This is a genomic window from Mycobacterium alsense, from assembly GCF_002086635.1.
Taxonomy (GTDB): Bacteria; Actinomycetota; Actinomycetes; order Mycobacteriales; family Mycobacteriaceae; genus Mycobacterium; species Mycobacterium alsense.
In genome coordinates this window covers 1-57,671 of sequence record NZ_MVHD01000021.1, presented here as the reverse complement: position 1 = coordinate 57,671, position 57,671 = coordinate 1, and the positions used below count along the sequence as shown (strand labels likewise).

The 57,671-nt window shown below is 70.0% G+C and carries 48 protein-coding genes and 4 riboswitches; of the genes, 16 read left to right on the top strand and 32 right to left on the bottom strand.

The window, feature by feature from the left end:
- Positions 1–39 precede the first annotated feature (39 nt).
- A riboswitch (guanidine-III (ykkC-III) riboswitch) is annotated at positions 40–102 on the bottom strand.
- 216 nt (positions 103–318) lie between these two features.
- The 4 genes from BST11_RS13970 to BST11_RS13955 all read right to left on the bottom strand — a co-directional run bounded on the left by BST11_RS13970 (position 319) and on the right by BST11_RS13955 (position 3,953).
- Positions 319–738 (bottom strand): PaaI family thioesterase, encoded by a 420-nt coding sequence (locus tag BST11_RS13970; protein WP_083138537.1) that lies wholly within the window; start codon positions 736–738, stop codon positions 319–321.
- A 70-nt stretch (positions 739–808) separates the two neighbouring features.
- Positions 809–1,132, bottom strand: a complete 324-nt coding sequence (locus BST11_RS13965) for a DUF732 domain-containing protein (protein WP_083138552.1) — start codon at positions 1,130–1,132, stop codon at positions 809–811.
- A gap of 50 nt (positions 1,133–1,182) precedes the next feature.
- Positions 1,183–2,586, bottom strand: a complete 1,404-nt coding sequence (locus tag BST11_RS13960) for a PPE family protein (RefSeq protein ID WP_083138536.1) — start codon at positions 2,584–2,586, stop codon at positions 1,183–1,185.
- Between the two features lie 56 nt (positions 2,587–2,642).
- Complete coding sequence (locus tag BST11_RS13955) at positions 2,643–3,953, bottom strand: PPE family protein (RefSeq protein WP_083138535.1); 1,311 nt, start codon at positions 3,951–3,953, stop codon at positions 2,643–2,645.
- Between the two features lie 1,162 nt (positions 3,954–5,115).
- Between BST11_RS13955 and BST11_RS13950 the strand changes: the two genes are divergently transcribed.
- From BST11_RS13950 to BST11_RS13890, 13 genes are all read left to right on the top strand, one after another.
- Complete coding sequence (locus BST11_RS13950; protein WP_083138534.1) at positions 5,116–5,535, top strand: BlaI/MecI/CopY family transcriptional regulator; 420 nt, start codon at positions 5,116–5,118, stop codon at positions 5,533–5,535.
- A gap of 14 nt (positions 5,536–5,549) precedes the next feature.
- The gene (locus BST11_RS13945; protein WP_083138533.1) at positions 5,550–6,500 is read left to right on the top strand and encodes a M56 family metallopeptidase; all 951 of its coding nucleotides are present in this window, start codon (positions 5,550–5,552) and stop codon (positions 6,498–6,500) included.
- Positions 6,501–6,599: 99 nt separating this feature from the next.
- Positions 6,600–8,057 (top strand): NADP-dependent phosphogluconate dehydrogenase, encoded by a 1,458-nt coding sequence (gene gndA, locus BST11_RS13940; RefSeq protein WP_083138532.1) that lies wholly within the window; start codon positions 6,600–6,602, stop codon positions 8,055–8,057.
- A gap of 45 nt (positions 8,058–8,102) precedes the next feature.
- Positions 8,103–9,539 (top strand): GuaB1 family IMP dehydrogenase-related protein, encoded by a 1,437-nt coding sequence (locus tag BST11_RS13935; protein WP_083138531.1) that lies wholly within the window; start codon positions 8,103–8,105, stop codon positions 9,537–9,539.
- Between the two features lie 216 nt (positions 9,540–9,755).
- Positions 9,756–11,123, top strand: coding sequence for a hemolysin family protein (locus BST11_RS13930; RefSeq protein ID WP_083138530.1), 1,368 nt, complete (start codon positions 9,756–9,758; stop codon positions 11,121–11,123).
- A gap of 8 nt (positions 11,124–11,131) precedes the next feature.
- Complete coding sequence (locus tag BST11_RS13925) at positions 11,132–12,175, top strand: hemolysin family protein (RefSeq protein ID WP_083138551.1); 1,044 nt, start codon at positions 11,132–11,134, stop codon at positions 12,173–12,175.
- Positions 12,176–12,434: 259 nt separating this feature from the next.
- Positions 12,435–14,630, top strand: a complete 2,196-nt coding sequence (locus BST11_RS13920) for a malate synthase G (RefSeq protein WP_083138529.1) — start codon at positions 12,435–12,437, stop codon at positions 14,628–14,630.
- Positions 14,631–14,737: 107 nt separating this feature from the next.
- Entirely contained in the window at positions 14,738–16,744 is a 2,007-nt protein-coding gene (locus BST11_RS13915; protein WP_083138528.1) for a substrate-binding domain-containing protein, read from the top strand.
- An 89-nt stretch (positions 16,745–16,833) separates the two neighbouring features.
- Entirely contained in the window at positions 16,834–18,303 is a 1,470-nt protein-coding gene (locus BST11_RS13910; protein ID WP_083138527.1) for a biotin carboxylase, read from the top strand.
- Positions 18,300–19,463: a serine hydrolase domain-containing protein gene (locus BST11_RS13905; protein ID WP_083138526.1), complete on the top strand. Its 1,164-nt coding sequence runs from the start codon at positions 18,300–18,302 to the stop codon at positions 19,461–19,463. The genes BST11_RS13910 and BST11_RS13905 overlap by 4 nt, the downstream gene beginning before the upstream one ends.
- A 260-nt stretch (positions 19,464–19,723) precedes the next feature.
- On the top strand, positions 19,724–19,921 hold the full coding sequence (locus tag BST11_RS13900) for a hypothetical protein (protein WP_142276341.1): 198 nt from the start codon (positions 19,724–19,726) through the stop codon (positions 19,919–19,921).
- Entirely contained in the window at positions 19,918–20,139 is a 222-nt protein-coding gene (locus tag BST11_RS13895; RefSeq protein ID WP_083138524.1) for a hypothetical protein, read from the top strand. Before BST11_RS13900 ends, BST11_RS13895 begins: the two co-directional genes overlap by 4 nt.
- A 21-nt stretch (positions 20,140–20,160) precedes the next feature.
- Complete coding sequence (locus BST11_RS13890; protein ID WP_083138523.1) at positions 20,161–21,609, top strand: hypothetical protein; 1,449 nt, start codon at positions 20,161–20,163, stop codon at positions 21,607–21,609.
- Positions 21,610–21,651: 42 nt separating this feature from the next.
- On the opposite strand, the gene gcvP is transcribed toward BST11_RS13890, so the two are convergent.
- The 12 genes from gcvP to BST11_RS13830 all read right to left on the bottom strand — a co-directional run bounded on the left by gcvP (position 21,652) and on the right by BST11_RS13830 (position 35,257).
- On the bottom strand, positions 21,652–24,489 hold the full coding sequence (gcvP, locus tag BST11_RS13885) for an aminomethyl-transferring glycine dehydrogenase (protein WP_083138522.1): 2,838 nt from the start codon (positions 24,487–24,489) through the stop codon (positions 21,652–21,654).
- A gap of 30 nt (positions 24,490–24,519) precedes the next feature.
- A riboswitch (glycine riboswitch) is annotated at positions 24,520–24,637 on the bottom strand.
- Between the two features lie 2 nt (positions 24,638–24,639).
- Positions 24,640–24,737, bottom strand: a riboswitch (glycine riboswitch).
- Positions 24,738–24,862: 125 nt separating this feature from the next.
- Entirely contained in the window at positions 24,863–25,489 is a 627-nt protein-coding gene (locus BST11_RS13880) for a MerR family transcriptional regulator (RefSeq protein ID WP_083138521.1), read from the bottom strand.
- 332 nt (positions 25,490–25,821) lie between these two features.
- Entirely contained in the window at positions 25,822–26,316 is a 495-nt protein-coding gene (locus BST11_RS13875) for a bifunctional nuclease family protein (protein WP_067318756.1), read from the bottom strand.
- A gap of 96 nt (positions 26,317–26,412) precedes the next feature.
- Positions 26,413–27,156 (bottom strand): transcriptional regulator FtsR, encoded by a 744-nt coding sequence (gene ftsR, locus BST11_RS13870; RefSeq protein WP_083138520.1) that lies wholly within the window; start codon positions 27,154–27,156, stop codon positions 26,413–26,415.
- Positions 27,157–27,168: 12 nt separating this feature from the next.
- Entirely contained in the window at positions 27,169–27,630 is a 462-nt protein-coding gene (garA, locus tag BST11_RS13865) for a glycogen accumulation regulator GarA (protein WP_276032718.1), read from the bottom strand.
- A gap of 205 nt (positions 27,631–27,835) precedes the next feature.
- Positions 27,836–28,234 carry a glycine cleavage system protein GcvH gene (gene gcvH / locus BST11_RS13860; protein WP_083138519.1) on the bottom strand — a complete coding sequence of 133 codons (399 nt, stop codon included), beginning with the start codon at positions 28,232–28,234 and terminating at the stop codon, positions 27,836–27,838.
- Positions 28,235–28,271: 37 nt separating this feature from the next.
- The gene (locus tag BST11_RS13855; protein WP_083138518.1) at positions 28,272–29,105 is read right to left on the bottom strand and encodes a DUF881 domain-containing protein; all 834 of its coding nucleotides are present in this window, start codon (positions 29,103–29,105) and stop codon (positions 28,272–28,274) included.
- A 48-nt stretch (positions 29,106–29,153) separates the two neighbouring features.
- The gene (locus BST11_RS13850; protein WP_067318747.1) at positions 29,154–29,486 is read right to left on the bottom strand and encodes a small basic family protein; all 333 of its coding nucleotides are present in this window, start codon (positions 29,484–29,486) and stop codon (positions 29,154–29,156) included.
- Between the two features lie 28 nt (positions 29,487–29,514).
- Complete coding sequence (locus BST11_RS13845; protein ID WP_083138517.1) at positions 29,515–30,450, bottom strand: DUF881 domain-containing protein; 936 nt, start codon at positions 30,448–30,450, stop codon at positions 29,515–29,517.
- Positions 30,443–31,072: a CDP-alcohol phosphatidyltransferase family protein gene (locus BST11_RS13840; protein WP_083138516.1), complete on the bottom strand. Its 630-nt coding sequence runs from the start codon at positions 31,070–31,072 to the stop codon at positions 30,443–30,445. Before BST11_RS13840 ends, BST11_RS13845 begins: the two co-directional genes overlap by 8 nt.
- Before the next feature lie 61 nt (positions 31,073–31,133).
- A complete protein-coding gene (gene secA2 / locus BST11_RS13835) occupies positions 31,134–33,467 on the bottom strand; it encodes an accessory Sec system translocase SecA2 (RefSeq protein WP_083138515.1) in 2,334 nt (777 codons plus the stop codon).
- A 137-nt stretch (positions 33,468–33,604) separates the two neighbouring features.
- On the bottom strand, positions 33,605–35,257 hold the full coding sequence (locus BST11_RS13830; protein WP_083138514.1) for an acetolactate synthase: 1,653 nt from the start codon (positions 35,255–35,257) through the stop codon (positions 33,605–33,607).
- A 71-nt stretch (positions 35,258–35,328) separates the two neighbouring features.
- Between BST11_RS13830 and bacA the strand changes: the two genes are divergently transcribed.
- Entirely contained in the window at positions 35,329–37,248 is a 1,920-nt protein-coding gene (gene bacA, locus BST11_RS13825) for a vitamin B12 ABC transporter pemease/ATP-binding protein BacA (RefSeq protein ID WP_083138513.1), read from the top strand.
- 100 nt (positions 37,249–37,348) lie between these two features.
- Here bacA and BST11_RS13820 read toward each other — a convergent pair whose 3' ends face one another.
- The 3 genes from BST11_RS13820 to BST11_RS13810 form a co-directional block, all read right to left on the bottom strand.
- The gene (locus BST11_RS13820) at positions 37,349–38,815 is read right to left on the bottom strand and encodes an FAD-binding protein (RefSeq protein ID WP_083138550.1); all 1,467 of its coding nucleotides are present in this window, start codon (positions 38,813–38,815) and stop codon (positions 37,349–37,351) included.
- 109 nt (positions 38,816–38,924) lie between these two features.
- Positions 38,925–39,425 (bottom strand): VOC family protein, encoded by a 501-nt coding sequence (locus BST11_RS13815; protein ID WP_083138512.1) that lies wholly within the window; start codon positions 39,423–39,425, stop codon positions 38,925–38,927.
- 127 nt (positions 39,426–39,552) lie between these two features.
- Positions 39,553–40,236, bottom strand: a complete 684-nt coding sequence (locus tag BST11_RS13810) for a TetR/AcrR family transcriptional regulator (protein WP_211284712.1) — start codon at positions 40,234–40,236, stop codon at positions 39,553–39,555.
- A gap of 110 nt (positions 40,237–40,346) precedes the next feature.
- Here BST11_RS13810 and BST11_RS13805 point away from each other — a divergent pair, with 110 nt between their 5' ends.
- Positions 40,347–40,793: a nitroreductase family deazaflavin-dependent oxidoreductase gene (locus tag BST11_RS13805; RefSeq protein ID WP_083138510.1), complete on the top strand. Its 447-nt coding sequence runs from the start codon at positions 40,347–40,349 to the stop codon at positions 40,791–40,793.
- Between the two features lie 2 nt (positions 40,794–40,795).
- Here the strand turns inward: BST11_RS13805 and BST11_RS13800 are convergent, their stop codons facing one another.
- Together BST11_RS13800 and BST11_RS13795 are read right to left on the bottom strand one after the other, a co-directional pair.
- Positions 40,796–41,482 (bottom strand): Rv1815 family serine proteinase, encoded by a 687-nt coding sequence (locus tag BST11_RS13800; RefSeq protein WP_083138509.1) that lies wholly within the window; start codon positions 41,480–41,482, stop codon positions 40,796–40,798.
- Positions 41,483–41,600: 118 nt separating this feature from the next.
- The gene (locus BST11_RS13795) at positions 41,601–42,530 is read right to left on the bottom strand and encodes a sterol desaturase family protein (protein WP_083138508.1); all 930 of its coding nucleotides are present in this window, start codon (positions 42,528–42,530) and stop codon (positions 41,601–41,603) included.
- 77 nt (positions 42,531–42,607) lie between these two features.
- Here BST11_RS13795 and BST11_RS13790 point away from each other — a divergent pair, with 77 nt between their 5' ends.
- Positions 42,608–43,807 carry an NAD(P)/FAD-dependent oxidoreductase gene (locus BST11_RS13790; protein ID WP_083138507.1) on the top strand — a complete coding sequence of 400 codons (1,200 nt, stop codon included), beginning with the start codon at positions 42,608–42,610 and terminating at the stop codon, positions 43,805–43,807.
- A 13-nt stretch (positions 43,808–43,820) separates the two neighbouring features.
- Here the strand turns inward: BST11_RS13790 and BST11_RS13785 are convergent, their stop codons facing one another.
- The 11 genes from BST11_RS13785 to BST11_RS13730 all read right to left on the bottom strand — a co-directional run.
- Positions 43,821–44,531 carry an MgtC/SapB family protein gene (locus tag BST11_RS13785; protein ID WP_083138506.1) on the bottom strand — a complete coding sequence of 237 codons (711 nt, stop codon included), beginning with the start codon at positions 44,529–44,531 and terminating at the stop codon, positions 43,821–43,823.
- A gap of 113 nt (positions 44,532–44,644) precedes the next feature.
- The gene (locus BST11_RS13780) at positions 44,645–44,968 is read right to left on the bottom strand and encodes a DUF732 domain-containing protein (RefSeq protein ID WP_067318721.1); all 324 of its coding nucleotides are present in this window, start codon (positions 44,966–44,968) and stop codon (positions 44,645–44,647) included.
- Positions 44,965–46,413 (bottom strand): PPE family protein, encoded by a 1,449-nt coding sequence (locus tag BST11_RS13775; protein ID WP_083138505.1) that lies wholly within the window; start codon positions 46,411–46,413, stop codon positions 44,965–44,967. The genes BST11_RS13780 and BST11_RS13775 overlap by 4 nt, the downstream gene beginning before the upstream one ends.
- A gap of 5 nt (positions 46,414–46,418) precedes the next feature.
- Positions 46,419–47,726 carry a PPE family protein gene (locus BST11_RS13770; RefSeq protein ID WP_083138504.1) on the bottom strand — a complete coding sequence of 436 codons (1,308 nt, stop codon included), beginning with the start codon at positions 47,724–47,726 and terminating at the stop codon, positions 46,419–46,421.
- 381 nt (positions 47,727–48,107) lie between these two features.
- Positions 48,108–48,434: a DUF732 domain-containing protein gene (locus BST11_RS13765; protein WP_083138503.1), complete on the bottom strand. Its 327-nt coding sequence runs from the start codon at positions 48,432–48,434 to the stop codon at positions 48,108–48,110.
- Entirely contained in the window at positions 48,431–49,804 is a 1,374-nt protein-coding gene (locus tag BST11_RS13760; RefSeq protein ID WP_264010235.1) for a PPE family protein, read from the bottom strand. Before BST11_RS13760 ends, BST11_RS13765 begins: the two co-directional genes overlap by 4 nt.
- A gap of 23 nt (positions 49,805–49,827) precedes the next feature.
- A complete protein-coding gene (locus BST11_RS13755) occupies positions 49,828–51,036 on the bottom strand; it encodes a PPE family protein (protein ID WP_083138549.1) in 1,209 nt (402 codons plus the stop codon).
- A 443-nt stretch (positions 51,037–51,479) separates the two neighbouring features.
- A complete protein-coding gene (locus tag BST11_RS13750) occupies positions 51,480–52,682 on the bottom strand; it encodes a PPE family protein (RefSeq protein ID WP_083138502.1) in 1,203 nt (400 codons plus the stop codon).
- Positions 52,683–53,089: 407 nt separating this feature from the next.
- A riboswitch (M-box (ykoK) riboswitch) is annotated at positions 53,090–53,265 on the bottom strand.
- A 94-nt stretch (positions 53,266–53,359) separates the two neighbouring features.
- Complete coding sequence (gene eccA, locus BST11_RS13740) at positions 53,360–55,192, bottom strand: type VII secretion AAA-ATPase EccA (protein ID WP_083138501.1); 1,833 nt, start codon at positions 55,190–55,192, stop codon at positions 53,360–53,362.
- On the bottom strand, positions 55,189–56,391 hold the full coding sequence (gene eccE, locus BST11_RS13735) for a type VII secretion protein EccE (protein ID WP_083138500.1): 1,203 nt from the start codon (positions 56,389–56,391) through the stop codon (positions 55,189–55,191). Before eccE ends, eccA begins: the two co-directional genes overlap by 4 nt.
- Positions 56,392–56,410: 19 nt before the next feature.
- Positions 56,411–57,671, bottom strand: a 1,261-nt coding sequence (locus BST11_RS13730) for a S8 family serine peptidase (RefSeq protein WP_083138499.1), incomplete at its 5' end; no start/stop codon positions are given.

Below are 57,671 nucleotides of genomic sequence, written 5' to 3'. Positions count from 1 at the left end.
CGGAACCAAACGAAAGGATTCGGCGCGCCAGGCATCCCGCGGTCACCGTCTTGTCGCTCTCCGGGTACGGCGAACTCGTCCGGGCGGCCACTGCGGCGCGCCGGTATAGAAGGTACCGGGTCGTTCCGCGACCGCAACGTAGGTGGTGGCCGTGTCCCGCCGCGTCGATCGTGACGCGATGGGGCGCGCGCTGTGCATCCCGAAAGACCTTCTGCCCCAAGTTATTTCGTGATCCGGCCAGTCCTGGCCGGCAGCTGGGAATTTGCTGGGAATTTCGCCTCGCGCTTTTCCGGCGAGCGCGCGTGGTTGCTGCTCGAGCTACGCCCCGAGGTTCTGCAGGCGCACCTGACCCCGGGCCACGACCCGGTCGGCGTCGTCGGTGATGCTGACCAGCCACAGCTGCTGACGCCGCCCGCGGTGAATCGGTTCGGCGGCGCCGTACACCATCCCGGAGCTGATCGAGCGCAAAAAGTCCGTATTGTTGTTGACGCCCACCACGTTGCCACCGTCGCCGTTGGTGTTCAGCCAGGTGTAGGCGGCCACGCTGGCCATGCTCTCGATCATCGAGCAGTAGACCCCGCCGTGCACGAGGCCCATCGGCTGCAGCAGCTTGGGGGTGACCGCGAGTTGGGCGCGGGCGCGGTCGGGGCTGAGTTCGGTGAACCGCAGGCCTAACTCGCTGTCGAACGGCGCGGTGAAGTCGGGCGGCAGGATCGCGTCGGGCGGCGGCACCTTCATTGTCTACACCATCCACCGCGGCGCCCCGACCGAGGGCGAGATCGGCGACGCCCAACGTGGGCGCGCGCCGCTACGACTTGGAGAGCTGCTGGGGGCAATAGAACTTCGCGGCGATCATCGCGAAGTTCGACGCGCTCTCCATGTCGAAGCCGGGATTATGGGCTTTCACGTCGTGGACCAGCTCCAGGCCCGATTCACCGCCGTTCAGGCAGGTGCACACCGCTTTGCCCGATGTGACGGCCGCGCCCGCGTCGGGGTAATGGATGCCGACTTGGCTCAGAGCGGCCAGGAAGCCCGCGTCGTCCCCGTCGGGCGCCGGGGGCGGGCCGCCATAGGCCGGCGCGGCGAGGCCAATCGCGGCGCAGGCGCCGAACAACGCTAGTAACAATCGCATGTTTTCTCCATCTCCCAACATCTCCCAACATCTCCCAACCAAATTGGGCCCTAACCCGACCGCGTCTCCGACGGAACGACTTGAGGCTGGCCGCCCTTTCGCAGGTGCACCGCGTGGACGCCGGGCTGCTTCGCCAGCTGCTCGAGCAACGCGTCGAGACCGTCCTGGTCGACGTTGTGGTGCTGCACGCTTTCGGGCTTCTCCGATATCTGTGCGACCACGCGCTGGAGTGCTTCCGGTGAGTGCGCGTCTTTGAGGTCCTTGATCGGTTTGACGCGACCGCGAACGCCGGTGCGGCCCATCGCGTCCGGAGCCCCGGCGCCCAGGGCGCTCCCGAGCATCGCCGCCACCGACATCGAACTGAGCAGGCCGCCCTGGCCGAGCGCGGCCGCCGGCACGGCATCCGGACCGGCGGCCGACAACGCCGCGGCGACGGTCCGGATGGCCGGGGTGGCCGTGGCCCAGCTGGGGGGAACGGACAACTTTCCGACCAGGGTGCCCGCATTGCCCATGCCCGCCGATACCGCGTTGTACAGCGTGCCCCGGCCGAAGCCCAGCGCCCCCAGCCCGGCGCCCAACGCGTCCTTCGGCAGCGCGCCATAGGGCACGGGTGGGGCGAACTTGAGCCACTGCGACAGCGGGAAGTTGATCAGCAACCCGATGTCGTTGAAGGTGGTGGTCAAGCCGACCGGAACCTTCACCGCGTTGTAGAGGGCCTGGTAGGTGGTCGCCCCGGCTGATCCAAAGAGGCTGTTCAGCAAGCCGTTGATGGTGGTGGTGTAATCCGTGCTGAGGTTTGCCAGCCACGTCAGCATCGGATTGGCGGTGGTCAGCGGGGCGGCCGCGGCCGATACCAGCGACCCCACGCCGCCTGCCGGGGTGGCGGCGGCTTGGGTGAGCGCGGCAGCTTGGGTGGCCAGCCCCCCGGCGTTGGTCATTTGCGGCGCGGCGGTGAACGGCGTCACCTCGGAAGCGGCCGCCGACGCGCCGGCGTAGCTGTCCATCGCCTGGGCGTCCTGGGCCCACATTTCCGCGTATTGGATCTCGGTCGCCGCGATCGCGGGGCTGTTTTGCCCGAAGACGTTGGTGGCGACCAACATTGCGAGCCGGCTGCGGTTGGCCGCGATCTCGGTCGGTGGCACGTGCGCGGCGAAGGCCGCCTCGTATGCGGTGGCCGCGGCTGTGGCCTGGCCGGCGGCCTCGGTGGCCTGGGCGGCGGTGGCCTGCATCCACGCCAGATACGGCGTGACCGCGGCCGTCATGGACAGCGACGACGGACCCACCCACGGCCCGCCGGCCAGGGCGTCGATCACCGCGGAATACGACGACACCGTCGACTGCAATTCGGTGGCCAGCCCCTGCCAGGCTGCGGCGGCCGACCGCAGTGAACCGGATCCGGGCCCGGCGTAGATCCTGCCCGAGTTGAACTCGGGCGGAAACGCTGCGTAGAACATCGGCTATACCCTCCGACTGGCTGTTGCGTGCGTGGATTTGATGCCCTTCATCCCCGTCATGCCTCCAGTGCGGGGATGACGATGATGGTGGCCGCGGCGGGGTCGGCCTCGGCGACACCGCCCAGTGATCGCGCCGCGGCGCCGGTGCCGGCCGCGGACTGCGAAGCGGCGGCACCGACCGCGCGTCCGGCCAGGCTCGACAGGGCCATCTGGCCGAAGACGCCTTCGCCGGCCAGCGAGGCGGTCGGCGCGGCCGCGGCGTTGGCCGGCAGCACCTGGGCCAGCGTCCTGATCGCGGGCGCTGCCTCGGTCCAGCCCTGGGGCACCGACATGCTGCCGACGAGTGCCGCCTTGCCCATCGAGCCCGAGGCCGGCGCGCCGACAGCCGAGCTCAACATCGCGGCCGCCCCGCCGTTGCCCTGCGCCAGTGGCGCCAACGCCCCACTGATCGCTTTCGGGCCGGCCAGATACGCCGCCGCACCCTGCCCGTTCTGGCCCCACGCGTACGCCTGACCGAACGACAGGAACGGGCCGCCGGGAATCGTGCTCCACGACTGGATGGAATACGGCCCGGTGAGTGCCCCGAAGATCGTGTTCCAGTTGCCGACGTCGGTCATCAGCCCGGGCGGCAGTGACGTCGCCGAGGCCAGTTGCGGCAGGCCGAGGCCGGACAGCAGGTTCGTCGAACCCGTCGTGGGCGAGCTCAGGAGGCCGCCGCCGAGGCTCTGCAGCGCCGTCGGCAGCGAGCTGCCCAGCTGGGACAGCTGCGCCCCGATGTTCAGGCCGCCCGCGCCGCCGGCCTGGGAAACCACGGCCGCCTGCGCCGGCGCGGCGGCGGCATTGGTAGTCGGCGGCGGTTCGGTGAACGGGGTGAACTGCGAGGCTGTCGCCGACGATGCGGCATAGGCATACATCGCGGTGGCGTCCTGGGCCCACATCTCGGCGTACTGCGCCTCGGTGGCCGCGATCGCCGGGGTGTTTTGACCCAGGAAATTGGTGGCGATCAAGGCCATGAGGAGGGCCCGATTCGCCGCGATCACCGGCGGGGGGACCGTGGCCGCGAACGCCGTTTCATACGCGCCCGCCGCGGCCTTGGCCTGGGTGGCCGCTTGCTCGGCCTGAGCGCCGGTCGCAGCCATCCACCCCACGTACGGCGCGGCCGCCGCCGCCATCGCGATCGACGACGGCCCCGTCCACGGCCCGGCGGCCAGGCTTTCCACCGTCGAGCCGTACGAGGCCGCCGCCGACTGCAGCTCCGTGGCCAATTCGTCCCAGGCCGCGGCGGCCGCCAGCATCGGCCCGGAGCCCGCGCCGACATACATCCGACCCGAATTGATCTCCGGCGGTAGCGCCCCGAAATCGAACATCTACTCCCCTTTGTCCCGAGTGGCCGCCACGGTGGGCACCGCTTTCCGGCCGCACGTGCAAACGCCGCGCCACAGCTCTACTGGAATACGTCGGGCCGCTCGTTGAATTAATACGGTGACCCCATGTATTTAATTGCGGCAGGTCCTCCATGCTTTTGCCCAAATGTGGTCAGACGTGGCGGCCTGCGCATTATTCAGGCGCCGTTGCCCAAGCCAAGAATCATCGTAATTCGACGCTCCCCGACCGGCGTCTCCACGAGGTAATAACGGAGTAAAAAAGAAGTGTCTTACCGCTACTTGTTGCTGTGAGGTTTTATGTCTCCGGCTAATGCATGGACATGCTAAACACATTGTTCAGCAAGTTAGTAGCGAGCGTCCAGCAATCAGACAGAATGGTGCGTTAGGATTGCGCATAGTTAGGCGCAGGCTCATTAGTCGTATGGCGCTGCCCGCCGTTCTGCGCGGCGGCAGAAACTGCGTTACCGCTAGGCCGACCGAGCGATTTTATTTCATCACTTTAAGCGATCGAATAGTTCGTTATGCGACACCGTCATGGGTACGAGGCGATCCGGCAGTGCATTCCCAAAAGATCGGTGTGAAAAAGGTCAGGGGTCGGGTTCGCGTTGTGCGTGCCGCGCCGGCCATATTGATAGTCGGTCGTCATGCACCGTCCTCCTAGCCCCTGTCGCGCCCAGCGTACGCATCCATCGCTGGGCTAACACTGGTTAGCTGCTGGGAACTTGCTAGGAAGCGGATCTGTCCGATTCGCGGTGGTTACCGCCGCAAAAGCGCGGATCACGCGGGGGATGTCGGTGTCACCAGCATGTTGCGGAGAGCTCAATCCGCCGGGGCGCTGGGTGTGAGGTGGCTTAGGGTGCCGGCGTGTTTTCGATCGCTGACCCGGCGCGCGTCGACGCCGAAACGCTCACCCCGAAAAACAGGCGAGCCCCGCGCTGGGCGCGGGGCTCGCCGATCGAGTAGACCGGGGGTCACTGCAGCCCTCAGGACTCTGCCGCGGTCATTGTCGCTCGACCGAGATCAGCATAGGCAAGGCTGCCCTAATTTCGCAAGGGTAAGGTCGCCTGTGGATCGAGGCTTTCGGTACGACGGCCGGTAGTAAACGGGAGTACGCTTACTTCGACGCTCAGGAGATGAACGAACTATGGCCAAGCTGACCCGGTTGGGGGATCTGGAACGCGCCGTGATGGACCATTTGTGGTCCACGCCGGAGCCCCAGACCGTTCGCCAAGTCCACGAGGCGTTGTCGGCGCGACGCGACCTCGCCTACACCACGATCATGACCGTGCTGCAGCGGTTGGCTAAGAAGAACCTGGTCTCCCAGATCCGCGACGACCGCGCCCACCGGTACGCGCCCGTGCACGGGCGCGACGAGCTCGTCGCCGGACTGATGGTCGACGCGCTGGCTCAGGCCGAAGACTCGGGCAGCCGAGAGGCCGCCCTGGTGCACTTCGTCGAACGCGTCGGGGCCGACGAGGCGCAGGCGTTGCGGCGCGCGCTGGCCGAATTGGAAGCCAGTCAACGCAATAACCCGCCACCTGCTGGCGCTCCGGCGGAGGACTGAGGGACACTGGCAGCGTGTCCGCGCTGGCCTTCACCCTCCTCGCGGTGCTGTTGGTCGGCCCGGCGCCGGCCCTCCTGGCACGAGCGACGTGGCCCCTGCGCGCCCCGCGCGCGGCGATGGTCCTGTGGCAGGCCGTCGCCCTGGCCGCGGTCCTCTCGGCCTTCAGCGCCGGCATCGCCATCGCCAGTCGCATCCTGATGCCCGGCCCGGACGGGCGCCCCACCGCCAGCGTCATCGGCGCCGCGGGCCGGCTCGGCTGGCCGCTGTGGGCGGCCTACATCGCGGTGTTCGCGCTGACCGTGCTGGTCGGCGCCCGGTTGATGGTCGCGGTGATGCGGGTGGCCATCGCCAACCGCCGCCGCCGCGCCCACCACCGCATGGTCGTCGACCTCGTCGGCGTGGGGCACGACGCCGCCCTCAACGCGCCGTGCGCGAGGACCCGCGATCTCCGGGTCCTCGGCGTCGCCGAGCCGCTCGCCTACTGCCTGCCCGGCGTGCGCAGCCGGGTGGTGGTCAGCGAGGGGACGCTGAGCGCGCTCACCGGCGACGAGGTCGCGGCCATCCTCACCCACGAGCGCGCGCACCTGCGGGCCCGGCACGACCTGGTGCTGGAGGCGTTCAGCGCGGTGCACGCGGCCTTCCCCCGGCTGGTCCGCAGCACCAACGCGCTGCGCTCGGTGCAACTGCTCGTCGAGCTGCTCGCCGACGACGCGGCCGTGCGCGCGGCCGGCCGCGCCCCGCTGGCCCGGGCGCTCGTCGCCTGCGCGTCCGGCCGTGCGCCGTCGGGAGCGCTGGCCGTGGGCGGCACCAGCACGGTGTTGCGGGTGCGCCGGCTGTCCGGGCGGGGCAACAGCCCGACGCTGTCGGCGGCGGCCTACCTGACCGCGGCGGCCATTCTGGTGGTCCCCACCGTCGCCCTGGTCGTACCGTGGCTCACCGAGCTGCAGCGGCTGTTCAACCTCTAGCGCCGACGAAACGCGTTGTGAGGACCGAAAGTCCGCCAAGGGCCCGCTGTGACACAGTGTGTGGCGGCAGCGTTCCGCAATTGACCTGAGAGGCGAGAGATGAGTTCGTCGGATTCGAATACCGGTACCGCGCAGATCGGCGTCACCGGCCTCGCCGTCATGGGTTCCAACATCGCCCGCAACTTCGCCCGCCACGGCTACACCGTGGCGCTGCACAACCGCTCCGTCGCCAAGACCGACGCGCTGCTCGCCGAGCACGGCTCGGAGGGCGAGTTCGTGCGCTCGGAAACCGTCGAGGAGTTCCTGGACGCGCTGGAAAGGCCGCGGCGGGTGCTGATCATGGTCAAGGCCGGCGACCCCACCGACGCGGTCATCGAGCAGCTCGCCGACGCGATGGAGGAAGGCGACATCATCATCGACGGTGGCAACGCCCTCTACACCGACACCATTCGCCGGGAGAAGGCGATGCGCGAGCGGGGCCTGCACTTCGTCGGCGCCGGCATCTCCGGCGGCGAGGAGGGCGCGCTCAACGGCCCGTCGATCATGCCCGGCGGCCCGGCCGAGTCCTACCAGAGCCTGGGCCCGCTGCTCGAGGAGATCTCCGCGCACGTCGACGGGGTGCCGTGCTGCACCCACATCGGCCCCGACGGCGCCGGCCACTTCGTCAAGATGGTGCACAACGGCATCGAATACTCCGACATGCAGCTGATCGGCGAGGCCTACCAGCTGCTGCGCGACGGCCTCGGCAAGACCGCCGAGCAGATCGCCGACGTGTTCGACGAATGGAACAAGGGTGATCTGGACAGCTTCCTCGTGGAGATCACCGCCGAGGTGCTGCGCCAGAACGACGCCAAGACCGGCAAGCCGCTCGTCGACGTCATCCTCGACGAGGCCGAGCAGAAGGGCACCGGCCGCTGGACGGTGAAGTCGGCGCTGGACCTCGGGGTGCCGGTGACCGGCATCGCCGAGGCGGTGTTCGCCCGCGCGCTGTCCGGCTCGGTCGCCCAGCGCCGGGCCACCACCGGCCTGGCGTCCGGGGATCTCGGCGAAAGGCCAAGCGACGCAGGACAGTTCGTCGAGGATGTCCGGCAGGCCCTGTACGCGTCGAAGATCATCGCCTACGCGCAGGGCTTCAACCAGATCCAGGCCGGCAGCGCCGAGTACGGCTGGGACATCACGCCGGGCGACCTGGCCACCATCTGGCGCGGCGGGTGCATCATCCGGGCGAAGTTCCTCAACCGCATCAAGGAGGCCTTCGACGAAAACGCCGACCTGCCGACGCTGATCGTGGCGCCGTACTTCCGCAGCGCGATCGAGGCCGCGATCGACGGGTGGCGGCGCGTCGTGGTGGCCGCCACGCAAATGGGTATTCCCATTCCCGGGTTCTCCTCGGCGCTGTCGTACTACGACGCACTGCGCACCGAGCGGCTGCCCGCGGCGCTCACCCAGGGGCTGCGGGACTTTTTCGGCGCGCACACCTACGGCCGCATCGACGATGATCCGGACAAGCGCTTCCACACGTTGTGGAGCGGGGACCGCAGCGAAGTGCCCGCCTAGCGGTGGCCCGCTGGTAAGAGGGCACGAAGGGGCAAACCGAGGCAGATGAGGTTTCTGGACGGGCATCGACCCGGCTACGACCTGACGTACGACGACGTGTTCATCGTGCCGAACCGGTCCGAGGTCGCGTCGCGCTTCGACGTCGATCTGTCCACCGCCGACGGCTCCGGCACCACGATCCCGGTCGTCGTGGCCAACATGACCGCGGTGGCCGGGCGGCGGATGGCCGAGACGGTGGCGCGCCGGGGCGGCATCGTGATCCTGCCGCAGGACCTGCCGATCCCGGCGGTGCAGCAGACGGTCGAGTTCGTCAAGAGCCGCGACCTGGTCCTGGACACCCCGGTGGTGCTGGGTCCCGACGACTCGGTGTCCGACGCGATGGCCCTGATCCACAAGCGCGCGCACGGCGTCGCCGTGGTGGCCTTCGAGGGCCGCCCGATCGGGCTGGTGACCGAGTCGTCCTGCCTGGGCGTGGACCGCTTCACCCGGGTGCGTGACGTCGCCGTGACCGACTTCGTGACCGCCCCGGCGGGCGCCGAGCCGCGCAAGATCTTCGACCTGCTCGAGCACGCCCCGATCGACGTCGCGGTGGTCACCGACGCGGACGGCACGCTGGCCGGGGTGCTCACCCGCACCGGGGCGGTGCGGGCCGGCCTGTACGCCCCGGCCACCGACGCGCGCGGGCGGCTGCGCGTCGGCGCGGCCCTCGGCATCAACGGTGACGTGGGGGCCAAGGCCCGGTCCCTGGCCGAGGCCGGGGTGGACGTCCTGGTCGTCGACACCGCCCACGGCCACCAGGTCAAGACGCTGGAGGCGATCGGGACGGTCGCCGAGCTGGACCTGGGCCTGCCGCTCGCGGCCGGCAACGTGGTGTCGGCGGAGGGCACCCGCGACCTGCTGGGCGCCGGGGCGAACATCGTCAAGGTCGGCGTCGGGCCGGGAGCGATGTGCACCACCCGGATGATGACCGGTGTCGGCCGCCCGCAGTTCTCGGCGGTGCTCGAATGCGCTTCGGCCGCAAAGGAATTCGGCGGTCACGTGTGGGCAGACGGCGGCGTGAGGCACCCGCGGGACGTCGCGCTGGCGCTGGCCGCCGGGGCGTCGAACGTGATGATCGGGTCGTGGTTCGCCGGCACCTACGAGTCGCCCGGCGACCTGATGCGCGACCGGGACGACCAACCCTTCAAGGAGAGCTACGGCATGGCGTCCAAGCGGGCGGTCGTCGCCCGCAGCGGCGCCGAAACCGCGTTCGATCGCGCCCGCAAGGCGCTGTTCGAGGAGGGCATCTCGACCGCGCGGATGGGCTTGGACCCCGACCGCGGCGGCGTCGAAGACCTGCTCGACCACATCACCTCCGGGCTGCGCAGCACCTGCACCTACGTCGGCGCCTCGACGCTGGCCGAGCTGCACGAGCGCGCCGTCGTCGGTGTGCAGTCGGCCGCGGGGTTCGCCGAGGGCCACCCGCTGCCCCTGGGGTGGTGACGCGGCCACGCTAAGTCCGCGACGGACGGTCTTGCGGCTGGACGTCTTGGCTAACATGTGAATTCACGCGAACATCCGGCTGGCAGCAAAGCGCCGCCACGCCGCATCAAGGGAAAGGCATGACGTGCCCCAGGCACGTGTCGAGGCCCGACTACCGACCCGGGTCGGCCGGGCGGAGCGGCGACCCGCGGCGGTTCCGGCGCCGCCGCCCGCGTCATGAACGTCAGCGTGGCGCTGCTCAGCGTGCTGGCCATCGCGGCGCTGATCTTCGGCACCGCGGTCTTCGTCGCGGCCGAATTCTCGCTGACCGCCCTGGACCGCAGCGTCGTCGAGGCCAACGCGCGCGCCGGCGCCCGCCGCGACCGTTACATCCTGAGCGCCCAGCGCCGGCTGTCGTTCCAGCTCTCGGGCGCGCAGTTGGGCATCTCGATCACCACGCTGGCGACGGGTTATTTGACCGAGCCGATGGTCGACCACCTGCCGCATCCGGCGTTGCGCGCGTTCGGAATACCCGACCGGCTGGCCGACGGGATCGTCGCGTTTTTGGTGCTGGTGATCGTGACGTCGGTGTCGATGGTGTTCGGCGAGCTCGTCCCCAAATACCTCGCGGTGGCGCGCCCGCTGCCGACCGCCCGCGCGGTCGCGGGCTTCCAGTTGCTGTTCTCCATGGTGTTCACCCCGGCCATCCGGCTGACGAACGGCGCGGCCAACTGGATCGTCCGCGAGCTGGGCATCGAGCTGGCCGAGGAGCTGCGCTCGGCCCGCTCCCCGCAGGAACTGGCGTCCCTGGTGCGCAACTCGGCGCGCAGCGGCACCATGGACGCGGCCACCGCCGCCCTGGTGCGGCGCTCGCTGCAGTTCGGCGACCTGACCGCGGAGGAACTGATGACGCCGCGGTCGAAGATCGTCGCGCTGCAGACCGACGACACCGTCGCCGACCTGGTCGCCGCGACCGCCGAGTCGGGCTTTTCCCGGTTCCCGATCGTGGACGGCGACCTCGACGAGACCGTCGGCATCGTGCACGTCAAGCAGGTGTTCGCGGTGCCGCCGGCCGACCGGGCCGGCACCCCGCTGACCGCGCTGGCCCAAAACGTGCCGGTGGTGCCGTCGACGCTGGACGGGGACGCCGTGATGGCCGAGATCCGCGCCAACGACCTGCAAACCGTGCTGGTCGTCGACGAATACGGCGGCACCGCGGGCATGGTCACCCTCGAGGACCTCGTCGAAGAGATCGTCGGCGACGTCCGCGACGAACACGACGACGCCACCCCCCACGTGGTCGCGGCCGGCGCCGGCTGGCGGGTCGACGGGCTGCTGCGCATCGACGAGGTGGCCGCCGCCACCGGGTTTCGCGCCCCCGAGGGGCCGTACGAGACGATCGGCGGGCTGGTGCTCCGCCAGCTCGGGCACATCCCGGTGGCCGGGGAAACCGTCGAGCTGACCGCGCTGGACCCCGACGGCCTGCCGGACGCCTCGGCATGCTGGCAGGCGACGGTGGTCCGCATGGACGGTCGGCGGATCGACGTGCTCGAGCTGACGGAATTGGGCAGTCGCGCCGAGACGCCCGCGGGGCGGAGCTTGTGATGAACCTGATGAACGAGGCCCTGGGCCTGGTGCTGGCGGTCCTGCTGATCGGGGTGAACGCGTTTTTCGTCGGCGCGGAGTTCGCGCTGATCTCGGCCCGCCGCGACCGCCTCGAGGCGCTGGCCGAGCAGGGTAAAACGCGAGCCGTCACGGTGATCCGCGCCGGACAGCAGCTGTCGTCGATGCTGGCCGGGGTGCAGCTGGGCGTGACGGTCGCCTCGCTGCTGCTCGGGCGGATCGGCGAGTCCGCGGTGGCCAGCCTGCTGCGCGCCGGATTCGGGCTGACCAGCATGAACCCGGCGCTGCTGCACTCGCTGTCTTTCGTGATCGCGCTGGCGATCGTGGTGACGCTGCACGTGCTGCTGGGCGAGATGGTGCCCAAGAACATCGCGCTGGCGGGCCCGGAGCGCACCGCGATGCTGCTGGTGCCGCCGTACCTGGCCTACGTGCGGGCCGCGCGGCCGTTCATCGCGTTCTACGACAAGTGCGCCAACGTGGTGCTGCGCGCGCTGCGCGTCGAGCCCAAGACGCACCTCAACGTCGCCGTCTCGACCACGGAGCTGAGGGTGATGATCACCGAATCGGTGTCCGAAGGCCTGTTGGACGCCGAGGAGCACATCCGGCTGACGCGGGCGCTGCAGCTGCGCTACCGCATGGTCGGTGAGGTGGCGCGGCCGCTCGGCGACATCGAGGCGGTGCCGGTCGCGGCCGCCGGCGCCGGGCCCACCGTCGGCGCGGTCGAAGAGGCCGTGGCCCGGACCGGTTACTCCCGCTTTCCCGTCGTGGGCGCGGATCAGAAGTTCATCGGCTACGTGCACATCAAGGACGTGCTGGCGCTCGGCGCCGACCCGCTGACGGTGATCGACCTGTCGGTGGTGCGGCCGCTGCCGCGGGTGCCCAAGTCGCTGCCGCTGGCCGATGCCCTGTCGCGGATGCGCCGCAACAACAGCCACCTGGCGCTGGTGACCGACGGTGACGGCGGCGGCGTGGTCGCGATGGTGGCGATGGAAGACGTGGTGGAGGACCTGGTCGGCACCATGCATAACACGTAGCGCATAACACGTAGGGCGTGACGCGTAGGGCGTGACGCGTAGGCCGCGGCCGCTGCGGGACGCCGTGCGGCGAGTGGGGCTGGTTCCCGGGTCGGGCGGCGCGCAGCCCGTATGATCTCCAACGGCTACCAGCCCGCGGGGGTTTGACCTGCTGTGGCGGGTCGCCCGGATGGCGTTTGTCAAGGTGCCGGTCGGTAGGCTGACGATAGTGCTTGCTGCGGCCGGTGAGCTTTCACCTGGCCCTTTATGGAGGAGAAACATGACTGATCGCGTGTCGGTGGGGAACCTGCGCGTCGCCCGAGTGCTCTACGACTTCGTGAACAACGAGGCCCTGCCCGGCACCGACATCGACCCGGACAGCTTCTGGTCGGGCCTCGACAAGGTCGTCACCGACCTCACCCCGCGCAACCAGGAACTGCTGAACCGCCGCGACGAGCTGCAGGCCCAGATCGACAAGTGGCACAGGCACCGGGTGATCGAGCCCATCGACGCCGAGGCGTACCGCGAATTCCTGACCGAGATCGGCTACCTGCAGCCCGAGCCCCCGGACTTCAGCATCACCACCGCGGGCGTCGACCCCGAGATCACCACGACGGCGGGCCCCCAGCTGGTGGTGCCGGTGACCAACGCCCGGTTCGCCCTCAACGCGGCCAACGCCCGGTGGGGCTCGCTCTACGACGCGCTGTACGGCACCGACGTCATCCCCGAAACCGACGGCGCCGAGCAGGGCACCAGCTACAACAAGGTCCGCGGCGACAAGGTGATCGCCTATGCCCGCGAGTTCCTCGACGAGGCGGTGCCGCTGGCGGAGGGTTCCTGGGCGGACGCGACGGGCCTGAGCATCGACGACGGCCGGCTGCAAATCAGCCTGGGTGGGGACGCGGAGCCCGTCGGGCTGGCCGATCCGGAGAAGTTCGTCGGCTACAGCGGCGAGCTCGGCTCCCCCGCCTGGTCGGTGCTGCTGATCAACCACGGCCTGCACATCGAGATCCTGATCGACCCCGAGTCGCCGATCGGCAAGACCGACCGCGCCGGCATCAAGGACGTCGTCCTGGAGTCCGCGGTCACCACGATCATCGACTTCGAGGACGCCGTGGCCGCCGTGGACGCCGATGACAAGACCCGCGCCTACCGCAACTGGCTGGGCCTCAACAAGGGCGATCTGGCGGCGGAGGTGGACAAGGACGGCAAGACGTTCACCCGGGTGCTCAACGCCGACCGCCGCTACAGCACCCCGGACGGCGGCGAGCTGGTCCTGCCGGGGCGCGCGCTGCTGTTCGTCCGCAACGTCGGCCACCTGATGACCAACGACGCCATCGTGGACTCCGACAACAACGAGGTCTTCGAGGGCATCCAGGACGCGCTGTTCACCGGCCTGTGCGCCGTGCATGGGCTCAAGGAGAGCGAGGCCAACGGCCCGCTGGCCAACAGCCGCACCGGGTCGATCTACATCGTCAAGCCCAAGATGCACGGCCCCGACGAGGTGGCGTTCACCGCCGAGCTGTTCAGCCGGGTCGAGGACGTGCTCGGGCTGCCGCAGACCACCCTGAAGGTGGGCGTCATGGACGAGGAGCGGCGCACCACGGTCAACCTGAAGGCCTGCATCAAGGCCGCGGCCGACCGGATCGTCTTCATCAACACCGGGTTTTTGGACCGCACCGGGGACGAGATCCACACCTCGATGGAGGCCGGCCCAATGGTGCGCAAGGGCACCATGAAGAGCCAGCCGTGGATCCTGGGCTACGAGGACAACAACGTCGACACCGGCCTGGCCGCCGGCTTCGCCGGCCGCGCCCAGATCGGCAAGGGCATGTGGACCATGACCGAGCTGATGGCCGACATGGTCGAGCAGAAGATCTCCCAGCCGCGCGCGGGCGCCAGCACCGCCTGGGTGCCCTCGCCGACGGCCGCCACGCTGCACGCCCTGCACTACCACAAGGTCGACGTGATCGAGGTGCAGAAGGAACTGGCCGGCAAGAAGCGGGCCACGATCGAGCAGCTGCTGACCATCCCGCTGGCCAAGGAGCTGGCCTGGGCCCCCGAGGAGATCCGCGAGGAGGTCGACAACAACTGCCAGTCCATCCTGGGCTATGTGGTGCGCTGGATCGACCAGGGGGTCGGGTCCTCGAAGGTGCCCGACATCCACAACGTGGCGCTCATGGAGGACCGCGCCACCCTGCGCATCTCCAGCCAGCTGCTGGCCAACTGGCTGCGGCACGGCGTGATCACCCGCGAGGACGTCCGCGCCAGCCTGGAACGCATGGCCCCGATGGTGGACCAGCAGAACGCCGGCGACGACGCCTACCGGCCGATGGCGCCTGACTTCGACGACAGCGTCGCCTTCCTGGCCGCCGAGGAGCTGATTCTTTCGGGAACCCAGCAGCCCAACGGCTACACCGAGCCGATCCTGCATCGGCGCCGGCGCGAGTTCAAAGCCCGCGCCGCCGGTGAGTGAAAACCGCTCGACCTGCGGTAAGTAGTAGCACGGCCGAATGACTAGAATCTGCGCCGAGTCCACAACAGGTCACCCGACGAGTCGATGGAAAGGCGGCGGGCACACCCATGGGTAGGCACAGCATGCCCGACCCCGAGGACGCCGTCGATCAGCCCTCCGACGAGTATCTCGCCGAGGGCCTTGCCGACGATGCGTACCTCGCCGACGAGCCGGGCCAGCATCACCGCTACGCGGACGAGGAACCGCCGGCCGAGGATGCGCCGGCCACCGACGACTATCCGGACTTCCCGCCGCGCAAGGCCGCCCCGGCGGGCGAGGAGCCGGCGGCCCCTTCGCAGTCGCTGGCGTCCCGGCTCCGCGGCGGGCACCGGGGGCTCGCCGACTGGCGCGGCGGCCACCGCAGCGAGGGCGGGCGCCGCGGGGTCAGCATCGGCGTGATCGTCGCGCTGGTCGCCGTCGTCGTCGTGGTCGGGACCGTCATCCTGTGGAGCTTCTTCGGTGACGCGCTGTCCAACCGCTCGCACAACGCCGCGGCGCGCTGCGTGGGGGGCAAGGAGACCGTCGCCGTCATCACCGACCCGTCGATCGCCGACCCCGTGCAGCAGCTCGCCGAGAGCTACTCCGCCACCGCCGGCCCGGTCGGCGACCACTGCATGGTGGTGAGCGTTAAACCGGCCGACGCCGAGGCCGTCCTCAACGGCTTCACCGGCAAGTGGCCGGGCGAGCTGGGCGGCCAGCCGGCGCTGTGGATTCCGGGCAGCTCGATCTCCGCCGCGCGGCTCGCCGCGGGCGCGGGCCAGAAGGTGATCACCGAAAGCCATTCGCTGGTGACGTCGCCGGTGGTGCTCGCGGTGCGGCCGGAACTCGGGCAGGCCCTGGACGGCCGGAACTGGGCGGCGCTGCCCGGCCTGCAGACCGCCCCGAACGCGCTGGGGGGGCTGAACCTGCCGGCGTGGGGGTCGCTGCGGGTGGCGCTGCCGACGAACGGCAACGGCGACGCGTCGTATCTGGCCGGCGAGGCGGTGGCGGCGGGTTCGGTGCCGGCCGGCGCGCCGCCGACGCAGGGCACCGGCGCCGTGCGCACGTTGCTGAACGCCCAACCCAAGCTGGCCGACAAATCGCTGACCGAGGCGATGAACGCCCTGCTCAAGCCCGGCGACGCGGCGGCGGCGCCGGTGCACGCGGTGGTGACCACCGAGCAGCAGGTGTTTCAGCGCGGCCAGTCGCTGTCCGACGCCAAGAGCGCGCTGGCGGCGTGGCTGCCCGCGGGGGCCGCGCCGGTGGCCGACTACCCCGCGGTGCTGCTCAGCGGCTCCTGGCTGACCCAGGAGCAAACCTCGGCGGCCAGCGGGTTTGCCCGCTTCCTGCAGAAGCCCGAGCAACTCGACAAGCTGGCCAAGGCCGGCTTCCGGGTCAACGGGGTCAAACCGCCGAGCAGCCCCGTCACCAGCTTCCCGGCGCTGCCGCCGGCCCTGTCGGTCGGTGACGACGCGATGCGCGCCACGCTCGCCGAGGCCATGGCGGCCCCGTCGAGCGGGCTGGCCGCGACCATCATGCTCGACCAGTCCCTGCCCACCGACGAAGGCGGAAAGTCCCGGCTGGCCAACGTGGTTGGGGCGCTGCAGGACAAGATCAAGTCCCTGCCGCCCAGTGCCGCCGTGGGGCTGTGGACCTTCGACGGCCACGAGGGCCGCTCCGAGGTGGCCGGCGGGCCGCTGGGCGACCCGGTTAACGGCCAGCCCCGCTCCGCGGCGCTGGCGGCCGCCCTGGACAAGCAGTATTCGTCGGCCGGCGGGGCGGTGTCGTTCACCACGCTGCGCATGATCTACCAGGAAATTCAGGCCAATTACCGTGCCGGTCAAACGAATTCGATTCTGGTGATCACCGCCGGGCCGCACACCGACCAGACCCTGGACGGCCCCGGGTTGCAGGACTTCATCCGGCGCAGCGCCGACCCGGCCAAGCCGATCGCGGTCAACGTCATCGACTTCGGCGGCGACCCCGACCGGGCCACCTGGGAGGCCGTCGCCCAGCTCAGCGGCGGCGGCTACCAAAACCTGTCCACGTCGGCGTCCCCCGACCTCGCCGCGGCCGTCAACGCCTTCCTGAGCTGATCGGCCAGCCGCGGGCGTGACCGGGCGGCGCAAAACACGCCGAATTTTCGCCATGGCGTTACGCCCGCGGGCGGGTCCACACTTGTGCAATGCAGGATCCTGATACCGAGCCGCGACGCAGGCTGAACGGCATTTCGGACGTCCGGGCGTTCTTCCACACCAACCGCGTGCCGCTGTATTTCATCTCGCCGACCCCGTTCAACCTGCTGGGCATCGACCGCTGGATACGAAATTTCTTCTACCTGACGTACTTTGACTCCTTCGAGGGCACACATTCGCGCGTGTTCGTGCCCCGCCGGCGCGACCGCCTCGATTTCGACAGCATGGGCGACGTGTGCAACCACCTCCTGCGCGACCCGGAGACGCTCGCGTTCATCGACCAACACGGGCCCGGCGGCAAGGCCTGCTTCGTCATGCTCGACGAAAAGACCCAGGCCCTCGCGCAGGAGGCCGGGCTCGAGGTCATGCACCCGCCGGCCGACCTGCGCCATCGCCTGGGCTCCAAGATCGTCATGACGCGGCTGGCCGACGAGGCGGGCGTGCCCAGCGTGCCGCACGTGATCGGGCGGGCGGGGTCCTATGACGACCTCGCGGCGCTCGCGCACGGAGCGGGGCTGGGCGACGATCTGGTCGTCGTGGCCGCCTACGGCGACGCCGGCAGCGCGGTGTTCTTCGTGCGCGGCCAGCGCGACTGGGACGAGCACGCCGGCGAATTGGCCGGCCAGGAAGTCAAGGTCATGAAGCGCATCCGCAACGTCGAGGTGTGCCTCGAGGGCACGGTGACCCGCCACGGCACCGTGATCGGCCCCGCGATGACGAGCCTGGTCGGTTACCCGGAGCTGACCCCGCGCAAGGGCGGCTGGTGCGGCAACGACATCTGGCGCGGGGTGCTGCCGCCCGCACAGACGCACGTGGCGCGGGAAATGGTGCGCAAGTTGGGCGACATCCTCAGCCGCGAGGGCTACCGCGGCTACTTCGAGGTGGACCTGTTGCACGACCTGGATTCCGACGAGCTCTACCTCGGGGAGCTGAACCCGCGGCTGAGCGGCGCCAGCCCGATGACGAACCTGACCACCGAGGCCTACGCCGACATGCCGCTGTTCCTGTTCCACCTGCTCGAGTACATGGACGTGGACTACGAACTCGACATCGACGAGATCAACGCGCGCTGGGAGCGCGGCTACGGCGAGGACGAGGTCTGGGGCCAGCTGATCATCAACGAGACGTCGCCGGACGTCGAGCTGTTCACCGCCACCCCGCGCACCGGGGTGTGGCGCATCGACGACGACGGCCGCGTCTCGTTCGCGCGCTCCGCGAACGACTGGGCCACGCTGCTCGACGGATCCGAGGCCTTCTACATGCGCGTCGCCGCGCCCGGCGACTTACGTTGCGAGGGCGCCCAACTGGGGGTGCTGGTCACCCGCGGGCACCTGCAGACCGACGACTACCAGCTGACCGAGCGCTGCAAGCGCTGGGTCAAGGGCATCAAGGCGAAGTTCGCCTCGACGCCCCTGGCGCCGGCCACGCCGATCGTCTCGCGGCTTGTCGCGCGCGCGTGAGCGCCCCGGCCGGCATCTCGCTGGACAACTGGCTGTCGCCGCCGCACGCGCACTGGTCGTTCCAGCACGTCGAGGAATTCGTGCCCACCGCGGTGATCCCGCGCGGGAGCGGGCCCGTCGCGGCGCTGCCCACCGCCGGCGCCGCGCTGGACGGCGTCTCGGTGACGAACAGCGGCGGGGCGGCCACCACGGTGGGCGCGGTGATGGCCGCCACCGCCACCGACGGCTGGGCCGTCGCCCACCGCGGGTCGCTGGTGGCCGAGGAGTACCTGGGCGGCATGGGACGCGGGGTCCGGCACCTGCTGTTCTCGGTGAGCAAGTCGCTGGTCGGCGCCGTCGTCGGCGCGCTGCACGACGGCGGGGCGATGAAGCTGGACGCGCCGGTCACCGAATACGTTCCCGCGCTGGCGAATTGCGGCTACGCGGGCGCGACGGTGCGCCACCTGCTGGACATGAGGTCGGGCATCGCGTTCTCGGAGGATTACCTCGACCCGGCCGCGGAGATCCACGCCCTCGACCGGGCGGTCGGGTGGGCCCCCGGGGGCGCCCCGGACGAACCGGCCACCCTGTACGACTTCCTGCTGACCCTGCGGAAGAAGGGGGACCACGGCGGCCCGTTCGAATATCGCTCGTGTGACACCGACGTGCTCGGCTGGGTCTGCGAGGTCGCCGGCGGCCAACGGATGCCCGAGCTGATGTCGGAGCTGCTGTGGAGCCGCGTCGGCGCCGAACGCGACGCCACCATCGGCGTGGACGCCGCCGGCACCGGGTTCTTCGACGGCGGCATCAGCGCCTGCCTGACCGACCTGGTCCGGTTCGGCTCGCTGTTCCTGCGCGACGGTGTCTCGCTGAGCGGGCAGCAGGTGGTGGCGCCGGCGTGGATCGCCGACACCCTCGCCGGCGGGCCGGACTCGCGCCGGGCGTTCGCGGCGAGCCCCGACGACACCGAGATGCCCGGCGGGATGTACCGCAACCAGATGTGGTTTCCCTACCCGGGCGGCGACGTCGTGCTGTGCCTGGGCATGTGCGGCCAGATGATCTACGTCAATCGCGCCGCGGAGGTGGTGGCCGCCAAGGTGTCCACCCAGCCGCACTCCCACGAGCCGCACATGCTGGACACGCTGCGCGCGTTCGACGCGGTGGCACGCGAATTGGCTTGAGCCGCTGGCTCGGTCCTCACCGACGCGGCTATAGCGCCGCGTAGGAAAGTCCCGGCCTCTCCAAGAATTTTCCAAGGCGTTCCGCCCAACCTGGCTGGGTCAACCGCCCGCGGACCGAAATCAGCACGTGGGCCTTCGATGCCGAAGGAAAGACAAATGCTGGGCCGAATGAAGGACGAAGCGACTTATTGGATGCTCCGCGTCTACACGAGCGCACTCAAGGCGGTCGGCAACGCCAGTGAGATCACCTCGAAAGCCGAATGGAAAAAGCCCCGATGAATAAATTGCTCAATCGCCTCTACGCCGCGACGGGCGTCGCCGGCATCGGCAGCCTGCTTGCGGTCTCGGTCGCGCAGGGCCTCATCGACCGCGCATTGCACCCGGTAGACAGCTACCGGGATCTCCAGGAGCGCCGTGCGGTCGACCGGCTGCGGGCGCAATCGTCGTTGCCCGAGTGACGCAGGCGCGAGAAGTGGATCCACAAAGAGCCGCGCTGTACCTGCGCCATATGCGTGAAGGTGGCGCCAAAATTGCGCAGTTCCTGGTCGAGCACCCCGGCATCGACCCGTGCTTCATCGAGGAGATGACCGAGGCGCAAGAGGCCGAATTAAACGAATACACATCCGACCTCACTGTCACCCAGCAGATCGAGCTTGCCGAGCTGCGCACGGCTTGAACACTCCGAAGGAGAAATCAGATGACCGACGAAATGCGATTCTCGCCGATGACACACCGGGAGCAGCAGGCGGTGACCGCCTGCCTGAAGGCGACGGGCGGCCCCTGGGACGCATCGCCACCCGATTACGCAACCTTCTCCCGAGCTGAGCTGTCGAAGAAGCTCGAGCAGGTGCGAGACGCGGTGCTGGCTGAGACGTGCGCCGCGAAAACCGATGTGGAATCGGCGTACGAGCAAAGCCAGCGTTTCGTCGACAGCGCGTTTGACTTCTACGAAGGGAAAAAGGATCTCGGCCGACGAATCGGGCGGGCGTTCGTGGTGCCGGTGCGCTCGACCCGCAGTGATCCGGCCGACCTCGGACAGGGCAGCGGGTACGCCAGCGAATCCACCCCGTTCTACCCGCTGCTGGACCCGGTGCGGTTCGGCGTCACGTCCGAGATACGCATGCGGACCATATACGGCTTGCCCCCCACCGTCCTCGACACTTATCTGAAGAGCCACAACGACAATGAGGCGGGCGCGTTGGTGTTGGCGCCGGTATATGCGGACATGGTCTCCGATATCGTGCCCGACCCGCACAATGCCGAGCACTCGCTGCGGCTCGCCAAAATCGTGGACCGGATACTCGTCCAGACCGTCGAGTTCGCCCACAAGGCTTTGGGCGCAAAACTTGTCGGGCTGGGAGCGACCCTGCCGCTGCTGACAGATTTCGGCGACAAGCTCAGGCGCGCCGAAGGCATGCACGGCCTCACCACGACGACGGGGCACGGCGGAACCGTTTATATGCTCGCAAAAACGGTGGTCGAGGCGATGGCAAGATCGCGTGTGGACTCCGGCGGCACGATCGGCGTTATCGGCGCGGCGGGTTCGATCGGATGGTCCAGTGTTCAAGCGATCAAAAAGATGCTTCCCGACCATGAAATCGAGGTCTTCGACAAGCGGACGGACAGGATGCGGGCGCTCGTGGCCGCCCATCCCGAACTCGGGGCGGTAAAGCTGAGGGAGAGCGCGGCGGAGGTGTTCAAGAACAACCGTTACGTGGTCTGTGCGATTACGGGGAAGCTGGACCTTAGGGCGCCCGAGTTCGACTCCGTCGACTTCTCCCATACCAGAGTGATCGATGACAGCCAGCCCGGCGCGATCGACCGGGTGCAGATAGAAAGCCTTGGCGGTCAAGTGTTTTGGGTGGCCGGCAGGGACGGAAGCCCGAGCAGCTTCATGACACGAGATGGCTACCACACCGATGGTGTGCCGTACAACTACGGCGACAACTCCGGACTCTACGGCCAATCCACGGAGTTCGCGTGCGGGCTGGAGGCTGCCACCATCGCGGCCGGCGGCGACAGGAGCAAAGCGATAACACAGCGAGTGGAGTATCGGCACGTGCAGACCGTCGGGGCTCTGTTCGAGGAATTTGGCGTAGAAGTTGCCGACTTCCAAGCATTCGGCAAGCCCGTCGACATCCGTTGACGGTCATCGCCGCAGCAGTCATCGAGCTCCGGCCGCAAGTTGTCAGGCGAACGCCTCCACCGGCGGGCACGAGCAGACCAGGTTGCGGTCGCCGTAGGCGCCGTCGATGCGGCGCACCGGCGGCCACACCTTGGGCCGGAAATCCTTGCCCAGCGGGTAGGCGGCCTGTTCGCGGCTGTACGGGTGCTGCCAATCCGCCACCAGGAGGCACTCGGCGGTGTGCGGAGCCCCGCGCAGCGGGTTGTCGTCGGCGGGCCACTCCCCCGCGCCGACGCGGTCGATCTCGCCGCGGATGGCGATCATCGCCTCACAGAACGCGTCGACCTCGGTCAGGCTCTCGCTCTCGGTGGGCTCCACCATCAGCGTGCCCGCGACCGGGAAGCTCATCGTGGGCGCGTGAAACCCGTAGTCCGCCAGCCGTTTTGCGACGTCGTCGACGGTCACCCCGGTCGACTTGGTGATGCCGCGCAGGTCGAGGATGCACTCGTGGGCGACCATGCCGTTCTCGCCGGCGTACAGCACGGGGAAGTACTCGTCGACGCGCCGGGCGATGTAGTTGGCCGACGCGATCGCGGTCAGCGAGGCCGCGCGCAGCCCTTCGGCGCCCATCATCCGGATGTAGGCCCAGGTGATCGGCAGGATCGAGGCCGACCCGTAGGGCGCCGACGACACGGGGCGGCCGCCGGGCAATTCGGGGGTGTGCGGGTGGCCCGGCAGGAACGGGGCCAGGTGCGATCGCGCCGCCACCGGCCCGACGCCGGGGCCGCCGCCGCCGTGCGGGATGCAGAACGTCTTGTGCAGGTTCAGGTGGCTGACGTCGCCGCCGAACTTCCCCGGCCGGGCCAGGCCGACCAGCGCGTTGAGGTTGGCGCCGTCGATGTAGACCTGGCCGCCGGCGTCGTGCACGGCCGCGCAGATCTCGGCGATGTCGTGCTCGTACACCCCGTGCGTGGACGGGTAGGTGATCATCAGCGCCGCCAGCCGCTCGGCGTGCTCGGCCACCTTGGCCCGCAGGTCGTCGAGGTCGACGTCGCCGTTGTCGCGGCAGGCCACCACGGCCACCCGCAGCCCGGCCAGCGCGGCCGACGCGGCGTTGGTGCCGTGCGCGCTGGAGGGGATCAGGCAGACGTCGCGGTGCGGTTCGCCCCGGCTGGCGTGGTAGTCGTGGATCGCCAGCAGCCCGGCGTACTCGCCCTGCGAGCCGGCGTTGGGTTGCAGCGAGACGGCGTCGTAGCCGGTGATGGCCACCAGCCAGGCCTCCAGGTCGGCGATGAGGCGGCGAATCCCCGCGGTGTCGGACGCCGGCGCGAACGGGTGCAGGCGGGCGAATTCGGGCCAGGTGATCGGCTCCATCTCGGCGGCGGCGTTGAGCTTCATCGTGCAGGAGCCGAGCGGAATCATGCTGCGGTCCAGCGCAATGTCCTTGTCCGCCAGGGTGCGCAGGTACCGCATCATCGCCGTCTCGGTGCGGTATTGCGTGAAGGCCGGGTGGGTGAGGAACTTCGAGGTGCGGGTGGCGATGTCGACGGGGGCGGGTGCCGCGGGCGCCACGCCGAAGGACTCCAGCACGGCCGCGACGTGCTCGTCGGTGGTGGTCTCGTCGCAGGCCACCGACACGTGGTCGTCGTCCACCAGCCACACGTTGATCCCGCGCTCCTTGGCGGCGGCCCGGACCTGCGCCGCCCGGCCGGGCACCCGCGCCAGCACGGTGTCGAAGAACGTGTCGTGCACCGGCGCGGTGTCGGCCGCCGCGCCCAGCGCGGCCGCGATGGCCTCGGCGTGCGCGTGCACGCGGCGCGCGATCGCGGACAGCCCGTCCGCGCCGTGGTAGCTGGCGTACATCGCGGCCATCACCGCCAGCAGCACCTGCGCGGTGCAGATGTTGCTGGTCGCCTTGTCCCGGCGGATGTGCTGCTCGCGGGTCTGCAGCGCCAGGCGATAGGCGGGCGACCCGTCGGCATCGACCGACACGCCGACCAGCCGGCCCGGCAGCTGCCGGGCGTGCTTGGCGTGCACCGCCAGGTACCCGGCGTGCGGCCCCCCGAATCCCATTGGCACACCGAACCTTTGGGTGGTGCCGAACGCCACGTCGGCGCCGATCTCCCCCGGCGGGGTGAGCAGCGTGCAGGCCAGCAGGTCGGCGCCGACGGCGACCAGCGCGCCGCGCTCGTGCGCCCGGGCGGCCAACGCCGACCAGTCGGTGATCCGGCCGCTGGCGCCGGGCAGCTGGGTGATCACGCCGAAGAACTCGCCGTCGGGCAGGCCCTCACGCAGGTCGGCGCTGACGATCTCGATGCCCAACGGCTCCGCGCGCGTGGCCAGCACGGCCGCGGTCTGGGCGAACAGGTCGGTGTCGACGGCCAGCCGGTTGGAGCCGCCCCGGGCGGCGCGGTGCATCAGCGTCATGGCCTCGGCCGCGGCGGTGCCCTCGTCGAGCATCGACGCGTTGGCCACCTCGAGGCCGGTGAGGTCGGCCACCATGGTCTGGAAGTTCAGCAACGCCTCCAGCCGGCCCTGGCTGATCTCGGGCTGGTACGGCGTGTAGGCGGTGTACCAGGCCGGGTTCTCCAGGATGTTGCGCAGCAGCACAGGCGGCGTGAAGGTGTCGTAGTAGCCCTGCCCGATCATCGACACGGCCACGGTGTTGGCGTCGGCGAGCCGCCGCAGCTCGGCCAGCGCCTCGGCCTCGGTGGCCGGCGGGGGCAGCTTTTCCAGGCCGGGCGCGGCGCCGCCGTCGGTCGGCTGGTCGAGGATGCCGGCGGGGACCGCCTTGGCTGCCAGCTCGTCGAGCGAGTCGACACCGATGACGGACAGCATGGCGGCGACGGCCCGGCCGTCCGGGCCGATGTGCCGTGCGGCGAAGGTTGACTGGTCGGGCACTGGCGGACTCCTGGGGCAGAGGACGGGCGGCCCTCCCCCTCTGTCTTCACCCGTTCGCCGGGCGCCTGAGAGATTCGGCGCCGGGTGCGGCGCCTTTCCCCATCGGCGGGTGTGGACCGTTGCCGATCCCACCGCTTTTCAGAGGCGTCGTTAACTCGCGCGGTCCGGGTGCCTGAGAGGTTGACGGAGAGGTGTTGCTCCTTCGGCGTCCGTGACTGGCGATCACGGAACTCTCCCGCGGGAGTGCGACGCGTGCCCCAGTTTACCCGGCCCTCCGCGCCCACCGCGAGCGCGCGTGCCGGCACGGCGACACGCCGCGAAACGCGTACAAATGCGGACGCTCGCCGGGGAAAGGCGCGGGGAAGGGGCGGGGTCAGCCGATCTTGCGGTCGCGGTGCTTGCGCCGCGACGCCAGCTCGTCCTCGGGGGCCGCGATGGACTCGCCGCCGTCGGCGCGCTCGCCGTGGAAGTCCGCGATGACGCCGGTCAGCTCGCGCATGGCCCCGGACACCGCGATGCCGAACACGCCCTGCCCGCCCTGCAGCAGGTCGACGACCTCCTCGGCCGACGTGCACTCGTAGACGGTGGTGCCGTCGGAGAACAGCGTGATGTTGGCCAGGTCCTGGACGCCGCGCTGGCGCAGGTGGTCGACGGCGACCCGGATGTTGTGCAGCGAGATCCCGGTGTCGAGCAGCCGCTTGACGATCTTGAGGACCAGGATGTCCTTGAACGAGTACAGGCGCTGGCTGCCGGAGCCGGCGGCGCTGCGGATCGACGGGACCACCAGCGATGTCCGCGCCCAGTAGTCCAGCTGCCGGTAGGTGATCCCGGCGATCTGGCAGGCGCTCGGCCCGCGGTAGCCCACGAGCTCGTCGGGCACGGAATCGTCGGGGAACAGCCCGGGTTGCACGGGCGCACCGGGTGCGGTGACGGCCTGGTCGCCGGTCGAGTTTGCGTGGTCAGCTAGGTCCAACTGCTCTTGACGTGGCTGCTCGCTCACGGTGGTTCCTCTCGCCGTTCGCACTCTCGCGTCTAGCTGCGTCTCTGGCTGCACCGCAGCCGCGTTTGGTCAGGCCCGAGTGCTAGAGAGCTTACGCTTTTCGATAGCCGCCGCGCCCTGAAGTGTTGAATCAAAGTATGGCGGCCGCGGGCCCAACTGCGCGCGCTATCCGCCAGCGTGTCTCCATCGCGGTGTTAGATGAGACACATCCGTGATGTCGTCTTCCCACGCGGGCCGGGGCACCACCGGGTTGCGGGCGAACGCGCAACCGCGCCCCCGGGAGGCCAGAACGTGCGAGTTTGTGTTTGCCCGCGGAGGGGCGCCCGCCCCGGCTAGGTGGCCTTGAAATCGTCGGGAGAGACGCTGTCGAGGAATTCCTTGAACTTCTCGACCTCGTCCTCCCGGACGGCGGTGTTGGCCTCTTCGTCGCTCTCGTCGGGGATGAGCAAACCGGCCTGGGCGAGCACGGCCTCCTCGACGTAGATCGGGACCCCGACCCGCAGGGCGATCGCGACGGAGTCCGACGGCCGCGCCGAGACGGTGATGTCGCGGTCGAAGACCAGGTCGGCGTAGAAGGTGCCCTCCTGCAGGTCCACGATCCGCACCTCTTTCAGCGAATGCCCAAGCGCGGCAATGAGATCCCTGATCAGGTCGTGGGTCAGCGGGCGGGGCGGCTCGACGCCCTGCTGCTCGAGCGCGATGGCCGCGGCTTCGGACTGGCCGATCCAGATCGGCAGGTACCGGTCACCGTTGGCCTCCCGCAGCAACAGCACCGGCTGGTTCTGCGGCTGCTCGACGCGAATGCCGACAACACGAACTTCACCCATCTGTGTCTGCCCTCCGCATGTGCCGCTGTCGTCTCATTTGCGCCCGGCGCGGCGGCCGATGCCGCCGAACACCAAGCTGTCAACGAAGTCTAATCCTCAGCGATGCAGAACGTCGCGAACGGCGGACTTGACCAACGACGTGTGCAGCGTGATCGCGAGCGCGGCCACCTCACGCGCCAGGTCGTCGGCGCGATCGCGGGCTCCGGCCTTTCCGGCTTTGACTACCGGCCCGGCGATTTGGGCGATCAGGTCCGATTGCCGGTCGGCCGCGGAGCGGAAGGCGCGCAGGTGCCGCGGTTCGACGCCGTACTCGGCCAGCGCCCGCGCGCACTGCAGGATCACCACGGCGTGCTCGTCGAAGAAGCCGCCCGGGCCGGTGGTGATCACGCCGGCCTTGAGCAGCCCCGTCAACAGGTCGTCGCCCACCCCCGAGCGTTCCAGCAGGTCTTCGCGGCTCAGCCGGACGCGGGTGGGGGCCACGGCCGCCGCGTCGGGCGCGGGCTCGGGCCCGACGTCCGCCGGCACCGACACCAATCGCGGTACCCCGTAAGGCGATCCGATCGGCGGCAGCTCGCCGTCGGGCTGGGCGTCCAGCTGCGCCCGGATCACCTTCAGCGGTAGGTAGTGGTCGCGCTGGGCGGTGAGGATGAAGCGCAGCCGCGCGCAGTCGTAGGCCGTGAATCTCCGATAACCCGACGCGGCGCGCTGGGGCGTCACCAGCCCCTCGGCCTCCAGGAATCGAATCTTGGAGATCGTCACGTCGGGGAAATCCGGCCTCAACAGATCCAGGACCGCCCCAATCGACATCCCGGCCAGCGCCGGGCTATCGGGTGCGCTCACTGCCCTCCCTCACTACCCTCCGGAATCTGAGTCGTCGCCCTGCTTGGGTCCGGTCAAGAACACCAACCGGAACTTGCCGATCTGCACCTCGTCCCCGTTGGCGAGCACCGCCGAGTCGACGGGCTCACGGTTGACGTAGGTGCCGTTCAGGCTACCGACATCGACGACGTGAAATTCGTTGTTTTCCAACCTGAATTCGGCGTGGCGACGGCTGACGGTGACGTCATCGAGGAAGATGTCGCTGTCCGGATGCCGGCCGGCGGACGTGATGGCCTGGTCGAGCAGGAAACGCGAACCGGCGTTGGGCCCCCGCTTGACGACCAGCAACGCCGACCCGGGCGGGAGCCCCTCGACCCCCGATACCGCGCTGTCGGTCCCCGCCTGGGCGGGCGCGTCCAGTTCGTTGAGGAAGTCGGCACGGAAGACCGAAGTCGTCTCCACCGTGACTTCGTCAGAGGTTTGATCCTTATCCATGTCCGTCACGCGCTGCTCCTCACTGGCTGCTGTGGCGTTGTCCGACCGGGCCGCCGGCCCGGCTCTCCCCTGGGTTTTTCGAGGTGACTGTGCGGTGCCTTGGAATGTCTATCAAGTGTCGATCTGTCGACCGTACCGCGCACCGCTCGGCCATGTCCCCACCCCCGGAGGATCGCAAGCCCGATCCTTGGGCTTCCGCCGTGGGTCATTCGGTCAGCGTCCCGCGGTACGCCTCGGCGTCCAGCAGGGTCGAAATGGCCGAGTCCAGCTCGGCGCCGTCGGAGACCTGGACGTCGACCAGCCAGCCGGCCCCGTACGGGTCGGAATTGACCAACTGCGGGCTGCCGTCGAGGTCGCCGTTGACCGCCGAGACCGTGCCCGAGACCGGTGCGAACAGGTCGGACACCGATTTCGTCGATTCCACCTCGCCGAAGGATTCGCCCGCGGTCACCTGGCTGCCCACGTCGGGCAGCTGGACGAAAACCACGTCGCCCAACGCCGACTGCGCAAAGTCGGTGATCCCGACCCGCACGGTGTCGTCACCGCTTCGTCGAACCCACTCGTGGTCGGCGGTGTAGTGCAGGTCGGGGGGGATGTCGCTCACGGGTGATCCTGTTCTGGTCTCTTTTGACTCGGCACATTCATTTGACGGGCTGAGCGTATTGGTGCGGTTTTGGTTGTCGCAAGGTGGTCACGTCGACGCGGTCTGCCTGCTGCACGGACATCCGCGCGCCGACGCGCTTGATGCTGTCGTCGGCGCCGCCGGGAATGTTCATCGCGGCGGCCAGCGTGGGCGGATCGCCAATCGCCAGAATCGAATACGGCGGCGACAGGTTCTTGGTGTCGATCGTCAACGAGCCGGGCGTACCCACAATCCAGGTGTCGACACCGACCCGCACGGACTGGTGCGCGTCGTTGATCTCGATCGCCTCGGCGCCGGCGGCGCGCAACTCGTTGAGCACGTCGAGCATCGCTTCCGGGGAAACCCCCGGCCCGGGGTCCTCGATCGTGACGGTGACGCCCGGCCCGGTGGCGCCGACCGCGCCCACCAAAATGGACAGCGCCGCCAGCCGGGCCTGCGCGCTGTTGATGGCGGCCTGATCGGTGTTCCCGGAGGCCTGCAGCGAATTCAGCGTGTTCTGCAGCTCGCCGACTTCGGTGTTCAGTGTGGCTTCGCGTTGGCGCAGCGAGTCCAGCAGCACCAACAGGTCGGCGGGGCGGGCGGTGTCCAGCGAGTCGCCCGACTTGGTCTGGCGGACCTGGGTGACGATGGCGATCCCGAGGACCAGGCACAGGAGGATGGCCAGCGCGCCGAACACCAGGCGGGTGCGGCCGCCCCGCAGCACCTGCGACAGGCCCCGCCGGTGCACCGCCCCCACCGCGGGGCGCGGGCTCTTCGCCGGTAACTCGTGGCGGCCCCGCGGGGCCCCCTCCCCTTGCGGGGGCCCGGGGCGTCCGGGCGGGTCCTGGTTCATCGCGACCTCACCTGCCCCATGGCCTGCCTGATGGCCTGCCTGATGGCCTCATGCCCCGAACAACCTCCGTCGCAGCGCCGCGGCGTTTCCGAAAATCCGGATACCCAGCACGACGATGATGGCCGTGGACAGCTGCGTGCCGACACCCAGCTGGTCGCCGACGTAGACGATCAGCGCGGCCACGAAGACGTTGAACACGAACGACACCACGAAGACCTTGGGGTCAAAGATCCGTTCGAGATACGCGCGCAGCCCACCGAACACCGCGTCGAGCGCGGCCACCACCGCGATCGGCAGATAGGGCTGGATCACCTCGGGGACGGCGGGGTGGAAGACCAGGCCCAGCACGATGCCGACCGCGAGCGCCGCGATGCCGATCATGCGCGGTCCCGGTTCAGGAGGAGGTTTCTCACGAGGGCCCAATCTGTTTGGCGAACTTGACATCCCGGATCGATCCGGCGGGCAGCGACAAGCCGTCGGCGACGTTCACGGTGACGACGACGCCGTAGGAGGCCTCCAGCAGCCGGAGGCGCTGCAGGCCGGGGCTGTTGCCGAAGACGTCCCGCATCGAGTGCGGCGGCCCGACCGCGAGGATCTGGTACGGGCTGCCGGTGGGGTTGTTGTCGACCAGGATCGCCCCGCCGGCCTGCCGGATGGTCACGTCCGGGCCGATGCGGATGCCCCCGACGGCGATGGCCTCGGCGCCACTGGCCCACAACGAGTTGACAACCAGCTGCAGGTCGCGGTCCAGGATGATCTGCCTGCTGCCGCTGACGCGCTGCTTGGAAACGTCGGAAAGGTTCGGCCCGGCACCGGGATCCGTCACCGTCACCGACAGGCCGGGACCGATCACCGCCGTGCTGGCCGCCGCCAGGCCGAGCGCATCCAGGCGGCTCAGCAGCCGCTGCCCCTCGGCGTTGTCCGCCAGCGCGCGCCGCTGCACGTCGTCGACGCGGGTCGACAGGGCGCCCCGCTCGCGGCCCAGCCTGGCCGCCGTGGCTTCCGACTCGCGCACGCTTTGCAACAGCAGCTGCTGCGCGGTGCGCACCCCGGGGGCCACCGAGCGGGCCTGCGCGACGGCGGCGGCGAACACCGTGGCGATCAGCACCGCGGCCAGCGCCTGCCAGAGCCAGCCGAGGGCGCGTGCCCGCCAGGCGCGGCGGTCGCCCAGCACGGCCGGATCGCCGCGTTTGGCGGCGGCCGCGGCGTAGCCGGGATCCAGGTGTTCCGACAGCAGGGCGCGCAGCAGCGAGGGCACCGGGATCAGCTGCGGCCGCGCCGCCTCGTGGGCGCTGCGGCCGGCCTCGGGGTCGTAGCCGCCGAGCAGGCGACCGGCGTCAGCCATGCTCACCCGCCTTCGGCACCACCGCCTGGCGGGCGGGCTGCTTCAGCCTGGGCATCCGTCGCATGACCAACGCCATCTGCACGGCATAAAGCACGAACGCCCACAGGTAGCAGTACAGGCCCCAGCCCAAAAAGCCCCAGCCGCAGGCCCTCAGCACCCGGCTCCACACCGCGCCCCCCGTGCCGAGCAGGACCAACGGAAAGCCGGACATCAACGCGAACGTGGCGGCCTTGCCGACGTAGGTCACCGGCAGCGCCGACAGCCCGCGGGTGCGCAGCAGCGGCAGCGTCGCGGCCAGCAGCCCGTCGCGCACCAGCAGCGTGACGACGAACCACCAGGGCACGATCGCGCCGATCGCCAACACGATCGGCACGGTCACCATGTAGAGGCGATCCACCGCGGGGTCCAGCAGCACGCCCAGCCGCGAGGACTGGTTCAGCGTCCGGGCGATCTTCCCGTCGGCCCAGTCGGAGGCGCCGCTGAACATCAGGATCGCCACCGCCCAACCGTTGGCGTGGGCGAACAGCAGGACGTAGACGAACACCGGGATGAGCAGCAGGCGGATGGCGCTCAGCGCGTTGGGCACCGTCAGCACCCGATCGGGCGGAAGCACGGGCTCCATGAGCCGTGACATTAGTCGAACGCCCGGAGTGAGGCCGGCCGCCCACTCGGCGGGCGGGCGCCTAGCGGAACACGCCCGGCAGGCTCAGCGTCGACAGCGTGTCGTCGGACAGCGGGTTGTCGTTGACCATGTACGTCCACGTCGAGGTCGGCCGCGCCAGCTTGGACAGGTCCAGCCCCGGCTCCTCCTCGAGCACGTTGGCCGTCTCGAAAGTCTGCTGTGCCGCCTCGATCGCGTCGGCGGCCAGCGACGCGAACGCGTCGACCGCCAGCCGGTGGAACTCGTCCAGCGGGTTCTGCCTGCCCAGCGCGCGCAGGTGGATGCTCTCGCGGATGTCGGCCAGATACGCGAGATGGTCGGCCCAGCCCCGGTCGAGGTGATACAGCATGATGAGCCGGCAGATTCTTTCGAGCTCACCTTCCGACAGCGACTCGGCGAGCTCCTCGTAGCGCTTCGGCGCCAGCTCGGCGAGCTCCTCTCGCGCGGTTGCGGTGCGCAGCAACGTGTTTCGCCGATCGACGATGATGGCGCGCTGCTGGGCGATCAGCTGGTTGTAGCGCCAGGTGTTCGCGTGCACGTCGAGCATCCGGCCCTCGGCGACCCGCTGCGCGTGGTCGAGCATCCCGGCCGCCTTGGGGCTGACGATGCGGCCGTCCCCTTTTTCGGAGTCGGTCTGCATCGGGAGCTTGTTGGGGTCCAGGTTGGCCGCGACGACGTCGTCTTCCCAACTCGAGAAGAACACCGACGACCCCGGGTCGCCCTGGCGCCCCGCGCGGCCGCGCAGCTGATTGTCGAGCCGCTCCGTGTGATGGCGACCCGTGCCCACCACGTGCAGCCCGCCCAGTTCGGCGACCCGGTCGTGGTCGGCCTCGTCGGATCCGCCGAGGCGGATGTCGGTGCCCCGCCCGGCCATCTGGGTCGACACCGTCACCGTGCCGAACTCGCCGGCCTCGGCGATCACCTTCGCCTCCTCGGCGTCGTTCTTCGCGTTGAGCACCACCGCGGGCACGCCGCGGCGCAGCAGCCGCTCGTGCAGCTCCTCGGACTCGGCGACGTCGCGGGTGCCCACCAGCACCGGTTGCCCCGACTCGTGCACGGCGGCGATGTGCGCGACGATCGCATCGTTCTTGGCGGCCGCGGTGATGTACACGCGGTCGGCCTCGTCCTCGCGAATGTTGGGAGTATTCGGCGGGATTGGCGAAACGCCCAGTTTGTAGAACTGGCGCAGCTGCTCACCGGCGGCCAGCGCGGTCCCCGTCATGCCGCACACGGTGGCGTAGCGGTTGATCAGCGCCTGCACCGTGATGGTGTCGAGGACCTCGCCCGTCTCGGTGGTCTCGATGCCCTCCTTCGCCTCGACGGCGGCCTGCAGGCCGTCCGGCCAGCGCTGCAGCTGCGCGATGCGCCCGCGCGAGGCGTTGATCAGGTGCACCGCGCCGTCCCGCACGATGTAGTGCACGTCGCGCTGCAGCAGCACGTGCGCGTGCAGGGCCACGTTGACCTCGGTCAGCGTGGTGCCGACGTGTTCCTCGGAGTAGAGGTCGATGCCGCCTAGCCCCTTTTCGACCTTGCGGGCGCCGGTGTCGGTCAGGTGGACGTTGCGGCTGTCGGCGTCCGTCTCGTAGTCGGTGCCGGCCGACAGCTCGCCGACCAGCCTGATGATCTCCAGCCGCGGCGTCTCGCGGTGGGTGGTGCCGGCCAGCACGAGCGGCACCAGCGCCTCGTCGACGAGCACCGAGTCGGCCTCGTCGATGAGGGCCACGTCGGGGTTGGGCGACACCAGGTCGTCGACGTCGGTCACCAGCTGGTCGCGCAGCACGTCGAAGCCGATCTCGTTGACCGAGGCGTAGGTGACGTCGCAGCCGTAGGCGGTGCGGCGCTGCTCGCTCGTCGACTCCGCGGTGATCCAGCCGACCGTCAGCCCCATCGCCTCCAGCAGCGGCCCCATCCACTCGGCGTCGCGGCGGGCAAGGTAGTCGTTGATGGTCACCACGTGCACGGACCGTCCGCCGATGGCGTATCCCGCGGCCGCGATCGCGCCGGCCAGCGTCTTGCCCTCCCCCGTGGCCATCTCGATCACGTCGCCGGCCAGCATGCGCAACGCCCCCAGGAGCTGGACGTCGAAGGGCCGCAGGCCGGTTGCCCGCTCGGCGGCTTCCCGGGCGATCGCAAGAAACTGCGGGATGTCCGGGGACTCCGCGAGGTCGTCGAGGTTGAGCAGCTGGGCCGCCTTGCGCAACTTCTCGTCGGAAAGATTCGCGGCATCCTCGTCGTATTCCGACGCGGCGGCGACGTCCGCGAGGGAGCGGCTGCGGTTCTTTTCCGTGCTGGCGCCCAGCAGCCGCCAGAAGCGGCTACTCAGGCGGCCGGGTTGGGTCCGGGTGGTCTTCGGCACAGGTCAACGGTACGCGAGCCGCCCAAACCGGCGAGCGCGCGTGTGTGCGCGACGCGCCGGAGTCTGGCGTACAAATGCGGACGCTCGCGGGCCCGTGGCGGCCCAGCGGCGGCCGCACGGCGGCCTCGGGGCGGCCCTCAAGCCAGGTTGGATCGGCGTGGGTAGGCGACGGTCGGGTCGGTGAGCACGTTGACGACGGCGGGCAGGCCGCTGGCGAAGGCACGCTCCAGCGCCGGCCGCAGCTCGGCGGGCGCGGATACCAGCTCGCCGTGGCCGCCCAGGGCGCGCACCACCTCGTCGTAGCGGGTGCCCGGGCGCAGCTCGGCCACCACCGAATAGCCGTAAAGCGCTTCCATCGGGTGCTTTTCCAGACCCCAGATGCCGTTGTTGCCGATCACCGACACCACGGGCACGTTGTGCCGGGCCAGGGTGTCCCACTCCATGCCGCTGAAGCCGAACGCGCCGTCGCCCTGCAGCAGCACCACCTGGCGGTCGGGTCGGGCCAGCTTGGCCGCCAGCGCGTAGCCCGGGCCCGAACCCAGGCAGCCGAACGGGCCGCTGTCCAGCCAGCAGCCGGGCTGATAGCTGTCGATCACCCGACCGGCATACGACCCGAAGTCACCCGCGTCGATCACCACGATGGCGTCGCGGTCCAGCAGCGGAGCCAGCTCGGCGTACACCCGCATCGGGTGCAGCGGGATCCGGTCGTCGCCGAGTTCGGCGGCCTCCTCGATGCGCGCGGCGGTCTCGGCCGCCCGCAGCTCGTCGACCCAGGCCCGCTGGTCGGCGCCTCCGGCCGCCGCCAGCGCCGACAAAATCGCGGTGAGGTCGCCGTACAGCCCGGCCGCGACCGGGCGCGGGTGCTCGCGCGCCGGTTCGGCGCGGTCGACGACGACGAGCTGGGTTTCCGGGCCGAACACCTTGCCGAAGCCCAGCCGGAAATCCATTGGCACGCCGACGATCAGGGCGACGTCGGCCTCGCCCAGCGCCTTCCCGCGCACCCGCGAGAAAGCCATCGGGTGGTCGGCGGGCACCACGCCGCGCGCCATCCCGTTCATCAGCACCGGGATGTCCCGTTCCTCGGCCAGTCGCAGCAGCGCCGCCTCCCCGCGCCCCCACCAGACGTTGGTGCCGGCCATGATCACCGGTCGGCGCGCCGCCGCCAGCAGGCCGGCGGCGCGATCGAGCGCGGCGCCGTCCGGTGCGGGGCCCGGCGGCAGCGCGGCCAGGGCGCCGGGACGATCCCCGATCTCGGGGTCCTGCGACATCGAAAAGGCATGGTCCATCGGAAAGTCCACGAAACCCACGCCCGACGGTGCGCCGACCGCCGCCCGCAACGCCCCGTCGACCAGGCGGCCGGCGTCGTCGGCCGACTGCGCGGTGGCCGCGAAGCGGGCCAGCGGGGCCACGAACGGGACGTGGTCGATCTCCTGCAGCGAGCCCATGCCCCAGCGCAGCGCGGGGGCCCGGCCGCCGAGCACCACCAGCGGCGACTGGTTCTGCTGCGCGGCGGCCATCGCGCTCATCCCGTTGGTGACGCCCGGCCCGGCGGTCAGCGCGGCCACGCCCGGCAGCCGCGTCACCTTCGACCAGCCCTCGGCCGCGAACGTCGCGGTCTGCTCGTGGCGGGTGTCGATGAGCCGGATGCCCTCGTCGCGGCACCCGTCGTAGATGGAGAACAGGTGCCCACCCGACAGCGTGAAGACGGTGTCGACACCGCTGGCTTTGAGCCGGCGTGCGACGAGGCGGCCGGCGTGCACGGTCTGGCTGGACGGAGCGTCGATGCTCATCTGCGCAGCCTATCCGCAATCGCTCGGGTAGCTTGCGGGGGAAGTACCGCCGCAAAAGGGAGACGTCGAAGTTGGGTCCCACGCCATTCAAGCCGTCGATCGACTGGTCGACGGCATTTCAGGATTCGTTGAGGTGGCTCGCCATCGCCTGGGTGATCGGCGCCGTCTGTCTGCTGGCCGTGCTGGTCGCCATCAGGTATCTCACGCCGTGGGGCCGCCAATTCTGGCGGATCACCCGCGGCTATTTCCTGGGTCCGACCCGCGTCAAGGCGTGGCTGGGACTCGGCGTGCTGCTGCTGCTGGTGCTGTTCTCGGTCCGGCTCAACGTGCTGTTCAGCTACCAGAGCAATGATCTGTACACCGCGCTGCAGAAGGCATTCGAAGGGATCGCCTCGGGTAACGACGAGGTCAAAGCGTCCGGGATACACGGCTTTTGGACCTCGCTGGCGATTTTCATCCTGCTTGCCGCCATCTTCATCGCGCGGGTGATCCTCGATATCTACCTGACCCAGCGTTTCATCATCGCCTGGCGCATGTGGTTGACCGCCCACCTCACCGACGATTGGCTGGACGGCCGCGCGTACTACCGAGACCTGTTCATCGACAAGACGATCGACAACCCCGACCAGCGCATCCAGCAGGACATCGATATCTTCACCGCGAACGCCGGCGGCACCCCGAACATCCCGTCCAACGGCACGACCAACACCCTGCTGTTCGGCGCCGTCAACGCGGTGGCGTCGGTGATCTCGTTCGCCGCGATCCTGTGGAACTTGTCGGGGGATTTCAATGTGTTGGGCGTGACGTTCCCGCGGGCGATGTTCTGGACCGTCTTGATCTGGGTCGCCGTGGTGACCGTGGTCGCGATTTGGCTTGGGCGCCCGCTGATTTGGCTCAGCTTCAACAACGAGAAACTCAACGCCGCGTTCCGTTACGCGCTGGTGCGGCTGCGGGACGCCGCCGAGGCCGTCGGCTTCTACCGCGGTGAGCGGGTCGAGCGCTCGCAACTGTGGCGCCGGTTCACCCCGATCATCGACAACTACCGCAAGTACGTTCGGCGGACGATCATCTTCAACGGGTGGAACTGGTCGGTAACCCAGACGATCATTCCGCTGCCGTTGGCAATTCAGGCGCCGCGCTTGTTCGCCGGTGAGATCGCGTTCGGCGACGTCACCCAGACCGCACAGGCTTTCAACAACATTCACGACTCGCTGTCGTTCTTCCGCAACAACTACGACGCGTTCGCGGCGTTCCGGGCGGCGATCATCCGGTTGCACGGCCTGGTCGACGCCAACGCCAAGGGCCGGGCGCTGCCGGCGTTGCTGGTCAAGCCAAGCGAGGACACCGCCGTCGAACTCGCCCACGTCGAGGTGCGCACCCCCGACGGTGACCAGCTGATCGATTCGCTGGACGTCCAGCTCGACACCGGGGACACGCTGGTGATCACCGGGCGTTCGGGTGCCGGCAAGACCACCCTGCTGCGCAGCCTGGCCGAGTTGTGGCCCTACGCGTCGGGCACGCTGTGCCGCCCCGACGGCGACAACGCGACGATGTTCTTGTCGCAGTTGCCGTACGTGCCGCTGGGCAGTCTGCGCGGCGTGGTGTGCTACCCGAATTCACCGGACGACGTCGCCGACGACGAACTGCGCGACGTGCTGACCAAGGTTGCCCTCGCCCCGCTGTATGACCGGCTGGACGAGGAGCGGGACTGGGCCAAGGTGCTCTCCCCCGGAGAACAGCAGCGCGTCGCCTTCGCCAGGATCCTGCTCACCAAGCCGAAGGCGGTGTTCCTCGACGAGTCCACCTCGGCGCTCGACGAGGGCCTGGAGTTCGCGCTCTACCAGCTGCTGCGCGCCGAGCTGCCGGACTGCGTCGTGGTCAGCGTCAGCCATCGGCACACGGTCGAACAGCACCACGAGCAGGAGCTGCACCTGCTCGGCGACGGCGAATGGCGGCTGGGGCCGGTGGAGAAGGAGCCGGTGGGGGTATAGGGCGCCGCCGGGCCGGAGATCCCCCGCTCGGGCGTGAAATTCGCGACGCATCGCACGCGTGTCGCGTCGCAGGATTCACTTTCGCGGGCGGTGGATTCCCTTAATGCGCCCGCCGGGCCGCGTGCGCTCCGGCGCGACGCCCGAAGAACGACCCCTCACCCAGCTGCGTCCCGCTGGCGTAGCCCTTGCCGTCCTGGGCGATGTTGGACGCGCACGCGCCCACGGCGTACAGGCCGGGCACCGCGGAGCCGTCCTCGCGCAACACCTGGCCGTCCACCGACGTGACCAGCCCTCCCAACGTGAAGCCGGCATACATCGCCTTGCCCAGCGACATGTCGAACGCGCCCCACGGCCCCTTGTCTTGGGGCGCAAGGAATTCCGGCTGCTTGTGGAAGTCGGGGTCCTCGCCCCGCGCGGCGTAGCGGTTATAGCGGTCCAGCGTCGCGACCAGGTTGCCGGCCGGGATGCCGAGCGCGGCCTCCATCTCGGCGACGGTCTCCCAGCCGTCGATCAGCGGCACCAGCGGCATCTTGGGGTGCTCCAGGTGCGCCTCGTCGACGATCAAAAACGCCGCGCTGTCCGGCTGATCCATGATGAACCCGGCGGTGCGGGAATGGTAGGAGTCCTCGGCGACGAACCGCTGCCCGAGCCTGTTCACGACGATCCCGGTCAGCAGGATCGACGGCGGGTAGGGCGGGGCCGTGATGAAGATCTGGTCCATGTGCGAAGTGGCGCCGCCGGCTGACACGCCCATCCGGATGCCCAGCCCGTCGTCGTAGGTGTTGCCGAGGACGAACGGCTTCTCGGCCAGCTTGGGGGTGTAGCGGGCAACCATCTCCGGGTTCATCACGAACCCCCCGGCAGCGATGATCACCGACTTTGCCTTGATCGCACCGGTTTCGGAGAACCGCTTCCACATCACGCCGGTCACGCGGGTCTCGGACCCCGAACCGTCCACGACGAGCTGGGTGGCGCCGGTCTCGTAGCGGATCTGCACGCCCAGGCTCGCGGCGCGCTTGAGGAGCAGGTCGATCACCATGCTCGCGCCGCCGGTGTCGCCGGGCACGGGCACTTTGTGGCCGCGCGGCGCCGGCACCGCCTGCTCCAGGAAGGGCCACACCTTCTCGTTGCCGGTGAACATCAGGCCCTCGGTGTTGGGTTGGATGACCGCCTTGCCCGGGAAGTAGCTGCGCTCGAACTGAAAGCCCAAGTCTTCCAGCCAATTGAAATGCTCGACGCTGCCGTCGCAATACGCGCGGATCTTGGCGTGGTCCGGATCCCGCGACACGGCTTCCAGGTACTTGTACATCTCCTCCGGCGAGTCGGGGTGTCCCGTCGCCTGCTGGACCGCGGTCCCGCCCCCGAGGTAAAAGTGGCCTCCCGCAAGCGAAGTGGTGCCCCCGGCCGCGGCCGCGCGTTCGAGCACCAGCACCCGCGCGCCGGCGGCCGCGGCGCTCACGGCGGCGCACCCGCCGCCGATGCCGAAACCGATCACCACCACGTCGACCTCGTCCGACCAGGACGCCACGGTGTCGGCATCGACGGTCGCCGGGATTTCGGTGCTCATCGGCGCCACTCCTCTCCCCCGCGAGCGGGTGGTACCCCCACATCGCTCATGTGTCCCCCTCGCCGCCGCGCGGCGGGGGGCGCCCCCTTTGCATGGTCGCTGGCGCGGCTCACCGCTGCTCCTTTTTGATGTAGTCGTAGAACGCCCTCATCTCCGGTGAGACGTAGGCGATTTCCAGAAACGGCACGCCCGCCTGCGGCGCCGAAACGTAGGCGAATTGGATGCCGCCGGGCATCACGCCCTGCTGCACCACCGCCGCGCCGCGCTCGGCGACGTCGGCCAGCGCGGCATCGAATTGCGCCGGGCTCTCGGCCTCGACGCAGATGTGATGCAAACCGGGCCCGGATTCCCGCAAAAAATCACTATAGATGTTCTCCCCGCGCACCGGTGAGATCAGTTCCAGCTGGGTGTCCCCGAGGTAGCTCAAGGAGATGCTGGCGACGAAATCGGCCGGCTTGCCGTGGTAGCTGCACGCGTCCGGAGGAAAGTGCACATCGGGTATGCGCACCCACTTCCGAACGCCTAACAGGCCGGTGAGGGCCGTTTCCGTGGCATCCAGGTCCCGGGTGACCCACGCGATCTGCGTCGGCGATTGAAGGGGAAGGGTCATCGCAACGCAGGATATCCCAGCCCGCCGCTCGCCAGAAAGGCCCCGAAAGACTTTGCCGCCAGCGCTCGCGCCGGAGCGGCTAACGCGCGGTGAACACGTTCTAGTTCGGCCTTCTCATTGGGCACCGTCAGTGCTGGCTCAGCACGTCCACCAGCAGCCGTAGCTGGGTGTCGAACACCGCGGCGGGGTCGGTGACGGTGTCGGCGCCGTATTGCCCGAACACCTCGAGGCTGATGGCGCCCAGCACGCCCGCCCACAGCAGGAAGCACTTCGCGATGACCCGGTCGTCGCCCGGAAACCCGAATTCGTGGCGAATGCGTTCGAAGTCCGACGACATCGGTTGCGGCGCAAAATCATTCGTCAGCCGGATGTCCCCGGTGGTGATCCCGGCGGCCACCGCGTCGAACAGCGCCCCCACCACGCGGGTGCCGGCCGGGACCGTGCGCTCCGGCGGCGCGTGATACCCGGGGACGGGGCTGCCGTACAGCAGCGCCCAGCGGGCCGGGTGGGCCACCGCCCATCGCCGCGTCGCGCGCGCGATGGCGATGACGTCGTCGCTCCAGAGCTCGCCGACGGTCTCGCGGGCCCGATCCACGGTGTCGGCGAGGTCGGAATAGGCGTCGATCAGCAGCAGGGTCAGCAGCTCGTCGCGGCTGGAGACGTACCGGTACACCGCCGAGGACACCATGCCCAGCTCGCGCGCGATCGCCCGCACCGACAGCCCGCCCGCGCCGCGTTCCACCAGCTGTCGGCGGCCGAGTTCGATGATGCGCGCCTCGATCTGCTCCCGCGATTGCTGGCGTTTGCCCACGCGGCCAGTCTGGCACAACCGAGATCACTGCTCTTGCTTTTGGGCGTGGGCTGTGGCAGCGTGTCCGGCATAGAGAGCGCCGCTCTCTAATCGCGGGAAGGGACCACGCCATGACCACGCGTTACGAAGAACCGGGCCGGACCGCCCGCGCCGCCAACGCGGTGGTCCGCTGGCTCGCGGAGCTGGGCATCAGCATCGCCGGGACCCGGGCGCTGCGGGTACGCGGCCGCAAGAGCGGAAAGCCGCGCACAGTCGTGGTCAACCTGCTGAGCGTCGACGGTGGGGACTACCTGGTGTCGCCGCGCGGGGACACGCAATGGGCGCGCAACGTCCGGGCGGCGGGGATCGTCGAGGTCGGGCCGCGCTGGCGCCGCAGGCCGGCCCGGGCCAGCGAGCTCGAAGACGCGGCCAAGCCGGAGGTGCTGCGGAGCTACCTGGCCCGCTGGTACTGGCAGATCAAGGACTACGTCGGCGGCCTGACACCGGACTCCACCGACGAGCAGCTGCTCGCCGGCGCGCCCCGGATCCCGGTTTTCGCCCTGGCACCCGCCGGGTAGGTTCAGCCGGGATTGGTCGTCGCCCCGAGGTCCTGGCGGACCTGGTCGGAGGTGGCCCGCCACGACACCGCCGCGGGCAGATCCCCCCAGATGCTGTTGAAGATCCCCACGATCTGGCCGGGGCCGCCGTTGGGCGCCAGGTACACCGGACCCCCGGAATCGCCCTTCTGGCTCTGCACGCCGTGCGACATGGTGAACCAGCCGTTGTTGACGCTTTCCACGGTCCCGCACGTCTCGCCCGTGACGACGCCGAAGTGGCAGACCGCCTCGCCGGGCTGCAGCGCCACGCCCGGGTTCGATTCCAGCGGGCGCCCGCCCGGCAGGACGTTGTTGGCGGTGACGCTGCTGTCCAGCACGATCGCCTCGTAGTCCGAGATCACCTGGTCGGTCGCCACCGTGGTGCCGCTGGGCGTGTTGTCGCGGAACGTGGCCAGCCGGCCGATGACGTTGTGGTCCCGGTCGAAGACCGTTCCGTTGCCCCGGCAATGGCCGGCGGTGAAGGCGATCTTCAGGGCGGGGTCGACGTAGCCCAGGGTGCAGACCCGATTGTCCTGGCGGATCTCCATGCCCGGATACACCACCGGGGGGTCCGCTTTGGCCGGCACCGGCGGTGCCCAGGGTGCCAGTGCTGCGGCGCAAGCCACAGCAGACGACGCGGCCAGTGCGCGCATTGCGAGGCGGTGCACGATGAGCTCCGATCCGTTCGAAAACTTACCGACCCGCGGGTTGAGGCTGCGACGAAGCTGTGACGAAGCGGTGTCGTAACGTCACCCCGCGTTGATCATTTCGTTACCGGCCGGCCCGGCGTTACCCCGACGTGGCCAGCGGGGCCACGCCGCCGGGTTGGGCGGCCACGCGCGGCTCCCAGCCGGGCGGGCCGAACACGTAGGCCAGCCGGTCGCGCAGGCGGCTCGCCGAGCGCCAGTCGCGGGCGATCGCGACGTATTCGCGGGTCTGCAGGTTCCAGATGTTGAAGGTGTCGACCCGCTTGGTCAGGCCGTAGTGCGGGCGGAACACCTCGGGCTGGAAGGTGCCGAACAGCCGGTCCCAGACGATCAGGATGCCGCCGTAGTTCTTGTCCAGATACAGCTGGTCCATCCCGTGGTGCACCCGGTGGTGCGACGGGGTGTTGAGGACGAATTCGAACGGCCGCGGCAGCTTGTCGATCCGCTCGGTGTGGATCCAGAACTGGTAGATCAGGTTCACCGAGAAGGCGAAGAACACCATCCACGGCGGAATTCCCAACAGCGGCAACGGAATCCACATCAGGATCTCGCCGCTGTTGTTCCATTTCTGGCGCAGCGCGGTGGCGAAGTTGTAGTACTCGCTGGAGTGGTGGGCCTGGTGCGTCGCCCAGATCAGCCGCACCCGGTGGGCGATGCGGTGGTAGGCGTAGTAGAGCAGGTCGACGCCGAGGATCGCGATGACCCAGGTGTACCAGCGCGCCGGCGACAGGTGCCACGGCGCCACATAGGCGTAGATCGCGGCGTAGCCGAACAGGGCCAGGACCTTCCAGCCGGCCGTGGTGGCCACCGAAACCAGCCCCATCGAGATGCTGGCCAGCGAGTCACGGGCGAAGTGGGACCCGGCGGCGGGCCGGTCGCCCTCGAGGTGCTCCAGCTTGCGGGCCGCGCTCCACTCCAGCGTCAACAAGAGCAGGAAGAACGGGATCGCGAACAGCACGGGGTCCCGCATCGGCGGTGGCAATGCGGAGAAGAACCCGGCCAGGGCGGTCACACCGATAGATTACGACGGTCCCGCCGGCGACGTCCCGCCGATCCGGCCGGGACCCGGATCGACGAGGGGTTGAGGGCGTGACCGCGGTGGTGGTGATCGGGTCGGGGTTCGCCGGGTTGTGGGCGGCGCTCGGTGCGGCCCGGCGGCGCGACGAGCTCGCCGTGCCGGCGGGCGCCCTGGACGTCACCGTGTTGAGCCCCGAACCCTTTCACGACATCCGGGTGCGCAACTACGAAGCCGACCTGAGCGCCTGCCGCATCCCCCTCGCCGACCTGCTCGAGCCGGTCGGGGTGGCGCACATCGCCGCCGAGGTGACCGCCATCGACACCCGCGCGCGCACCGTCACCGCGTCGGACGGCGCCACCTACCGCTACGACCGGCTGGTGCTGGCGGCGGGCAGCCGCGTGGTCAGGCCCGAAGTGCCGGGGTTGGGCGAGTTCGGTTTCGACGTCGACACCTACGCCGCCGCCGTGGCGCTGCACCGCCACCTGCGCGGGCTCGCCGACGGGGCGTCGACGCGGGCGGCGGCCACCGTCGTCGTGGTCGGCGCGGGGCTGACCGGCATCGAGACGGCCTGCGAGCTGCCCGGCCGGCTGGGCGCCCTGTTCGCGGGCCGCGGCGTGCGCCCCCGGGTGATCGTGGTCGACCGCAACCCGCAGGTGGGCTCCGACATGGGCGCGGCGGCGCGGCCGGTCATCGAGCGGGCCCTCGCCGACAACGGCGTCGAGACGAAAACGGCGGTCGGGGTCGCCGAGGTCACCGCGCGCGGGGTGTCGCTGTCGTCGGGCGAGCACCTGGAGGCCGCCACCGTGGTGTGGTGCGCGGGCATGCGGGCCAGCCCGCTGACCGAGCAGCTGCCGGTGCCGCGCGACCGGCTGGGCCGGGTGGAGGTCGACGAGTGCCTGCGGGTGGCCGGCGTGCCCTCGGTTTTCGCCGCCGGTGACGTGGCCGCCGCCCGCATGGACGACGAGCACCTGTCGGTGATGTCGTGCCAACACGGACGCCCGATGGGCCGCTACGCCGGCTACAACGTCGTCAGCGACCTGTTCGGGCAGCCGCTGCTGGCGCTTCGGATCCCCTGGTACGTCACGGTTCTCGACCTCGGCCCGGCCGGCGCGGTCTACACCGAAGGCTGGGACCGGGCGGTGGTTTCCACCGGCGCGGCGGCCAAGGCCACCAAACAGACGATCAACACCCGCCGCATCTATCCCCCGCTGACCGGCGACCGCGCCGACCTGCTGGCCGCCGCCGATCCGCGGCTACAGGACCGGCCCTAGGCAGTGGCGGCCGCTAGTCGGCCTGCGCCTGTTCGCCCGCGTACCAGTGCACGGCGTAAATGCCGGGCTGCAGCGACAATTCGGCCACCAGCCGCTCGAGGCGGGCCGGGGTGTGGCCGCTCATCAGCAAGTGTGCGGTCAGCGTGATGTTGCCGTCCTCGCCGGCCTGCCCGGTGTGGATGCCGCGCAGTGTGATGTCGTTGCTGGCGGTGTGCTGCACGATCTGGGCGCGGGCGTACTTCGCGGACTTGGGCCGGCAGATCACCTGAACCCGGTAGGGCTGCAGGCCCTCGTCCTCGTCGCCGGTGTTGTCACGGTCGATCAGCCGGCCGAGCGGGCGCCCGAACAGGTGGATCGCGATGACGGTGCCGGTGCCGATCAACGTGAAGACCAGGTGCCCGGAGGCCGCCAGCACGCCTACGGCGGCCGAGCACCACAGCGTGGCCGCGGTGTTGAGGCCCCGGACGTTGACGCCCTCGCGCAGGATGACACCGCCGCCGAGAAACCCGATGCCCGACACCACATACGACGCGACCCGGGTGGGGCTGCTGTCCGTGGTGGCCGCCGCGTACAGGACGAACAGGGTCGCACCCGCGGCCACCAACGCGTTGGTGCGCAGGCCGGCCCGTCGCGCCCGCCACTGCCGCTCCAGGCCGATGAGCGCGCCGCAACCCACCCCGACGGCAAGCCGGAGCGCGAAATCCGCGATGGTCAGCGTGTGCACGACCCGATTTTCCCTCCCCACCGCGACGACGGGTGGCCGCGGGGCGCCTGCAGCCAAGCACGCCGAGGTGAACAGCGGGTGGACCGGCACGCGCGCTCGGGGCGTTGCGGTTGTTACGCCTTCGAAAGTTGTTGGGGACAGTAGTATTTCGCGGCGATCACCGCGAAGTGGGAGGCGCCCTCCAGGTCGAATCCGGGGTTGTGGGTCTTCACGTCCTGGACAAGTTCCAGGCCGGACTCGCCGTTGTTCAGGCACGTGCAGACCGCTTTGGCCGACGCGACGGCCGCATCGGGGCTGGCGTAGCCGATGCCGACCCGGTGCAGCGTGGCGAGAAAGCCGGCGTCGTCACCCGCCGCGGGCGGTGCCGGGTCGGCGTGGGCCGGCGCGGCGAGGCCGATCAGCGCGGCGATCCCAATCGTCGTCAGTGCGAGTCTCATGACTTATCACCCTCCCAATAGCGTTGCGCACCAACCGAATTACGCTCCAATGGCGCGACTTGTAACTTGTCTTGTAACTTGTCTCCCTGTCGCAGGTGCACCGCGTGGATGCCGGGCTTGCGGGCCAGCTGCTCGAGCAGCGCGTCGAGACCTTCCTGGTCGACGTTGTGGTGCTGCACGGTTTCGGGCTTTTCCGATATCTGGGCAACCACCCGCTTCAGGTGTTCCGGGGAGTTGGCGTCTTTGAGGTCCTTGAGCGGCGCGATGCGGCCGCGCACGCCGGAGCGGCCCACCACGCTGGGAGCCCCGGCGCCCACGGCGCTGCCGAGCATCCCCGCCAGCGACATCGCGCCGAGCAGCCCACCCTCGCCGAGCGCGGCCGCCGGCACCGCGTCCGGCCCGGCGGCCGACAGCGCATCCGCGACCGTCCTGATGGCCGGGGTGGCCGTGGCCCAGCTCGGCGGGACAGAAAGCTTCCCGACCAGCGTGCCGGCGTTTCCCATCCCCGCGGACACGGCGTCGTACAGCGTGCCGCGGCCGAATCCCAGCGCGCCCAGCCCGGCGCCCAGCGCGTCTTTGGGGAGCGCGGCGTAGCCCGCCGGCGGGGCGAACTTGAGGACCTGCGACAGCGGGAAGTTGATCAGCAGCCCGATGTCGTTGAACTGCGTGGTGAATCCGAGTGGGACCTTCACCGCCGAGTACAGGGCCGCGAACGTCGACGCACCGTTGGCGCCGAAGAGGCCGTTCAACAGGCCGGTGACGGTGGCGGTGTAGGAGTTGCTGAGGTTCGCGCCGGTCTGCAGCAGCCACGACACGGGGTCGGGCAGCGACGACAGCGACGAGACGGCCGACTGCGCGCTGCCGGCCGACGTGGCGGCGGCCTGGGTCAGCGCCGCCGCCTGGCCGGCGGACCCGCCGCCGTTGCCGATCGGCGGGGCCGGGGTGAACGGGCCGAGGTCGGACGCGGTCGCCGACGAACTGGCGTAGCTGTCCATGGCCAGCGCGTCCTGGGCCCACATTTCGGCGTACTGGATCTCGGTGGCCGCGATCGCCGGGGTGTTCTGCCCGAAGACGTTGGTGGCCACCAGCTGGGCCAGTTGGGTGCGGTTGGCCGCGATCACCGCCGGCGGGACGTGCGCGGCGAACGCGGTCTCGTAGGCGGTTGCCGCCGCGGTGGCCTGGGCGGCGGCCTCGGCGGCCTGGCCCGCGACGCCTTGCATCCACGCCAGATACGGCGTGACCGCGGCGACCATGCCGATCGACGACGGGCCCAGCCACGAAGAGCCGGTCAGGGCGTCGATGACCGACGAATACGAGGACACCGCGGACTGTAGCTCGCCGGCCAGCCCCTGCCAGGCCGCCGCGGCGTCCCGCAGCGGCCCCGCGCCGGGACCCGCGTAGATCCTGCCCGAGTTGAATTCCGGCGGAAACGCTGCGTAGAACATCGCTTTCAGTCCTCCAAAGCGGGGATGACGATGATCGTGGCGGCGGGGCCGCCCTCGACGACGCCGCCCAGCGAGCCGGCTGCGGCGCCGCCGCCGGACTGGAACGCCGCGGCGGCCCCCACCGCGCGTCCGGCCAGGCTCGACAGGGCCATCTGACCGAAGACGCCGCCCTCGTCGGCGAGCCAGGCCGCGGGCAGGGCCGTGACGTTGGCGGGCAGCGCCTGGGCGAGCGTTCGGATCGCCGGTGCGGCCTCGGTCCAGCCCTGCGGCACCGACATGCTTCCCACCAGGGCCGCTTTGCCCATGGCGCCCGACACCGGCGCCCCGACCGCGGCACTCAGCGTCGGTGTCACGGCGCCTTGCGTCAGCGGCGCCAACGCCCCGCTGATGGCCTTGGGACCCGCCAGGTAGGCCGCGGCCCCCTGGCCGTTTTGCCCCCACGCGTAGGCCTGCCCGAACGACAGGAAGGGGCCGCCGGGTATCGCGCTCAAGCCCTGCAGGGAGTACGTGCCGGTGAGGCCCCCCCAAATGGTGTTCCAGTTCGAGAGGTCGGTTCCCAGACCCGCCGGCACGCCGGACAGCGGCGGCAGGTCGGCCAGTTGCGGCAGCTGCAGCCCCGCCAGCAGGTTGCCCGACGTCGTCGGCGAGTTCAGCAGGCCGCCGCCGAGGCTTTGCAGCGCGGTCGGCAACGAGTCGATCAGCTGAGACAGCTGGGCGCCGATGTTCAACCCGCTGGTGCCGCCGGACTGCGAGACCGCCGCCGCCTGCAGCGGCGCGGCCGCGGCGTTGGTGGTCTGCGGCGGCTCGGTGAACGGCGTCAGCCGCGACGCCGTCGCCGAGGCGGCCGCGTAGGCGTACATCGCGGCGGCATCCTGGGCCCACATCTCCATGTACTGCGCCTCGGTGGCGGCGATCGCCGGGGTGTTCTGGCCCAGGAAGTTGGTGGCGATCAACGCCATCAGCAGCGCGCGGTTGGCGGCGATCACCGGAGGGGGCACCGTGGCCGTGAACGCCGCCTCGTAGGCGCCGGCGGCGAGCTTGGCCTGGCCGGCCGCCTCCTCGGCCTGGGCGCTCGCCGCGCCCATCCACGCCACGTAGGGCGCGGCCGCACCCGCCATCGCGACGGCGGAGGGGCCCGTCCACGGCCCGGCCGCGAGGCTCTCGATCGTGGAGCCGTAGGTGGCCGCCGCCGCCTGCAGTTCGGCCGCCAGGTCATCCCACGCCGCGGCGGCCGCCAGCAGCGGCCCCGACCCGGGACCGGCGTACATCCGGCCGGAGTTGAGCTCCGGTGGTAGCGCACCGAAATCGAACATCTGCTCCCCTCCCCGACAGCGCGCGCGACTTTCCGTCACATGCAAATTGAAAATTCGGACGTCTAGCGCAAATGCGTCATAGGAATCGCGCCGCTTAGCGACCATTCTGGCGGGAAATGTTCGAGGGACGTTCCCGGAAGGTAATCGAGACGTAAAAGACATCTCTCTTTCCCCTGGTGAGCGCTGTGAAAATCCGCTCCGGGCCCTGGTATTGCGTGTGAGCTCAATTTCCAGCGGGTTGACAGCCGGGAATCAGCGACGCATCAGAATTGACGCTTACCTTTAAATAGTTTAGGCAGGGATTAATGCGCGTGTCCCACGATCGGCAAGAAAATAGTATGGCCGAAAAGCAGCCGTTGTCGTTGCGGCGCGAAAACGCGGTCAATGGCCCTTCGGGGTCAGGTGCTCCGGGCAGTAGGTGTTCGCCACGATCGCGGCGAATCGGGCCGCACCGTCCATCGTCATCCCGGGGTTTTGGTCCTTGATGTCGTGGACGACCTGCAACCCGGTTTCACCCTTGCTCATCATCCCGCATGCCGCCTTGGCGGACGCGATGACCTGGCCGGGGCTGCTATAGGTGAACCCGGCATGATCCAGGGCGGCCAGGAAGGCGGTGTCGTCTTGGCCGGGGCCGTCGGGCTCGGCGTGCGCGGGGGCCGCCAGCCCGATCGCGGCGACGGCGCCGGCCAGCGCCAGCAGACGTTTCACGGCGCCCTCGATTGCGCGCCGGGCGGAGTGACCTTCGGCTTGTCGCCACCGGACACGTGCACCGCGTGGATGCCGGGTTTCTTCGACAACCGGTCGAGCAGGGCGTCGAGCCCCGCCTTGTCGACGTTCCAGTGCTGCACCGCGTCCGGTTCCTTCTGCAGCCGGGCGATGACCTGGTCGAGCTTGACGGGCTCGCCGGCGCCCTTGCTTCCGGCGGCGCGGGCGCGGGCGCCGCTGCCGCTGAGGACCTGCGGGGCGGCGCTGCCCAGCGCGCCCCCGGTCATGGCGCCCAGCGCCATTTGGCCCACCAGGCTGCCGGGGATGCCCGCCGGGGCGGCCGCCAGGCTGGTCGCCGGCAGCGCGCTGGTGGCCATCCTGATCGCCGGGGCCGCCGACGCCCAACTCGGCGGCACCGACAGCCTGCCCACCACGTTCGCCTCGCCCGCGCTCGCCGACACCGCGCCGGTCAGCCCGGCCGACCGCAACCCCAGCCCGGCTCCCAGCGCCGACCTCGGGATATCGACGGCCGCGGCCGGCGGCGTCCAGAACATCTTGAACTCGGTCATGCCCAGGTTGACCGGGCTCATGCTGTCGTTGGCCACGGTGCTGAACCGGCCGGCGTCGGCGAGGATCCCGAACGTGAGCTCCCATGTCTGCGCCGCTAGTGGTGATCCCGTCACGTTGTTGAGAAGCTGGCCCCAGAATTCCATGTAACCGCGGGAGGCGTTGCCGATCGCCTCCAGCAACTGCGTGACGATGTCGAACGGGAAGGCCGCCGCCGCGTTGGCACCGCTTGCCTGGCCCAGCGCGGTCGCCTGCGCGGCGAGCCCGGACGCGCCGGTGGTCGGCGGCGGCTCGGTGAACGGCGTCAGCCGGGACGCGGCCGCCGACGAGCCGGCGTAGCCGAGCATCGCGGCGGTGTCCTGTGCCCACATCTCCCCGTACTCGGTCTCGGTGGCCGCGATGGCCGCGGTGTTCTGCCCGAAAACGTTGGTCGCCACCAGCGCTGCCAGTTGGGTACGGTTCGCCGCGATCTCCGGCGGCGGCACCACCGAGGCGAACGCGGTCTCGAAGGCGCTCGCAGCCGCCCTGGCCTGCCCGGCCGCGGCCCGGGCCTGCGCCGAGGTGGCCGACATCCACGCCACATAGGGCGCCGCCGCGGTCGCCATGGCGACCGACGACGGACCGGTCCACGCGTCGGCGGCCAGGCTTTCGACGACTGAGCCGTAAGACGCCGCCGCGGACTGCAATTCGCTGGCCAAGGCATCCCAGGCGGCGGCCGCCGCCAACATGGGCCCGGCGCCCGGACCGGTGTAGATCTCCCCGGAGGTGATCTCCGGCGGCTGAAAGGCCGAACTCGCGAAAGTCACTGCGGCACCTCGGAATCCGCCATTTAATCCGCCGGAATCACAATGATCGTGGCGCTGGTCGCGACGTCCTCCGCCACCGCGGCACCCGCGGCCGTGCCGCCAGCGCCGGCGGTGCGCACCGCGGTGCCCGCCAACGCGCGCCCGGCCAGGCTCGCCGCGGCCATTTCGCCGAACAGCGCGCCCGGTGACCCGGCAGCAGGGGCGGCCCCCAGACTCGCCCCCGGCAGGACCGACGCGACCGTCCGCATCACCGGGGCGGCCGTGACCCAGCCCTGCGGAACCGACAGCGACCCGACCAGGGTGGCGCGGCCCATCGACCCCGCCACCGCGCCGCTTCCCGGCTCGGGGGTCACCATCGAGACGTATCCGGTGCGCAGCGGGGCCAGCGCTCCGGTAATGCCCGTGGTGCCGCTGAGCATTTGGGCGACACCCGGCGCGTTCTGCGCGAGGCCGAGGTTCTGCAGGGCAAACAGCCACCAGCCCCCGGGCAGAATGATCCCCCCAATCGGGCTGTAAGCGCCCGTGACGGCCGCGAAAAATGGCCGGATATTCGCCACGACGGGATAGATGGCCTCGATGATCGACGCCGCCGGGGTCGCGGCCGCGGGGGCTGTCGTCCCCAGGCTTTGCAGCGCGGTGGGCACCGCATTGATCAGCGGCGACAGCTGCGACGGTATGTCTGCTACGGACGCCACGGCCGCGGCCGGGTTGGTCGTCTGCGGCGGCTCGGCGAACGGGGTCAGCCGCGTGGCGGCCGCCGAGGACGCGGCGTAGGCATACATCGCCACGGCGTCCTGGGCCCACATCTCGGCGTAGTGCGCCTCGGTGGCCGCGATCGCCGGGGTGTTCTGGCCGAAAATGTTGGTGGCCACCAGCGCCATCAGCAGGCTGCGGTTGGCTTCGATCACCGGCGGGGGGACGGTCGCCGCGAACGCGGCCTCGTAGGCGGCCGCGGCGGCCTTGGCCTGCAGGGCCGCCTGCTCCGCCTGCGTCGCCGTCGCCGTCATCCACGCCACGTACGGTTTGGCGGCGCTCACCATCGCCGCCGACGCCGGGCCGTGCCAGGGCCCGACGGCCAGCCCGTCGACCGTGGTCCCGTAGGAGGCTGCGGTGGAGTGCAATTCGGCGGCCAACGCATCCCAGGCCGCCGCGGCGGCCAGCATCGGTCCCGACCCCGGGCCGGCGAACATCCGACCGGAGTTGATCTCGGGCGGAAGCGCCCCGAAATCCACAAACACGCCAGTCGTCTCCGATTAGTGTCGACGCGACAGCGCGTCGACGTCCGGCATCGAAACCCCTTCGGCGGCAAAAAAAGACATGGACTTCCTCCCTGATAGCCATGTGCGAGGAACCCGCCGACGAGTCGGTGGCCGTACGCATTCCCTCCGTTCCTTAGATGGCCCCGATGCTAATCACGGACCTGTGGGCTGGCTGTTAACTTTGTGTGGTTCATATGAAATCCATCAGATTGGCGTCTGATTCGGCGATGGAAATTCATGTGCATGACGGGAGGCGGCACGCACCCGCCGGGATGCCCGGCGTGCGACGGCATTTCGGAGCACTCCCGCACGAAAAGACACCCTGTGCGAATGTTGATCTGTGCAATTAAGCACGCGGGCAGCCAAATCCGCGGCCAGCGCGCCAACGACCCTGCGGCGGAGGAGATCCCGGCGCGCTACCCGGCCGCCGGCGGCCGGGTGACGAACGTGGGACGGAAGCCGTACTGCGGGACGGCGCGCCCGTACGCCTGCGTGCCCATGGGCCCGACGGGCACCCCGGGCATGCCGGCCGCCCCGGCCGGGGGCGGCGTCATCGGCGTGCCGCCCAGCGCCGACGCGAGCGGGCCGTGCAGCGGTGCGGCCGTGGCCCAGCTCGGCGGCGCCGACAGGGCGCCGATGGAGGCGGCCTTGCCGAAACCCGCCGACACGGTGCCGCCGAGCCCGCCGAGCCCGCCCGCACCGCCCAGCGGGCCCGCCAGCGCGCCCGTCACGGCCTGCCCGAACGCGCTGCCGGACACCCCGGCGCTCGCCGCGCCGGAGCTCAACCCCATCAACGGGGCGAGCGCCGTAACCGGCGCCATACCGAGCCCGGTCGAGGAGATGGTGTTCCAGAAATTCGAATTGGGCTGTAACACGGACCAGATGTCGCTTCCCGTGGAGCCCGACCCGAGCGCGCCGAGCAGCCCGGACGGCTGGGCCGCCGCGGATGCGGGCGACGACGCGAGGCCCTGCAGGGTCGTGGGTATCGCCGACATCACCTGCGACAGCGTCGACTGCTCGGAGCCCGCCGCCGTGCCGCCGGCCTGCGTGACCGCGGCCGACTGCGCGGCCAGTCCGCCGGGGCTGGTGGTCTGCGGTGGACCCGTGAACTCGCTCAACTGCGTGGCGATCGCCGAGGACGCGGCGTAGCCGTACATGGCGGCCGCGTCCTGGGCCCACATCTCCGCGTACTGGGCCTCGGTGGCCGCGATCGCCGGGGTGTTCTGGCCCAGGATGTTGGTGGCGATCAGCGCCATCAGCTGGACGCGGTTGGCCGCGATCACCGGCGGTGGCACGGTCGCCGCGAACGCCGCCTCGTACGCGGCCGCGGCCGCCTCGGCCTGGGTGGCGGCCTGCTGGGCCAGCTGGGCGGTCGTGCCCAGCCACGTCACGTACGGCGCGACGGCGGCCGACATCGCCGCCGACGCCGGGCCGTACCATTCTTCGCCGGTCAACTCCGACAGCGCCGAACCGTAAGACAATGCGGTGGAACGCAATTCGGCGGCCAGCCCGTGCCATGCCGATGCGGCGGCCAGCATCGGTCCCGAACCCGCGCCCGAGTACATGCGGGCGGAATTCACTTCGGGCGGCAGCGTTGCGAAGTCCAGTGCGGCGGTCATCGTCAGCCCTCCCCCTAGCTGGTCGCGATCGCGACGGCCATCGCCGGCGCGCTGAATTGTGTTGCGCCCAGGGCGGATACCTGGATCTGCGCGGCAGGTGCTGCCGGGCGCGCGATAACAAACGACATCGGAGCGGCTCCTCACGGAAGGGACCCGAACCCGGGTTACCGGCGAGTTCTGGCTACTTTCCGGGGAATTCACGCACGCAGGACGCGCGCGGGCGAGACCTGTCGGAACGGACCGTTCAGACTGTCAGAAAGCGGCCGGGTTCGGATCGAAACGAAATGGTCGATCTGGAATACGGACTATCGTCGGGACTCATTTCGCTCTCACCTCCTCACGGCCTGGGCACACGGGGATGCCGTCTACCTGCACACGGGGAGAAGGACCCGGAAATACATCCGGGCGCGACACCCCTCTCGTCAGAGCTTTGGCACCACACGGCGTATCCGGCTCGATGGAGCTGGAAGCCACTTGGGCTCAACCCTTAATCCGGGAGGAGCTGTCCTGACCCTGGGCGTCTTTCGACGTTCGAGGTCAGTGGCCTGTATCCGTGCAGACGCCTCACCTAGCGAGGTGCTTGCACAGGCCATCGTGGCACCCCAGCCCGAGGCAGTCAAGCCGAAGTCCCACAGGCTTGCAACGGGTTTGGGATGAACCGGGCCAACCCGGCCTTCTCACGTCGTCTTTTTCTCCGCCACCGCCGCGCGCAGGCCCTCGGCGAGGTCCTCGCGGGTCAGCTCCTTGAACCGGAGCAGCTGGGCCTCACTGAAATCGCTGAGATCGCTGGCCAGCACCGCGTCGAGGTCCTCGTCGTCCAGGCGGAAACTCCGGTGGTCGCGCGCCTTTTCCACCACGTTGCGCACGAAGCCGGCATTGCCCAGGGTGTCGATGCCGCGGATCAGGTCGCCGTCTTCGGAGTAGCTCTCGTCGACGTAGAACTTGGTGTACGACGGCAGCAAGGCGTCGGCCGCCTCGTCGGTGATGAGGTCCTCGTTCTCCCGGCCCATCAGTTTGGTCAGCGCGACCAGCTCTTCCGGGGTGTAGCTGAAGAACTCGATCACCGTCGAAAAGCGCCGCCGCAGACCCTGATTCACCTCGAGCATCTTGTCCATGGCCTTGGCGTAACCGGCCCCGAAGACCACCAGCTCGTCGCGGTGGTTCTCCATGTACAGCAGCAGCGTGTTGATGATCGCGTTGCCGTACGGGTCGCCCTGGTGGTAGCCCGTCTCGTGCAGGGTGTGCATCTCGTCGAAGAAGACCGCCCCGCCCAGCGCGCCCTCGAGCATCTCCTCGGTGTTCTTCTCGGCGTCGGCCATGTAGCGGCCCAGCAGCTTGGTGCGGCTGGTCTCCACCACCAGAGGCTTGCGCAGCACCGTGAGCCCGCACAACTGCTTGGTGAAGGCCCGCGCCACCGAGGTCTTGCCCGTCCCGGGCGGCCCCAGCAGCAGGGTGTGGCGCGACGTCACCGGCACCGGCAGGCCCATCTTGGCCCGGGCGAGGTTCACCTTGGTGGTCGACTTGATCAGCTTGATTTCGCGCTTGGCCCGTTCCATGCCCAGCATCGCGTTGAGCTCGGCGTCGCCCTCGGCCAGGTACTTGGCGGCCTCCTGGGCGTGGCGGGCGGCCTCGGTCTGCGCGCGGCTCGGCGCGCTGTCCGGATCCCACGGGTCGGTGCGGGCCTCGATCGTCTCGGGATCGGTGAGCACCAGCCGGTAGTTCGGGTTGTCCAGGGCCTCGCGCGCCGGGCCGAACTTGGGGTCGCGCGAGTACACCCGCCGCAGCAGCTCGACGGCCTCCTCCTCGCGGCCGACGTGCCGCAGGCACATGCCCTGGGTGTACAGGGCGATGTTGGCCGCGCCCGGCACGCGGTCCCCCTCGACCGCGTCCTGGCCGCGCCGGAAGGCCTCCTCGAACACCCCCAGCGACGCCAGCGCGGTCGTCGCCATCGCCGCGCCGGCGGCCTTGAGTTCGGGATGCCGCCAGGTCTTTCCCTCGGGGAATTGCAGGAGCACGTCGGGCCAGCGCCCGGTGCGGAAGTACAGCACGCCCCGCACGTAGTTGACCAGTTCCTCGTCGAAGGGGTGGCGCGGCTCCACGCCGTCGAGCAGCTTGGCCGCCTCCTCGTAGCGCTTCGCCTCGGCAAGCACGGCGGCGTAGGCGCACGCCAGCGACTCCACGCTGGTGACGGCCAGGCGCAGGAACAACCCGTCGGAGACCTCGGGCCGAAACTGCAGGTCCGTGACCCCGAGGCGGCGGGTTTCCCAGCCGAACGTCCGCACCGACGCCCACGCGCCGGCGAGCACGTCGAGGCTCTGGTCGCCCGCGAGCATCCGCGCCAGCCACGCGTCGCACATCGTCGGATCCAGCGCCGTCGCGGTGTTGAACATCTGCGCGGCCACCTGCGGGTTGTGGCTGGGCTGCAGTCCGTTCACCGAAATGCCCGACGCCAGCAGTCCCGCGACCATGGCGTTGCGGGCGTCTTCGGCGGTCGATTGGGGGCGCGTCATTGTGCTGCGGGCGCGCTCGCCGCGCCCTCCCGGACCTGACCGACCGAGAGCACGAGGTCATCGTCGTCGAGCAGCGGGCGGCTGGGCACGGTCAAGAGCGGGCGGGCGGCCGGGACGGGCAGGCTGGCGCGCACCGCCGCCAATTGCCGGCCGGTGAGCCGGTTGAGTCCGGACCACACGCTTCGGGGCAGCCGGCGGTCGCTGTGGTAGCGCACCCAGGCGGACAGGTGTGGCCGGCCGCCGCGGGTGAGGAGCCGGATCGTGATCACCGCGGCGCCCACGTCCGGCGTCAACAGGTCCTCGAGGGTCTCGGTGGTGATGTCCGACGGCGTCATCCAGAAGCTGGCGGCGAACCCGTTGAAGTGCTTGAGGTGCCGCCAGCCGGGGCGGCTCCAGGTCGGTTCCAGGTCGGCCAGCACGGCGCTGTCGACCTCGGCGAGCTCGTCGGCCGTCAACGGCCGGGCAGCACAGTTGTGGCCGTCGAGGTCCTGGGCGAGCCGCTCGGTGGCCGCCACCAATGTCGAGGCGAGCGAATCGCGCGCCGCGACGGCCGCGACGTTGCGCTGCGGGTTCATCCGCAGCACCAGCCACGTGCGGCGCACGAAGGAGGTGGGCTCGTCGCTCACCACCCCCCACTCCTCGGGTCCCCAGTCGTCCAGCTTGGACTTTTCGGCGGCCCGGCCTTCGGGGCCGCCGCGACGCACCTTCATCGACACGATGTCGATGCCGTCGAGATGAATGTCGAACTGGCGCAAGCCATCCGCGACCGCGTTCACCGGCAGTACGGCCGCCAGGGTGCGGTGCCGGTGGCGTCCGGAGTCGTCGTCGCCGCCGTCCACCGCGATCGCCGTCACCAGATGGCCCTCGTACTGGCGCACGCCGACCGTGTCGCGCCCGAAGCGGCGCTGATGATCGATCGCGGGCGTGCAGCCCGCCGTGAGCGCGGTGCCCGGATCGGCCGACCAGTCCCACAGCCACGTGGCCAGGCCGGAGGTCACCGTCAGCCCGTGGTGGGTGACCAGCGACAACAGCGTCACCAACGCCGCGAGGCCGACGCCCACCCAAAACGCGATCCGGTGTTCGCCCTGCCACGACTCCGGGCAGTGGCTGGCCACCAGCATGATGAGCACGTCGACCAGAAACACCGTGGTGACCCGCGGCCACGACAACGACAGTCCAAACCTGCGCTGAGCCTTCATTGCTATTGCTGCTCCGACCTCATTGCTGCTTGCGTGTCCGTTTGATGAACATCGCTATGCCGAACACGGCGCCGCCGATCAGCAGAGCTGCGGTCAACCCTCCGGCTGCCACCCATACTGGCACCATATCGCGGTGGGGGGTCGCTTTCGGCAGGTTCAGCGGCGCCGACAGCTGCTGCGGCGGCTTCGCTGGGCCCTCGGGCACGTCCCAGGTCAGCGCCGCCACCGGGTCGATGACACCGTGGCCGACCTGGTTGTCCACCCCGCGCGCCGGCGCCCTGGCGGTGCGCTCCAACCGGTTGATGATCTGATACGCCGATAGCTGGGGGTACTTGGCGCGCACCAGGGCGGCCACCCCGGACACGATCGCGGTGGCGAAGCTGGTGCCGGCGGGAACCAGCAGGGTGTTGTCCGGGCCGTCGATGGCGTTGATCAAGCCGTCGTCGCGGGGGGACAGCCCGATGACGTCGGTGCCCGGCGCGGCGATGCCCAGCCACGGCCCGGCGACGCTGGACGAGCCCTGCCCGCCGTTCTGGGTGAGCGGCCGGCCGTCGGTGTCGACCGCGCCGACCGTCAGGACGTAGTCGCTGAACCACGACGGCGTCACCACGGTGGTGACCCCGCTCCAGCCCCGGGGGTCCTTGGGCTGCATGGGGTCGTAGGCCGGGTTCTGCTTGCAGTCCTTCTTGCTGGTGTCGCCGGCGGCCGCCACGATGACGACGTTCTTGTCGACGGCCGCGTAGCGCACCGCGGCGCCCAGCGCGCGTTGGTCGACGACGTTGCGCGCGCTCATGCAGGTCACATCGGAGATGTTGATGACGGTCGCGCCCATGTTGGCGGCGTGCACGATCGCCCGCGCCATGGTCTCGACGTCGTCGATCTTGGCCCGCGTCTGGGGGTCCTCGTCGCCGGTGTAGGCGTCCTTGAGGCCGAAGGCCTGGCTGGACTGGCGGATCGAGATGATGTCGACGTCCGGGGCGATTCCGCTGTAGGCGTCGGGGGGCGCCGCCGTGGGCGGCGCCGGTGGCGGTTTGGGTGGGTCGAGGGGCCGCGGCGCCTGCGGGCTGTCGACACCGACGACCCGCCGGCCACCGGAGTAGCTCGGGATCGTCACCGTCCCCGGCCCGCCGTGGTTGGCCGACGGGGCCTGGCCCGGCCCGGGTGCCGCGGGCGGCGGCGGCGCGGGGGCCGGCCCGAACGGTCCGGGCGGCGGAGACTCCGGCGGCGGGGGCACCATCGTCACCGTCTGGGGCAGCGGCGACAAGGTCACCGTCTGGGGC

Coding starts and splice junctions, on each gene's coding strand:
- BST11_RS13925 (WP_083138551.1), top strand. CDS start 11,132: ATGAACGAGGCCCTGGGCCTGGTGCTGGCGGTCCTGCTGATCGGGGTG.
- BST11_RS13820 (WP_083138550.1), bottom strand. CDS start 38,815: ATGAGCACCGAAATCCCGGCGACCGTCGATGCCGACACCGTGGCGTCC.
- BST11_RS13920 (WP_083138529.1), top strand. CDS start 12,435: ATGACTGATCGCGTGTCGGTGGGGAACCTGCGCGTCGCCCGAGTGCTC.
- BST11_RS13955 (WP_083138535.1), bottom strand. CDS start 3,953: ATGTTCGATTTCGGGGCGCTACCGCCGGAGATCAATTCGGGTCGGATG.
- BST11_RS13890 (WP_083138523.1), top strand. CDS start 20,161: ATGACCGACGAAATGCGATTCTCGCCGATGACACACCGGGAGCAGCAG.
- BST11_RS13775 (WP_083138505.1), bottom strand. CDS start 46,413: ATGTTCTACGCAGCGTTTCCGCCGGAATTCAACTCGGGCAGGATCTAC.
- BST11_RS13840 (WP_083138516.1), bottom strand. CDS start 31,072: ATGGAGCCCGTGCTTCCGCCCGATCGGGTGCTGACGGTGCCCAACGCG.
- BST11_RS13935 (WP_083138531.1), top strand. CDS start 8,103: ATGAGGTTTCTGGACGGGCATCGACCCGGCTACGACCTGACGTACGAC.
- gndA (WP_083138532.1), top strand. CDS start 6,600: ATGAGTTCGTCGGATTCGAATACCGGTACCGCGCAGATCGGCGTCACC.
- BST11_RS13900 (WP_142276341.1), top strand. CDS start 19,724: ATGGAAAAAGCCCCGATGAATAAATTGCTCAATCGCCTCTACGCCGCG.
- eccA (WP_083138501.1), bottom strand. CDS start 55,192: ATGACGCGCCCCCAATCGACCGCCGAAGACGCCCGCAACGCCATGGTC.
- garA (WP_276032718.1), bottom strand. CDS start 27,630: ATGGATAAGGATCAAACCTCTGACGAAGTCACGGTGGAGACGACTTCG.
- BST11_RS13930 (WP_083138530.1), top strand. CDS start 9,756: ATGAACGTCAGCGTGGCGCTGCTCAGCGTGCTGGCCATCGCGGCGCTG.
- BST11_RS13850 (WP_067318747.1), bottom strand. CDS start 29,486: ATGATCGGCATCGCGGCGCTCGCGGTCGGCATCGTGCTGGGCCTGGTC.
- BST11_RS13970 (WP_083138537.1), bottom strand. CDS start 738: ATGAAGGTGCCGCCGCCCGACGCGATCCTGCCGCCCGACTTCACCGCG.
- eccE (WP_083138500.1), bottom strand. CDS start 56,391: ATGAAGGCTCAGCGCAGGTTTGGACTGTCGTTGTCGTGGCCGCGGGTC.
- BST11_RS13770 (WP_083138504.1), bottom strand. CDS start 47,726: ATGTTCGATTTCGGTGCGCTACCACCGGAGCTCAACTCCGGCCGGATG.
- BST11_RS13750 (WP_083138502.1), bottom strand. CDS start 52,682: ATGACCGCCGCACTGGACTTCGCAACGCTGCCGCCCGAAGTGAATTCC.
- BST11_RS13910 (WP_083138527.1), top strand. CDS start 16,834: ATGCAGGATCCTGATACCGAGCCGCGACGCAGGCTGAACGGCATTTCG.
- BST11_RS13965 (WP_083138552.1), bottom strand. CDS start 1,132: ATGCGATTGTTACTAGCGTTGTTCGGCGCCTGCGCCGCGATTGGCCTC.
- BST11_RS13805 (WP_083138510.1), top strand. CDS start 40,347: ATGACCACGCGTTACGAAGAACCGGGCCGGACCGCCCGCGCCGCCAAC.
- BST11_RS13830 (WP_083138514.1), bottom strand. CDS start 35,257: ATGAGCATCGACGCTCCGTCCAGCCAGACCGTGCACGCCGGCCGCCTC.
- BST11_RS13845 (WP_083138517.1), bottom strand. CDS start 30,450: ATGGCTGACGCCGGTCGCCTGCTCGGCGGCTACGACCCCGAGGCCGGC.
- BST11_RS13875 (WP_067318756.1), bottom strand. CDS start 26,316: ATGGGTGAAGTTCGTGTTGTCGGCATTCGCGTCGAGCAGCCGCAGAAC.
- BST11_RS13950 (WP_083138534.1), top strand. CDS start 5,116: ATGGCCAAGCTGACCCGGTTGGGGGATCTGGAACGCGCCGTGATGGAC.
- BST11_RS13780 (WP_067318721.1), bottom strand. CDS start 44,968: ATGAGACTCGCACTGACGACGATTGGGATCGCCGCGCTGATCGGCCTC.
- BST11_RS13915 (WP_083138528.1), top strand. CDS start 14,738: ATGGGTAGGCACAGCATGCCCGACCCCGAGGACGCCGTCGATCAGCCC.
- BST11_RS13960 (WP_083138536.1), bottom strand. CDS start 2,586: ATGTTCTACGCAGCGTTTCCGCCCGAGTTCAACTCGGGCAGGATCTAC.
- BST11_RS13855 (WP_083138518.1), bottom strand. CDS start 29,105: ATGAACCAGGACCCGCCCGGACGCCCCGGGCCCCCGCAAGGGGAGGGG.
- BST11_RS13815 (WP_083138512.1), bottom strand. CDS start 39,425: ATGACCCTTCCCCTTCAATCGCCGACGCAGATCGCGTGGGTCACCCGG.